Annotated in this window: 30 protein-coding genes, 1 pseudogene and 1 riboswitch (1 of these 32 running past the window's edge); of the genes and pseudogenes, 21 read left to right on the forward strand and 10 right to left on the reverse strand. The window is 74.4% G+C overall.

The window, feature by feature from the left end:
- A partial coding sequence (locus AMK13_RS40225) for a DUF7617 domain-containing protein (RefSeq protein ID WP_074006447.1) occupies positions 1–3,585 on the reverse strand: 3,585 nt, incomplete at its 3' end.
- A gap of 568 nt (positions 3,586–4,153) precedes the next feature.
- Between AMK13_RS40225 and AMK13_RS40230 the strand changes: the two genes are divergently transcribed.
- The 16 genes from AMK13_RS40230 (at position 4,154) to AMK13_RS40305 (ending at position 43,497) form a co-directional block, all read left to right on the forward strand.
- Entirely contained in the window at positions 4,154–5,446 is a 1,293-nt protein-coding gene (locus AMK13_RS40230; protein WP_074006448.1) for a helix-turn-helix domain-containing protein, read from the forward strand.
- A gap of 155 nt (positions 5,447–5,601) precedes the next feature.
- Positions 5,602–6,054 (forward strand): cobalamin B12-binding domain-containing protein, encoded by a 453-nt coding sequence (locus tag AMK13_RS40235; RefSeq protein ID WP_049658201.1) that lies wholly within the window; start codon positions 5,602–5,604, stop codon positions 6,052–6,054.
- A gap of 92 nt (positions 6,055–6,146) precedes the next feature.
- Complete coding sequence (locus AMK13_RS40240; protein WP_241853243.1) at positions 6,147–7,442, forward strand: methylaspartate mutase; 1,296 nt, start codon at positions 6,147–6,149, stop codon at positions 7,440–7,442.
- 121 nt (positions 7,443–7,563) lie between these two features.
- Complete coding sequence (locus AMK13_RS40245) at positions 7,564–8,556, forward strand: asparagine synthetase A (RefSeq protein ID WP_074006450.1); 993 nt, start codon at positions 7,564–7,566, stop codon at positions 8,554–8,556.
- Positions 8,553–9,815 (forward strand): glutamate synthase-related protein, encoded by a 1,263-nt coding sequence (locus AMK13_RS40250; RefSeq protein WP_074006451.1) that lies wholly within the window; start codon positions 8,553–8,555, stop codon positions 9,813–9,815. The genes AMK13_RS40245 and AMK13_RS40250 overlap by 4 nt, the downstream gene beginning before the upstream one ends.
- 123 nt (positions 9,816–9,938) lie before the next feature.
- Entirely contained in the window at positions 9,939–14,666 is a 4,728-nt protein-coding gene (locus AMK13_RS40255; RefSeq protein ID WP_241853239.1) for a non-ribosomal peptide synthetase, read from the forward strand.
- 32 nt (positions 14,667–14,698) lie between these two features.
- Positions 14,699–19,141 carry a non-ribosomal peptide synthetase gene (locus AMK13_RS40260; protein ID WP_074006472.1) on the forward strand — a complete coding sequence of 1,481 codons (4,443 nt, stop codon included), beginning with the start codon at positions 14,699–14,701 and terminating at the stop codon, positions 19,139–19,141.
- A 9-nt stretch (positions 19,142–19,150) separates the two neighbouring features.
- Entirely contained in the window at positions 19,151–20,944 is a 1,794-nt protein-coding gene (locus AMK13_RS40265; RefSeq protein WP_079272956.1) for a non-ribosomal peptide synthetase, read from the forward strand.
- On the forward strand, positions 20,941–21,720 hold the full coding sequence (locus AMK13_RS40270; RefSeq protein WP_241853240.1) for a thioesterase II family protein: 780 nt from the start codon (positions 20,941–20,943) through the stop codon (positions 21,718–21,720). Before AMK13_RS40265 ends, AMK13_RS40270 begins: the two co-directional genes overlap by 4 nt.
- Positions 21,720–22,904 carry a cytochrome P450 gene (locus tag AMK13_RS40275; RefSeq protein ID WP_074006452.1) on the forward strand — a complete coding sequence of 395 codons (1,185 nt, stop codon included), beginning with the start codon at positions 21,720–21,722 and terminating at the stop codon, positions 22,902–22,904. Before AMK13_RS40270 ends, AMK13_RS40275 begins: the two co-directional genes overlap by 1 nt.
- Before the next feature lie 195 nt (positions 22,905–23,099).
- Positions 23,100–23,321, forward strand: a complete 222-nt coding sequence (locus tag AMK13_RS40280) for an MbtH family protein (RefSeq protein WP_049650867.1) — start codon at positions 23,100–23,102, stop codon at positions 23,319–23,321.
- 8 nt (positions 23,322–23,329) lie between these two features.
- The gene (locus AMK13_RS40285; RefSeq protein ID WP_074006474.1) at positions 23,330–24,316 is read left to right on the forward strand and encodes a TauD/TfdA family dioxygenase; all 987 of its coding nucleotides are present in this window, start codon (positions 23,330–23,332) and stop codon (positions 24,314–24,316) included.
- 59 nt (positions 24,317–24,375) lie between these two features.
- Positions 24,376–40,905 (forward strand): non-ribosomal peptide synthetase, encoded by a 16,530-nt coding sequence (locus tag AMK13_RS40290; RefSeq protein WP_074006453.1) that lies wholly within the window; start codon positions 24,376–24,378, stop codon positions 40,903–40,905.
- A gap of 6 nt (positions 40,906–40,911) precedes the next feature.
- A complete protein-coding gene (locus AMK13_RS40295; protein WP_049650866.1) occupies positions 40,912–42,207 on the forward strand; it encodes an MFS transporter in 1,296 nt (431 codons plus the stop codon).
- Between the two features lie 92 nt (positions 42,208–42,299).
- Positions 42,300–43,112 carry a dimethylargininase gene (ddaH, locus tag AMK13_RS40300; protein ID WP_049650865.1) on the forward strand — a complete coding sequence of 271 codons (813 nt, stop codon included), beginning with the start codon at positions 42,300–42,302 and terminating at the stop codon, positions 43,110–43,112.
- A 157-nt stretch (positions 43,113–43,269) separates the two neighbouring features.
- A complete protein-coding gene (locus tag AMK13_RS40305; RefSeq protein ID WP_074006454.1) occupies positions 43,270–43,497 on the forward strand; it encodes a hypothetical protein in 228 nt (75 codons plus the stop codon).
- A 47-nt stretch (positions 43,498–43,544) separates the two neighbouring features.
- Here the strand turns inward: AMK13_RS40305 and AMK13_RS40310 are convergent, their stop codons facing one another.
- Positions 43,545–46,769, reverse strand: coding sequence for an AfsR/SARP family transcriptional regulator (locus AMK13_RS40310; RefSeq protein WP_241853241.1), 3,225 nt, complete (start codon positions 46,767–46,769; stop codon positions 43,545–43,547).
- A gap of 330 nt (positions 46,770–47,099) precedes the next feature.
- Here AMK13_RS40310 and AMK13_RS40315 point away from each other — a divergent pair, with 330 nt between their 5' ends.
- Positions 47,100–48,233, forward strand: coding sequence for a hypothetical protein (locus tag AMK13_RS40315; RefSeq protein ID WP_143204770.1), 1,134 nt, complete (start codon positions 47,100–47,102; stop codon positions 48,231–48,233).
- Between the two features lie 85 nt (positions 48,234–48,318).
- Positions 48,319–48,460, forward strand: a riboswitch (SAM riboswitch).
- 202 nt (positions 48,461–48,662) lie between these two features.
- Positions 48,663–49,376, forward strand: a complete 714-nt coding sequence (locus tag AMK13_RS40320; RefSeq protein WP_049657219.1) for an IclR family transcriptional regulator — start codon at positions 48,663–48,665, stop codon at positions 49,374–49,376.
- Between the two features lie 197 nt (positions 49,377–49,573).
- Here the strand turns inward: AMK13_RS40320 and AMK13_RS40325 are convergent, their stop codons facing one another.
- Together AMK13_RS40325 and AMK13_RS40330 are read right to left on the reverse strand one after the other, a co-directional pair.
- Positions 49,574–50,827 carry a threonine/serine exporter family protein gene (locus tag AMK13_RS40325; protein ID WP_074006456.1) on the reverse strand — a complete coding sequence of 418 codons (1,254 nt, stop codon included), beginning with the start codon at positions 50,825–50,827 and terminating at the stop codon, positions 49,574–49,576.
- Between the two features lie 102 nt (positions 50,828–50,929).
- Positions 50,930–51,910, reverse strand: a complete 981-nt coding sequence (locus tag AMK13_RS40330; protein ID WP_074006457.1) for an NADP-dependent oxidoreductase — start codon at positions 51,908–51,910, stop codon at positions 50,930–50,932.
- A 79-nt stretch (positions 51,911–51,989) separates the two neighbouring features.
- Here AMK13_RS40330 and AMK13_RS40335 point away from each other — a divergent pair, with 79 nt between their 5' ends.
- Complete coding sequence (locus AMK13_RS40335; RefSeq protein ID WP_074006458.1) at positions 51,990–52,997, forward strand: GlxA family transcriptional regulator; 1,008 nt, start codon at positions 51,990–51,992, stop codon at positions 52,995–52,997.
- A 50-nt stretch (positions 52,998–53,047) separates the two neighbouring features.
- On the opposite strand, the pseudogene AMK13_RS40340 reads toward AMK13_RS40335, so the two are convergent.
- Positions 53,048–53,338 (reverse strand): annotated as a pseudogene (locus AMK13_RS40340) (SMI1/KNR4 family protein); the annotation flags it as partial.
- 259 nt (positions 53,339–53,597) lie between these two features.
- On the opposite strand from AMK13_RS40340, the gene AMK13_RS40345 reads away from it, so the two are divergent.
- Positions 53,598–53,996, forward strand: coding sequence for a hypothetical protein (locus AMK13_RS40345; RefSeq protein WP_143204771.1), 399 nt, complete (start codon positions 53,598–53,600; stop codon positions 53,994–53,996).
- A 41-nt stretch (positions 53,997–54,037) separates the two neighbouring features.
- Entirely contained in the window at positions 54,038–54,253 is a 216-nt protein-coding gene (locus AMK13_RS40350) for a hypothetical protein (RefSeq protein WP_074006460.1), read from the forward strand.
- 60 nt (positions 54,254–54,313) lie between these two features.
- Here AMK13_RS40350 and AMK13_RS40355 read toward each other — a convergent pair whose 3' ends face one another.
- The 5 genes from AMK13_RS40355 to AMK13_RS40370 form a co-directional block, all read right to left on the reverse strand.
- Positions 54,314–54,859 (reverse strand): hypothetical protein, encoded by a 546-nt coding sequence (locus tag AMK13_RS40355; RefSeq protein WP_074006461.1) that lies wholly within the window; start codon positions 54,857–54,859, stop codon positions 54,314–54,316.
- Positions 54,860–54,891: 32 nt separating this feature from the next.
- A complete protein-coding gene (locus tag AMK13_RS43925; RefSeq protein WP_158077807.1) occupies positions 54,892–55,032 on the reverse strand; it encodes a hypothetical protein in 141 nt (46 codons plus the stop codon).
- Between the two features lie 36 nt (positions 55,033–55,068).
- Entirely contained in the window at positions 55,069–55,590 is a 522-nt protein-coding gene (locus tag AMK13_RS40360) for a DUF6434 domain-containing protein (protein ID WP_241853242.1), read from the reverse strand.
- Between the two features lie 617 nt (positions 55,591–56,207).
- Positions 56,208–56,951, reverse strand: a complete 744-nt coding sequence (locus tag AMK13_RS40365) for a GNAT family N-acetyltransferase (protein ID WP_079272959.1) — start codon at positions 56,949–56,951, stop codon at positions 56,208–56,210.
- Positions 56,952–57,056: 105 nt separating this feature from the next.
- On the reverse strand, positions 57,057–57,671 hold the 3' portion of the coding sequence (locus AMK13_RS40370) for an NAD(P)H-binding protein (protein WP_074006463.1). Its footprint extends 261 nt past the window's final position; only the last 615 of its 876 coding nucleotides appear in the window; its start codon lies beyond the right edge, outside the window; the stop codon is at positions 57,057–57,059.

Consider the following 57,671-nt stretch of genomic DNA (forward strand, 5'->3'; position numbering starts at 1 on the left):
GGTGGTGGATTGCGTGACGCCCGGGAGGTTGCAGAAGACCTGTGTGGAGGCGCCTGCCGCGAGGTCGAACGTCCCCGCGGCCGTCACGCACGAGGGCGTCACTGAGTCGGCGAGGGTGATGCCGGTGATGTTGACGGGCCCGTTGTTGGTCACCGTGATGCGCCAGTACGCGGTGCCGTTAGGCGCGACCGTGGTGGTCTTCGCCCACGGGCCTGCGCCTCCGGTGCCGCAGTCGGCGGCGTTGGTGGAGGTGCAGACCTCCTTGTTGATGGCCAGGGACGGGACGTCGACGCTCGCCTCGGAGGGCGGTGTGGTGATGGGTGTTCCGCCAGGGCCGGGGAAGGAAGCGGTGACGGTGTTGGTGGTGGATTGGGTGACGCCCGGGAGGTTGCAGAAGACCTGTGTGGAGGCGCCTGCGGCGAGGTCGAACGTCCCCGCGGCCGTCACGCACGAGGGCGTCACTGAGTCGGCGAGGGTGATGCCGGTGATGTTGACCGGGCCGTTGTTGGTCACCGTGATCCGCCAGTAGGCGGTGCCGTTCGGCGCGACGGTGGTGGTCTTCGCCCACGGTCCCGCGCCACCGGCGCCGCAGTCGGCGGCGTTGGTGCTGGTGCAGACCTCCTTGTTGATGGCCAGCGACGGGACGTCGACGCTCGCCTCGGACGGCGGCGTGGTGATCGGGGTGCCACCAGGCCCCGGGAACGAGGCCGTCACCGTGTTGGTGGTGGACTGGGTGACGCCCGGCAGGTTGCAGAACACCTGCTGGGACGCGCCCGCCGCCAGGTCGAACGTCCCCGCGGCCGTCACGCACGAGGGCGTCACGGTGTCGTTCAGCGTGATGCCGGTGACGTTGACCGTGCCGGTGTTGGTGACGGTGATCCGCCAGTACGCCGTCCCGTTAGGCGCGACGGTGGTGGTCTTGGCCCACGGGCCCGGACCCCCGGTGCCGCAGTCGGCGGCGTTGGCCGAGGTGCAGACCTCCTTGTTGATGGCCAGCGACGGGACGACGGCGCTCGCCTCCGACGGCCCTGTCCTGACCGGGGTGCCGCCGGGGCCGGGGAAGGAGGCGGTCACCGTGTTCGTCGTCGACTGGGTGACGCCCGGCAGGTTGCAGAAGATCTGATGGGAGGCGCCCGCTGCGAGGTCGAACGTCCCGGCGGCTGTCACGCAGGACGGTGTGACGGTGTCGTCCAGGGTGATGCCGGTGATGTTGACCAGGCCGGTGTTGGTCGCGGTGATCCGCCAGTAGGCCGTCCCGCCGGGGGCGAGGGTGGTGGTCTTGGCCCATGGTCCGGGGCCGCCGGGCCCGCAGTCGGCGGCGCTGGTGGAGGTGCAGACCTCCTTGAGGATCTCCAGCTTCGGCGCGCACTCGGCGCCGGGGGTGACCTGGAGGGTGACGGTGTTGGAGGTGACGGGCGGCTGGCCGTTGGTGACGGCGGAGGCCTGGTTGGAGACGGCGGTGACGGAGCAGTCGGTGGAGACGGTGGTCTCGAAGCAGATCTGCGGCGCGTCGCCGACGAAGGTCACCTGCATCTGCGGGTGGTTGCCGGGGGTGAAGGACGACCCGTTGACGAGGGTGAGGTTGGCGATCACCTGGATCGGTGAGTCGCTGGTCGGGACGGATGAGATGTCCGCCGTCTCGGTGGTGGGGTTGAACGGGAAGGTGCCGATGGTGGTGCCGTCGGAGGCCAGGACGGTCACCGAGGACTGGGTGAAGTCGACGGTGGTGGGGTCGAGGCCGAGGAGGCTGACCGTGCCGTACGACCTCACGTGCCCGGTGGCCCCGTCGCAGTAGTACGCGGAGGGGTTGAGGCTGCCCTGGGCCTTGGTCTTCAGGCAGGGGGAGGCGCCGGTGATCGGGTCGATGGAGAACAGGTAGCCGGTGTCGCCGAGGCTGTACTTGCACTGGCCGTCGTAGGCGAAGCCGTACGGCCTGGTGTCGCCGCCGTTGACGTTGGGCGGGCCGTTGACGACGCCGTTGGTGCCGTACTGGGCGCAGGGGGCCTGGGTGTTCCAGTCGTAGCAGAACTCGGAGCTGTTGGAGGTGGGGGAGATGCTGAGGTAGATCCAGAACGGGAACTCGGTTTCGAGGTGTCCGTTGGGGGCTGTGATGGTGAGCGGCACCTGGAAGTTGGATTCGCCGGGGGCGACGTTGGTGCTGAGGAGGGTCTGCAGGCCGGGGGGCGCGGCGACGGGGTTGCCGGCGAAGTCGAAGCAGACGACGGTGCCGACGGGCGGGGTGACGGCCAGTTCGACGCCGCCGACCGCCGTGCAGACGCCAGTGACGGTGCCGGCCGTGTCGTACATCTCGAAGACGTTGTCGGCGCGGGCGGCTTCGGTGCCGGTCGGGGTGACGACGGTCTTGGGGGTGGCCCAGCCGGTGCACGCGGCGTTCGTCGACGGGTCGAAGCAGGACATCACCGTGGGCAGCGGGGCCAGTTGGTTGTCGGTGACGTAGATCTTGCCGTTGATGACCCGCATGATGCCGGCGTAGTCGCCGCTGAAGGCGACCTGGCCCTCGTTGGGCGGCAGGCCGATGTCGAAGGTGCCGCAGGAGGAGTTGCCGACGGGGTCGTAGCAGAGGATCTCGCCGGTGCCGGAGACCGCGTAGATCAGCTGGTTGGGCGCCTGGACGACGCCTCCGATGACCAGGCCGGTGCCGGTCTGGAGCGGGGTGAGGCCGCAGCTGGTCTGGGCCTGGAGGTCGATGCAGCCGACGCCGATGAGTGCCTGGGTGACGCGGCTGATCGCGGCGTAGTACAGCCGGGAGCCGATCTGCACGTAGGTCGGGGTGCGGGTGCTGCCGATGTCGCCGGTGGTCGTGTCGGCGGCGGAGGAGTTCAGCGCCTGGGGCCAGGTGGCGGGGGCTCCGCTCGGGGTCGGGCAGGGGCCGTTGGTGAGCAGGTCGGTGCAGACCACGCTGGCCGTGTTGGAGAAGCCGTGGTGGTAGATGTTCCAGATCTCGGGGGTGGGGACGCCGTTGATCGTGGCGGTGTAGCGGATGGGGGTGAAGCCGTCGCCGCCGGTGGCGGTGTTGATCGGGGTGAACGGCGGCGGGATCTGGACCACTTGGCCGGTCGCCGGGGAGGAGAGCGTCGGGTTGGTGGCCTGGAGGACGTTGGTGGCGGCGCCCTGGTCGGTGCCGGAGAAGGTCGTGCCGCCGTCGGTGGACCACTGCTTGGTGAAGCCGGGGGGCACCTGCAGTGAGCCGGGGACGTAGGACTGGGTCTGCGGTGTGCTGCCGGGGCCGCCCTGGATGGCGTCGGTGACGGTGGTGCTGACGGGGGCGCCGTCGGGGTTGGTCGCGGAGACGACCCAGCGGACGGTGTCGCCCTGGGCGGTCTGGGTGGTGCTGCCGGTGGTGGTGTCGGTGCCGGTCTTCGCCAGGGTCACGGGCTGCTGGCGGACGCCGTGGCGGCCGTTCCGCTGGTCGGCGGGGGCGGCCGTCGTGCCGGTGGCGGGGGTGCGGGGGTCACGGCTGGGCGCGTGTGCCACGGCGGGGGCGGCGAAGGAGCCGGAGGCCGTGGCGAACGCGAGGAGGAGGGTGAGCACGGCCCCGACGAGGCGGTCGCGGAGCGTGTCCATCCCGGGTCGGCCTCCGTGTCGGCGGCCGCGTCGACTTCGCTCGTGTCCGCTGGTGGCTGGACAGCGCCTCATGACGATTCCCTTCGGTCGAGCGGTCCGGTGTCACGCGGTGGGCTGCACAGCGGTGGGTTGGACGGCGGTGGGTTGGACGGCGCGGGGTGGATGGCGGTGGTGACGGGCACGGGGGTCGTGGAGCGGATGCGGGGTGTTGTTGACCCAATACGGACAGTGACAGTACGGGCGTAGTATGCGTGCCGAAAATCCGATAAACCGCATTAACGTGCCCGAGTGGCACCACGGTTCACCCGGATGCGTCGGGGAGGCCGCCCAGGTGGCGGGCGGGCTGTGAGGCCCGGGTGAAGGTCGTGGGTAGGGCCGGTGATCGGCCGTTGATCGGGCGTAGACGGCGAGCCTGGAGCATCGGGACCCGGAGGGAACCGGTCCGGAGGCCACAGCCTGATCGCCGGGTCCCGTACGGCCGGACCACGGGCCGTACGGGCGCCCGTGGCTGACGCCGCCACCGGTCCCGACGTCAGGAGGAGTCCGGACCACGAAGGGCAGACGAGGCATGGACGGCGGGCTGTCGGTGCAAGCGGTGAGAACGGCGGCGGGTTTCGGCGAGCTGCTGCGGCTACGGCGCGAGCGGATCGGGCTGACCCAGCAGTGCCTGGCGGATCACGCGACCCTGAGCGTGCGGGCGATCCGGGACATGGAGAGCGGCCGGGTGCGACGGCCCCGCAACGAGACCGTCCGGCTGCTGGCGGACGCGCTGCGGCTGGAGGGCCGTAGCCGGACGGACTTCGAGGAGGCCGCCCGCCGGCAGCAGGCCGCGGACGAGCCGGGGGACGAGCCGGCCGCCCCGCCGGTGGCGCGCGGGGCGATCGTCGGCCGGGAGGCGGAGGCCGAGGTGCTGGCCGACGCCTTCGCCGTGCACGGGGACCGGCTGGTCTCGCTGGTCGGCCTCGGCGGGGTGGGCAAGACCCGGCTCGCCCTGGAGGTGGCCCGCCGGCTGCACCTGGCCGTCCGCTGGTCGGTGCGCTGGGTGGACTGCGGCGGCGGCCCGCACCCGTGGCGCGGGCGGCTGGACGACCTCGTCCGGGACATCGGCGAGCGGCCCGCCCTGCTGGTGCTGGACGGCGCCGACGGCGGGGTGGACGCCGGGCAGCTGGACGGGCTGTTCCGCCACTGCCCCGGGCTGCGGGTGCTGATCACCGCCCGGGAGGCCCGGCCGCTGCCCGGCGGCCAGGTCATCCCGCTCGCGCCGCTGCCCGTACCGGACCCCGAACTCGATGCCGAGCCCGAGGCGTTGGCGCAGGTCGGGGCCGTCCGGCTGCTGCTCTCGCACCTGTGCCGGCTGCGGCCCGGCTACACCCTGGAGCGCTCCGAGGCGCCCGCCGTCGCGGAGCTCTGCCGCCGACTGGACGGCCTGCCGGGAGCGTTGGAGCGGGCGGCGGGCTGGGCGCTGGTGCGGTCCACCGCCCAGCTGGTGGCCGGGCTGGCGGCCGTCCCGTTCACGCTGGCGGCGCCGCCGGTGGTGTTCGGTGCGCGCGGTGACCTGCGGGACGACCTGGAGCCGGCGATCCTCTGCCTGACGGACCGTCAGCGCGCCCTGCTGGAAGTGCTGGTGGACGAGCCGGGGGACTGGTCGGGGGAGGACGCGGTGGTCCGCAGCGGCTGGACGCTGCAGACCTGCCTGGCCACGGTGCACGAACTGCTGTCGCGGGGGCTGATCCGCAGCGTGCCCGCCCGGGACGGCGTGCGCTTCACCGTCCTCAACCTGTGCCGCCGGCTGGTCCGGGAGGAGCCCGGGCCGCGGCTCGCGCCGGCCGGGGACGTCCCGCTGCTGGCGGCCGCGGGCTGACCGGTTCTGCCGCCGGCCGACCCATTCTGCCGCTTAATGCCGCCGGAGCTGCCGCTTGCCGGGCCCGATCGTTCCTAGCGTTCTCCGTGGGGCCGGGCCGCCGCGCAGAACGCGACGGAACGCCATCGAGGATCACTACCGGTGAGGGCGGAGTCGTGGAGCACGGGAATGCCGAACAGAACGGTCCGGGCGGTCTGGACGTCGTCGTGACGACGACGGCCTCGGACTCGCACACCTGGAACCTGGTGTACCTCCAGTTCCTGCTGGAGGAGATGGGCCACCGGGTGACGAACCTGGGCGCGTGCGTCCCGGACGCGCTGCTGCTCTCCGAATGCCGCCGGGCCGAACCGGACCTGATCGTGATCAGCAGCGTCAACGGGCACGGCCACCAGGAGGGCCTGCGGGTGATCGAGGCCCTCCGCGCCTGCCCGGAGCTGCGGAGCACCCCGACCGTCATCGGCGGCAAGCTCGGCATCGCCGGGGCCGACGACCCGGACCGCGAACGCGCGCTGCTGGCGGCCGGGTTCGACGCGGTCTTCGAGGACGGCGCCGCGGTGGCCGGGTTCCGCGCCTTCGTCGGCGGACTGCGCTCCGGGGTGCTGCTGTGACGGCTCCCGCCGGGGCCGGTCCCGCCGGGTTCGGTCCCGCGGCGGCCGGTTCTGAACGGGCGGGCCCCGCCGGGACGGGCTTCGGCGCGTTCGTGGCGCAGGCCGCCGAGGCGGGCGCGCTGGTGGTCCAGCCCCGGATGGGCATGGCGGAGGCGGCCCCGATGCGGGCGGGCCTGCTCGCCACCCGGGGCGCGGCCGCCGTCACCGTCGGCACCATCACCCTGGACAGCTACACCCGCACCGGCGACCTCGCGGCCGCCCAACGCGCCCTGGCCGCCGGGGCGGGCCTCAACGGCTACCCGATCGCCACCCACCCCGTCGAGGTCACCCGGGCGGTGCTGCGCGGGGTGGCGGACGCGGGCTTCCCGGTGCAGGTCCGGCACGGCTCGGCCGCGCCGGAGCGGATCGTCGAGGCGCTGCTGGCGGCCGGCCTGGACGCCACCGAGGGCGGACCGGTCTCCTACTGCCTGCCGTACGGCCGCACCCCGCTCCACGAGGCGGTGGCCCGCTGGCGTCGCGGCTGCGAACTGCTGGCCTCCGTCCGGGAGTTCCGCGCCGAGCCGCACCTGGAGACGTTCGGCGGCTGCCTGATGGGCCAGCTCTGCCCGCCCTCGCTGCTGATCGCCGTCAGCGTGCTGGAGGCGCTGTTCTTCCGCCGGCACGGGCTGCGCAGCATCTCGCTCAGCTACGCCCAGCAGGCCGACGCCCGCCAGGACGAGGAGGCGCTGGCCGCGCTCGGCCGGATCGCGGGGGAACTGCTCACCGACGTCGACTGGCACCTGGTGGTGTACGCGTACATGGGCGTGTACCCGCGCTCGCCCGGCGGTGCGCGGCTGCTGCTGGAGGACGCGGCGCGGCTCGCGGTGCGCGGCGGCGCGGCCCGGCTGATCGTCAAGACCACGGCCGAGGCGCACCGCATCCCGACCGTCGCCGAGAACGTCCGGGCGCTGGAGGCCGCCGCCGCGGCCGCCACGGCGGAGCGGGCCCGGCCCCCGGCGTCCGGCCGCCGTCCCGCCGTGCCGCCGGACACCGGGATCGAGGCCGAGGCCAGGGCGCTGATCGGCGCGGTGCTCGACCTGGACGCCGACGTCGGGCGGGCCCTGGTACGGGCGTTCGCGGCCGGCTACCTGGACGTGCCGTACTGCCTGCACCCCGACAACGCCGGGCGGACGCGCAGCGCGCTGGGCCCGGACGGGCGGCTGTACTGGTCCTCGGTCGGCTCGATGCCGATCGCCGGGCTGGGCGAGCGCGGCCGCGCGCCGGTCCCCGGCTCGGCCGGGCTGCTCGCCGCCCTCTCCCACGTCCAGCGGAGCTACGACGGCCGGGCCCGGTACGCCGCCGCCTCCGCGTCCGCGTCCGCCGCCCGGGGCCTGCCCGTCGCGCGCTGAGCCGCCGCTCCGCCGAGCCGCCCGCGCTCCAGCCGTCCCGCCCGGCCGGCGCTCCACCACCGACGACCGCCCGCGCCCCCGACGGCGGACCACGGCCCCCCGAGAGAAGAGGACTCCGACCATGCCCGACGCCACCCCCCTGCCCCCGACCGATCCGGGCCGGCACCTGACCGACCCGACCACCCGCAGCGCGCTGCGGATCCAGCAGCACCTGCTGTCCGCCGCCCGCGAGTTCCTGCGCGGCCGGGGCTTCACCGAGCTGCTGCCGCCGATCATCGGCCCGGTCACCGACCCCGGCGCGCGCGGCTCCAAGCAGGTGGACATCGACTTCTACGGCCACCGCTACAAGCTGATGACCAGCGCGATCCTGTACAAGCAGGCCTCGCTGCTCGCCTTCGACAAGATCTTCTGCATCGCCCCGAACGTCCGTCTGGAGCCGCTGGAGACCGCCGGGACGAGCAGGCACCTGGCCGAGTTCCACCAGCTGGACGTGGAGGCGGCCGGCGCGAGCCGGGACGACGCCGTCCGGCTGGCCGAGGAGCTGGTGGTGCACATCGTCGGCAGCACGGTGCGCGAGCTGCCCAAGGAGTTCGCCGAACTCGGCCGGGACCCGCAGGCGTTCGCCGACCTGCTGAAGGGCTCCTTCGGCCGCGTCCGGCACGCCGAGGCGGTCGCCGAACTGCGCGGGATCGGGCACCCGCAGAGCCTGGACGCCGAACTCGACTGGGAGGGCGAGGCGTTGCTGTCGGCCCGGCGCGACCGGCCGTTCTTCGTCACCGACTACCCGAAGGGCTCGCGCGGCTTCTACGACCGCGAGCACCCGCAGGACCCGGGCCTGCTGCGGAACTTCGACCTGCTCGCGCCCGAGGGCTACGGCGAGCTGTGCAGCGGCAGCCAGCGCACCAACGACTACGCGGAGATCGTCACCCGGATGCGGGAGACCGGCGAGAACCCGCAGAAGTACCGCTGGTACCTGGACCTGGTGCGTGAGGGCGTGCCGGCCAGCGCGGGCTTCGGCATCGGCGTCGAGCGGCTCACCCGGTACGTCGCCGGGCTGGACGCCGTCTGGCAGGCCAGCGCGTTCCCCAAGGTCGCCGGGGTGGTGTCGCCATGAGCGACCTGACCGCACCGGGGTTCCCGGAGGAGGAGGTCCGGAGGCGGGCCCGGGCCGGGGCGGCCGCCGTGTTCCCGCCCGCCGAGGAGTACGGGCGGGTGCTGTTCGGCGCCGGCGCGGCCGAGGAGGCACAGCCGTCCGACGCCCTCGACGCCCTGCGGATCGTCCCGCCGCTGTTCCTGCCGCAGCGGCTCGCCAAGCTGATCGACCTGGGCCGCGAGCCCGACTACCGAGACGTCGAACTCGCCACCACCATCGGCGGGTTCGCCTCCGCGCTGCCGGTGTACGTCTCCGCGACCGGCTCCACCCGGGCGGCCGGCGGCGACCTCGGACTGGCCCTCAGCCGGCAGGCCGGGGCGCTCGGGATCCCGATGGTGATCGGCGAGAACGTGGTGCCGGTCAACGGCTACGGCCGGCTCGGCGAGGCCGCCGACCGCACCCTGCTCGGCCGGCTGCGCGCCTACGGCGAGGAACTCCCGGACGGGCTCGGCGGGGTGGCCGTCCAGCAGAGCACCGAGGACGCCGACGCCGAGGTGTGGAACCTCGTCCACAGCGACCCGGCCGCCCTGCCGCTGCTCGAATCCGGGCGGCTGGCCTTCGAGTTGAAGGTCGGCCAGGGCGCCAAACCGGGCCTGGGCGGGATGACCGTGCTGGACGCGGAGGCCGCCGCCGCGCTCGGCGACCGCTTCGGGCTCGACCCGCTGTTCGGCGACGGGCGGGTGCTGCGCGCCGCCACCCCGGGCACCTTCACCGCGGAGATCCTGCGCCAGCAGATCCGGCTGATGCGCAACAACTACCCGCGGGTGCGGATCTGGGTGAAGCTCTACCCCGGCCGGGACGTGGCCGAGGCCGCCCGGGTGGCGCACGAGGCCGGGGCGGACGCCGTCGTGGTGGACGGCGCGGAGGGCGGCACCGGCTGGGCGCCGGGGGTGTTCCTGCCGCACGTCGGCCTGCCGCTCGCGGAGTGCCTGCGCCGGCTGGCGGTCGTGCCGCCGCCCTGCCTGCTGGTCTCCGGGCGGATCTGGGAGGGCGCCCGGACGGTCAAGAGCCTGGCGCTGGGGGCCCGCGCGGTGGGCCTCGGGCGGGCGGCGCTGCTCGCCGTCGCGGAGGACCGGGAATCCGGGCTCCGCCGTTTCACGGAATGCCTGGCGCTGGAACTCCGGCTGCTGATCAGCGCGCTCGGGAAGTACTCCCCGGAGGCCCTGGAAGAGGCGGACGTCTGGTCCCCCGGGAATTCCGGAATCCCCCTCGGCCGGTAGCCCTGGCCTGCTCGGGAAGCGGCAGAAGGAAACTGCCGACTTCCTTCCGCCCGTTCTGCCGATAGGGCCTTCGTAATCCCCCTATCGCCTTCTTCGCCGATTCCTCTCACGATCTGGGGCTGGATGATGTCCTCTCGCGGTTTTCCCGTCGAATTCACGGCGCCCGCATTCGCGCCGTTCGCCTCCGCCGTCGCGCGCTTCCCGGAGCGGCCGGCCGTCCGGGCCGGGGCCCGGACCGTCAGCTACCGGGAGCTGGACGGACTGAGCGCCGCCCTCGCCGCCCGGCTCGCCCCCGGGCGGACGGTCGCCGTGACCGGCCGCGACCGGCTGGACCACGTGGTCGCGCTGCTGGCGGCGCTGCGGGCGGGGGCCACCTACCTGCCGCTGGACCGGGAGGCGCCCGAGGAGCGCAACCGCTGGATCGTCGAGGACGCCGGGGCCGGGCTCGCCCTCGACGGCGAGGAGCTCACCGAGCTCGGCGAAGGGAAGGGCGCGGGCGCGGGCGCCGGCTATGTCATCTACACCTCCGGCACCACCGGCCGCCCCAAGGGCGTGCACGTCCCGCTCGCGGCCCTGACCGGCCACCTGGCCGGCGTGGTCGAGGCCCTCGGCCTGACCGAGCGGGACGTGGTGCTGCAGTTCGCCCGTCCGACCGTGGACGTGGCCGTGGAGCAGGTGCTCGGCGCGCTGTCCGCCGGGGCCTGCCTGGTCCTGCCGGAGCAGCGGCTGCTCGCCCCGGCCGCGCTGCTGGAGCTGCTGGACGCCGAGGGCGTCACCGTCGCCAACCTGGCCGCGGGCTACTTCCAGGACGTGGTGGCGGCGCTGGGCGGCCGGGTGCCGCGCACCCTGCGGCTGATGGTCTCCGGCAGCGACAAGCTGGAGCCGGCCACCGCCGCCGCCTGGTGGGCGGCGACCGGGGTGCCGCTGCTGAACGCGTACGGTCCGACCGAGACGGTGGTCACCGCCACCGTCCACCGGCTCGACGGCGGGCAGGAGCAGCCGGGCGCCCGGGTGCCGATCGGCACCGCCGTCGGCGGGCGGCTGCTGCACGTGCTCGACGAGCGGCTGCGGCCGGTGCCGCCCGGCGAGGCCGGCGAACTGTACGTCGGCGGGCCGCTGTTGGCCTCCGGCTACCTCGGCCGCCCGGGCCTGACCGCCGGCCGCTTCGTCGCCGACCCGTTCGCGGACCCGGACGGCCCCGGGGGAGCCCGGATGTACCGCACCGGCGACCTGGTGCGCCGAGCCACCGGGGAGGGCCCGCTGGAGTTCCTCGGCCGCACCGACCACCAGGTGAAGATCCGCGGCTTCCGGGTCGAGCCCGGGGAGGTCGAGCAGGTGCTGGCCGGCCACCCCGGCGTCACCGGCTGCGTGGTGGTGGCGCACGAGGGCCGGCTGGCCGCGTACGTCACCGGCGCCGCGCCGGGGTACGCCGAGGCCCGGGCCTGGCTGGCCGAGCGGCTGCCCGAGCACATGGTCCCGGCGACGCTCACCGTGCTGGAGGCCTTCCCGCTGACGGCCGGCGGCAAGGTGGACCGCGCGGCGCTGCCCGAGCCGCGGACGGCGCCGGAGGGCAGGGCGGCCGGCCGCCCGCCGCGCACCCCCGCCGAGCAGCTGATCGCGGCGGTCTGGGCGGACGTGCTCGGGGTGCCGGAGGTCGGCGCCGACGACAACTTCTTCCACCTGGGCGGCGATTCGCTGACCGCCGTCCGGGTGGTGGGCCGGGTCTTCGACGTCTTCGGCATGGTGTCGCCGTACACCATCTTCGACGCGCCGACCCTGGCCGGGTTCGCCGCCGCGGTGACCTCCGCGACCGGCGGCGCGCGCCCGGCCCCGGTGCGCTCGGGCGCCGCCGAGGCCCCGCTGTCGAAGTTCCAGCGCGGCCTGTGGTTCCTCGACCAGTGGAACCCGGACGCGCCGACCTACGTGGTGCCCTGGGTGTTCCGCTTCTCCGGGCCGGTCGACCCCGAGCTGCTGCGCCGGGCGCTGGCGGGGGTGGTGGAGCGGCACGAGAGCCTGCGGACCACCTTCGAGCTCGCCGAGGACGGCCCGCGCCAGGTCGTCCACCCCTCCGTGGAGCTGCCGTTCACGCTCACCGAGACCACCGCCGACCGGGTGGACGAGCTGGTCGCCGAGGCCGCGCTGGAGCCCTTCGACCTGGCGCGGGGGCCGCTGGTGCGGGCCCGGGTCTTCCGGGCCGGCGGGGCGACCACGCTGCTGCTGCTCCTCCACCACATCGTCTGGGACGAGGGCTCGCTGCCCGTGCTGGAGGCCGAAATCCAGGAGCTGTACGCCGCGCTGGCCGAGGGCCGCCCGGCCGAGCTGCCGGAACTCGCCGTCCAGTACGGCGACTACGCCGCCTGGCAGTACCAGGACGACACCGCGGAGAAGCAACTCGACTACTGGCGCGAGCAGTTGCGCGACGCGCCGACCACCGACGCGCTGGCGCCGGACCGCCCCCGCCCCGAGGAGCAGGCCTTCCGGGGCGCCTTCCACCGCTTCGCCATGCCCGGCCCGGTGGCCGAGGCCGTCCGGGCGCTCGCCCGCAGCGAGGACGCCACCCCCTTCATGGTGCTGCTGGCCGGGCTGGCGCTCACCCTGCACCGCCGCTCCGGGCAGCACGACCTGGTCCTCGGCTCGCCGGTGAACGCCCGCGGCCGGGCCGAACTCGACGGCCTGATCGGCTACTTCGTCAACCTGCTGCCGCTGCGGCTGAAGCTGGAGGAGGGCGCCTCCTTCCGCGAGCTGGTCCGGCACGTGCGCGAGGTGTCGATCGGCGGCTACCGGCACCAGGAGGTGCCCTTCGACGACATCGCGAACGCCGTGCTCGACGAGCGCCCCGAGGACCGCAACCCGCTCTGCCAGGTGCTGCTGGAGCTGCACCCGCTGGACCCCCGGCCGTTCACGGTCGGCGGGCACGCCGTCACCCGCTCCCTGCACTCCAACCCGGTCTCCCGCTTCGACCTGTCCGTCTCGGTGGACGACCTCGGCACCGGCTTCACCGGCCGCTTCGAGTACGACAGCGACCTCTTCGACCCGGCCACCATGGCCGGCCTGTGCGAGGAGTGGCTGGGCACCCTGGCCGCCGCCGTCGAGGTGCCGGTGCACGCCCTGTTCGAGGCGCGGGCCGCCCGCGAGCCGGGCGCCGTCGCCCTGGTGTCCGGCGAACGGACGGTCGGGTACGGCGAGTTGAACGCCGCCGCGAACCGGCTCGCCCGCCACCTGGCGGGCCGGGGCATCGGCCGCGGCGACACCGTCGCCGTGCTGACCGAGCGCGGTCCGGAGCTGGTCACCGCCCTGCTGGCGGCCCTCAAGACCGGCGCCGCCTACACCCTGCTCGACCCGGACTTCCCGGCCGAGCGGCTGGCCGGCGCCGTCGCCGACACCGGCGCCGCCACGGTGGTCACCCACCGGCGCGCCACCGTGCCGTTCGCCGTCCCCGGCCAGGTGGACCTGGACGCCTCGGCCGCCGACCTGGCCCGGTACCCGGCCCACGACCTCGGCCTGCCGGTCGACGGCGCCGACCTCGCCACCGTGATGTTCACCTCCGGCTCCACCGGCCGCCCCAAGGGCGTCGCCGTCCCGCACCGCGCGCTCACCACCACCTACCTCGGCCAGGACTACGCCCGCTTCGGCCCCGACGAGGTCTGGCTGCAGTGCTCGCCGGTCTCCTGGGACGCCTTCGCGCTGGAGCTGTACGGCGCGCTCTGCTTCGGCGGCACCTGCGTCCTCCAGCCCGGTCAGCGCCCCGACCCGCAGACCGTCGCCGAGCTGACCCGCCGCCACGGCGTCACCCAACTCCAGCTCTCCGCCAGCCTGTTCAACTTCCTACTGGAGGAGTTCCCGGAGACCTACGACGGCCTGAAGCTCGCCTTCACGGCCGGCGAGCGGGCCTCCACCACCCATGTCGCCAAGGCCCTGGAGGCCTACCCGGGGCTGGTCGTCGCCAACGGCTACGGCCCGGTGGAGAGCCTCGGCCTGACCACCTGCCACCGGGTCGGCCCCGCCGACGCCGCCGGCGGCTCCATCCCGATCGGCGTCGCGCTGCACGGCAAGGGCGTCCTCGTCCTGGACGAGCGGCTGCGCCCCGTCGCGCCCGGGGTGACCGGCGAGCTGTACGCCACCGGCGGCGGCCTCGCCCACGGCTACCTCGGCCGGCCCGGCCTGACCGCCGAACGCTTCGTCGCCTCCCCGTACGGCGCCCCCGGCGAGCGCCTCTACCGCACCGGCGACCTCGGCCACCGCACCGCCGAGGGCCTGCTGGAGGTCACCGGCCGGATCGACGACCAGGTCAAGATCCGGGGCTTCCGGGTCGAACCCGGCGAGATCGAGGACGCGCTCACCCGCCACCCGGCCGTCCGGGAGGCCGCCGTCGCCGTCCACGAGCCCGCCCCCGGCGACCGCCGGCTCGCCGCCTACGTCACCGTCGCCGCCGGCGCCCCCGGCCCGGACGCCCTGCTCGACCACCTGGCCGGCCTGCTGCCCGAGCACATGCTGCCCGCGACCCTGGACGTCCTGGACGCGCTGCCGCTCAACCACAACGGCAAGGTGGACCGCAAGGCGCTGCCCGCCCCCGCCGGGCGCCCGGCCGCAGCCGACGAGGACGCGACGGCCGACGAGGCCGCCGACCCGCTGACCGAGGCCGAACGCCTGGTCGCCGAGGCGGTGCGCGAGGTGCTCGACCTCGCCGAGGTCGGCCGCGAGGACAACTTCTTCCGGATCGGCGGCAACTCGCTGGCCGCCGTCCGGGTCGCGATGCGGCTGTCCCGGGAGACCGGCAGCCGCGTCCCCCCGCAACTGGTGTTCCGGGCCCGGACCGTGAGCGCCATCGCCGAACGGCTGGCCGCCCGGTGACCGGCCGCACCGCACACGAAGGGAACGAGGCCGTGAGCCCGTCCGACCACCCGGCGCGCACCGCGCCCGTCTCCGGGCTGCAACGCGGCCTCTGGTTCCTCGACCGCCTCGACCCGAAGGCCGTCACCTACTGCACCCCCTGGACCCTCGACGTCACCGGCCCGCTCGACCTCGCGCTGCTCCGACGCGCGCTGGACGCCGTCACCGCCCGGCACGAGACCCTGCGCACCACCTTCGCGCTGCACCCCGACGGCCCCCGCCAGCACGTGCACCACCGGCTCGCCGTGCCGCTCGCGGAGACCGACCTGCGGGACCACCCCGACCGGGCCGCGCGCCTGGAGGAGCTGCTCGCCGCCCGCTGCGCCGAGCCCTTCGACCTGGCGGCCGGCCCGCTGCTGCGCGCCGAGGCCTTCCGGCTCGCGGACGAGCGCACCACCGTGCTGTTCACCGTCCACCACATCGTCTGGGACGGCTGGTCCGCCGAGGTCTTCGAGCGCGAACTCGCCGAGCTGTACGACGCGGCGCTGCGCGGCCGGGAGGCCGAACTGCCGGAGCTGACCGTGCAGTACGCCGACCGCGCCGAGGAGGAGCTCGGCACCTCCTACGAGGAGCACCTGACCTACTGGAAGGAGCAGCTGGACGGCGCCCCCGCGCTGCTGGAGCTGCCCACCGACCGGCCCCGGCCCGCCGAGCGCGGCGCGGCCGGCCGCACCGAGGGGTTCGACCTCGCCCCGGGGACGGCGGCGCGGGTCCGCGCCCTGGCCGAGACCGAGGGCGTCACCCCGTTCACCGTCCAACTGGCCGCCTTCGCCCTGCTGCTGAACCGCTGGACCGGCGCCGACGACCTGGTGGTCGGCACCCCGGTCACCACCCGCGACCGGCCCGAACTGGAGCACCTGCTCGGCTACTTCGTCAACCTGCTGCCGCTGCGCCTGCGGCTCGCGCCCGCGCTGAGCTTCCGGGACCTGCTGGAGCACGTCCAGGACGTCGCCTTCGAGGCGTACGGCTACCTCGATCTGCCCTTCGACCAGATCGTCGACCGGCTCGGCGCCGCCCGCAGCGCCCAGCACCCGCCGCTGGTCCAGGTGGTGTTCGGCGCCCATGGCGAGGACCGCACCCCGCTGGCGCTCGGCCCGGCGGCCACCGCCCGCAGCCGGGTGCGCTCCAACGGCACCAGCAAGTTCGACCTCACCTGGTCCGTCTTCGACGGGGGAGACGGCGGCGAGCTGCGCGGCGAGGCCGAGTACCGCAGCGAGCTGTTCGACGCGGAGACCGTCCACCGGCTGGCCGCCGAGTTCGACGCCCTGCTCACCGCGGCCCTGGACGACCCCGACGCCACCGTGCTGCGGCTGACCACCCGCCCCGCCGAGGGGGCCGCGGCCACCGACACCCCCGGCCACTGCCTGCACCACCTGTTCGAACGGGCCGCCGACGCCCACCCCGACCGGCCCGCCGTCAGCGACCCCGACCGCACCCTGGGCTACGCCGAACTCGACCGCCGGGCCAACCGCCTCGCGCACGCCCTGCGCGCCCGCGGCGCCGGCCCCGGGGACCGCGTCGGCATGCTGCTGGACCGCACCGCCGACGTCCTGGTCACCGTTCTCGGCGTGCTCAAGACCGGCGCCGCCTACGTGCCCGTCGACCTGGCCGCCCCCGCCGACCGCGCCGCGCTGGTCTTCGGCGACACCGGCGTCGCCCTGGTCGTCACCGACCGCCCGGACCTGGTGCCCGAAGGCCCCTGGCAGGCCTACGACCTGACCGCCGAGGCCGCCGACCTGGCCGTCCGCCCCGACACCCGCCCGCCGGCCGCCGGCCGCCCCGGCGACGTCGCCTACGTCATCTTCACCTCCGGCTCCACCGGCCGCCCCAAGGGCGTCGCCGTCGCCCACGAGCACGTCAGCCGGCTGATGGCGGACGGCGAGCGGCACTTCGGCTTCGGTCCGCGGGAGACCTGGACGCTCTTCCACAGCTACGCCTTCGACTGGACGGTCTGGGAGATGTGGGGCGCCCTGCTGCACGGCGCCCGCCTGGTCGTCGTCCCGTACGTGACCAGCCGCTCGCCGGAGGAGTTCGCCCAGCTGCTGGCGGAGGAGGAGGTCTCGTACCTCTGCCTGACCCCCTCGGCGCTGCGCCAGTTGGAGCCGGTGCTGCGGCGCAGCCCGCGCGCCCTGCCCGCACTGAAGTGGATCATGCTGGGCGGGGAGGCGCTGGACCCGGCCGTCGTCCAGCGCTGGTTCGAACTCGACCCGCCGCCCCCGGCCCGGCTGTGCAACCTGTACGGCATCACCGAGACCACCGTCCACGTCACCACCCACGACCTGGCCGGCAGCGCCGGCTTCGAGCGCAGCCTGATCGGCACGCCGATGCCGCACCTGAGCGCCCAGGTCCTGGACGACTGGCTGCGGCCGGTGCCGCCCGGCGCGGCCGGCGAGCTGTACATCGGCGGCGGCAGCCTCGCCCACGGCTACTGGGGCCGCCCCGGCCTCACCGCCGGGCGCTTCGTCGCCGACCCGTACGGCCCGCCCGGGGCCCGGCTCTACCGCACCGGCGACGTCGCCCGGCGGCTGCCCGGCGGCGGGCTGGAGTACATCGGGCGCGCCGACTTCCAGGTCAAGCTGCGCGGCTTCCGGATCGAGCTCGGCGAGATCGAGAACGCGCTCGCCGCCCACCCGGACGTGGACGCCTGCGTCGTCACCGTGCACGAGGACCGCCTCGCCGCGTACGTCACCGGACGCGAGCCCGCCGACGTCCGTGCCTTCCTCGGCCGCTCGCTGCCCCCGTACATGGTCCCGGCGAGCTTCACCGTGCTGGAGTCGCTGCCGCTGACCGTCAACGGCAAGGTGGACCGCGCCGCGCTGCCCGCCCCCGGCCAGCGCGCCACCGCCACCGGAGGCCGGCACGTCGAGCCGCGCACCCCGGAGGAGGAGGCCTTCGCCGCCGTCTGGACGGAGGTCCTCGGGGTGGACGGCATCGGCGTCCACGACGACTTCTTCCACCTCGGCGGCGACTCCATCCGGGCCGTCCAGCTGGCCGGCGCGCTGCACGAGCGCGGCTGGGGGCTGAGCCTGCGGGACGTCTTCAACGCCCCCACCGTCGCCGCCCTGCTGCCGCTCGCCGAGCCCGTCACCGAGGGCCCGGACGCCCACGAGCCCTTCGCCCTGGTCACCCCGGAGGACCGCGCCGACCTGCCGCCCGGCCTGGTCGACGCCTACCCGATGGTGTCCATGCAGCTCTCCATGGTCTTCCACATGGAGATCGCCGGCGGCACCGACAGCTACCACAACGTCAACTCCTACAAGATCTCCGGCGACCTCGACGAGCAGGCCTTCCGCCGCTCCGTCGCCGAGGCCATGGACCGCCACGCCGTGCTGCGCACCGGCCTGGACCTGTCCGGCTACGGCGAACCGCTGCAGCTCGTCCACGGCCGGCTGCCCGCCCCCGTCGAGTTCGCCGACCTGCGCGGCGCCGCCGAAGCGGACCAGGACGCCGCGATCCGCGAGGTGTTCGACACCCACCGGTGGACGCCCTTCGACCTCACCGCGCCGCCGCTGTTCCGGATCACCGTGCAGCGCCTCGCCGAGGACGCCTTCCAGCTCACCGTCTCCGAGCACCACGCGATCCTCGACGGCTGGAGCTTCACCTCGCTGCTCACCGAGATCCTGGAACGCCACACGGCCATCGCCGAGGACCCGCTCGGCGCGCCCGCCCCGCCGCCGCGCACCGCCTTCCGCGACTTCGTGGCCGTCGAACGGCAGGCCGCCGGGGACGAGCGCTCGCTCGCCTACTGGCGCGAGCGGCTGGACGGCGTCAGCGGCCAGTCCTTCCCCGGCAGCGAGTCCGTGCACGAGGCGCCGCGCACCGTCGAACGGGTCCTGCCGGAGGCGCCCGGACAGTTGCGCGACGTCGCCGACGCGCTCGGCGTGCCGGTCAAGTCGGTGGCGCTCGCCGCCCACCTGCACGCCCTCGCCGCCGTCACCGGGCGTCGGCGCGTCACCACCGGCCTGGCCGTCAACGGCCGGCTGGAACGGCTCGGCGGCACCGAGGTGTACGGGCTGTTCCTCAACACCGTCCCGCTGAGCTGCGAACCCACCGACGACCTGCTCGCCCTGGTCCGCGAGGTCCACCGCGAGGAGCTGGACATGATGCCGCACCGCCGGGTGCCCTTCGCCCGCCTCGCCCGGCTGATGACCGACACCGCGCTGGACAGCCAGTTCGGCTACCTGCGCTTCCACGCCCTCGGCCGGCTCAGCTCGGCCCGCATCGTGGACGGCCGGATCGGCACCGAGCCGACCCTGCGCCACGAACCCAACAGCTTCGCCTTCGGCGCCTCGGTCATCCAGGACCCGGTCACGCAGCGGGTGCTGCTCGCCGTGGACCACCAGCGCTCGCTGGTCGCCGACCACACCGCCGAGCAGTTCATCGACACCTACGCCGCCGCCCTGCACACCATGGCCGCCGCCGCCCGAGAGTCCTGAGGAGCCGTCATGACCGATCTGCTGGACCGCCTGCGCGACACCGTCGCCGCCCACCCCGGGCGCACCGCCGTCCTGGCCGGCGCCGACCGCCTGGACTTCGCCGAACTCGACCGCCGCACCGCCGCCCTGGCCCGCGCCCTGCGCGAGCGCGGCGTCGGCCGCGGCGACCGGGTCGGCGTCCACCTCGCCCGCACCGCCGACCTGCCGGTCGCCCTGCTCGCCGTCTGGCGGGCCGGCGCCGCCTACGTCCCGCTCGACCCGGCCTACCCCGCCGAGCGGCTCGCCCACATGGCCGCCGACGCCCGGCTCGCGGCCCTGATCAGCGCCGACGGCCTCCCGGCGGCCGACGGGGTGCCGGTGCTGCGCCCGGACGCCGCCGCCGACGGGCTGGGGGTACCTCCCGGCCGCCAGGCTGGGGGAGAACTGCCCCAGCACGCCCACCCGCTGGACCCGGCGTACGTCATCTACACCTCCGGCTCCACCGGCCGCCCCAAGGGCGTCGAGGTGCCGCGCGGCGCCGTCGCCGCCCTGGTCACGGCCCTGGAGGCGAGCGGCGCCTACCGCGCCGAGCCCGGCGTGGTCGGCTGGAACGCCAGCGTCTCCTTCGACGCCTCCGTCCAGCAGTGGGCCCGGATCTGCCGCGGCGACACCGTCCTGGTGATCGGCGAGGAGCACCGCGCCGACCCGGCCCGGGTGGCCGCCCTGCTGGCCGAGCACGCCGTCACCGACCTCGACCTGACCCCCTCGCACTGGGAGCTGCTGCGCGAGCCGCTGGCCGGCGCCCGGGTGCCGCGGCTGTTCATGGGCGGCGAGGCCGTCCCCGAGCGCACCTGGCGCGAGCTGGCCGACGGCGGCGTCGACGCGCTCAACCTGTACGGGCCCACCGAGTGCACCGTCGACGCCGTCACCGCGCCGATCAGCGGCCCCGGACCGCACCTGGGTGAGCCGCTGCCCGGGGTGAGCCTGCACCTGCTGGACGAGAAGCTCGCCCCCGTCCCCGACGGCGTCGTCGGCGAGCTGTACCTGGCCGGGCCCGGCCTCGCCCACGGCTACCTCGGCCGGCCCGGACTGACCGCCGAACGCTTCGTCGCCGACCCGGTCGCCACCGGGGAACGCATGTACCGCACCGGGGACCAGGCCCGGCGCGGCGAGGGCGGCCGGCTGGAGTACGTCGGCCGGGTGGACCGCCAGGTCAAGCTGCGCGGCTACCGGGTCGAGCTCGGCGAGGTCGAGCACGCCCTGGCCCGGCTGGCGGGCGTCCGGGCCGCCGCCGTCACCGTCCACGAGCCCGCCCCCGGCGACCGCCGGCTGGCCGGCTACGTCACCGGCGCCGTCACCGCCGCCGAGCTGACCGAGCGGCTGCGGGCCACCGTGCCCGCTCACCTGGTGCCCTCGGTGATCACCGTGCTGGACGCCCTGCCGCTCACCCCGAACGGCAAGGTCGACCTGGCGGCGCTGCCCGCTTCCGCCGCCGCCCCCGCCTCCGCCGCCGCCTCCGGCTCCGCCGCGGATTCGGGCGCCGGCGGACTGGCCGGGCAGGTCGCCGAGGTCTGGGGCACCGTGCTCGGCGTCACCGGCCTCCGGCCCACCGACGACTTCTTCTCGCTCGGCGGCCACTCCATCGCCGCACTGCGGGTCGTCCACCTGCTGCGCCGCCGCCTCGGCATCGAACTCCAGCTGCGCCACCTGCTCGACTCGGCCGACCTGGCCGCCTTCACCGCCACCGTCGAACGGGCCGTCGCGGCCGGCACCGCCGCCCCCCGGCCCGCCCTGACCGCCCGCGCCCGGGCGGCCGGCGCATGACCACCGCCCTGCGGGTGCGGCCCCGCGTCGAAGGGGACTGGCTGTTCGTCCCCGTGCCCCAACCGCGGAGCCCGTACCGGCTGTTCTGCTTCCCGCACGCCGGGGGCGACGCCACCGCCTACACCCCGCTGGCCCGCGCCCTCGCCCCGGTGGCCGAGGTCTGGGCGGTGCGCCCGCCGGCCCGCGGCGGCCGGCTCGGCCACCCGATGCCCGCGAGCTTCGACCTGCTGGTCGACGCCGTCCTGGAGGCCCTCGGCCCGCACCTGACCGGGCGGTTCGGCTTCTACGGGCAGAGCTTCGGCGCCCTGCTCGGCTACGAGGCCGCCCGGGCGCTGCCGGCCGGGCGGCGGCCCGAACTGGTCGTCGCCGCCTCCGCCTCGCCGCCCGCCGCCTGGGCCGGGGCGGACCGCCCCCAGTACACCGCCGACGAGCTGCTGCGCCTCGCCGGAATGGGACAACTCGTCGAGGGCGAAGCCGAGTTGAAGGAGCACGCGCTGCGCGGCATCCGCACCGACCTGGACGTGGTCGACACCTACCGGCCCCGTCCGCACCCGCCGATCGGCTCCGCCCTGCACACCGTCGTCGGCGCCGAGGACCCGCTCCTGGCCGTCGGCGGCCTCGAAGGCTGGGCCGCCCACACCAGCGGCGGCTCCGGCCACCACGTCGTCCCCGGCGGCCACCTGCTCGCCACCGTCGACGGGCCCGGCCCGGTCGACCTGCTGACCTCCCTCATCGCGCGGCCCGGCGCCGCGCACCTGTCCCGGACGGAGCACTGATGCCCACCACCACCGCGGTCGACCTCACCGACCCCGACCTCTGGGCCCGGCCCGACACCCCCGCGCTGGTCGCGGAGCTGCGCCGGGAGTCCGCCGTCCACCGCACCGACACCGTCGACGACGGGCCGGTCTGGTCGGTGCTCTCCTACCGGCACTCCGCCGAGGTGCTGCGCAACGCCGCCGTCTACAGCTCCGAGCAGGGCTCGCTGCTCGGAGCCGGCGAGGGCAACGTCCCGGTCGGCTCCGGCCGGATGATGGCCCTCACCGACCCGCCCCGGCACCGCGAACTGCGCGCCCCCGCCAACCCGTTCTTCTCGCCCGGCGCCGTGCGCGGGGCCGCCCGGGGCATCGCCGGACTCGCCGCCTCGATCGTCGACCGGGCCGTCGAACTGGGCGAGGTGGACCTCGTCGACGCGGTCTCCGCGCTGCCGCTGTCCGTCATGTGCGACCTGCTGGACGTCCCCGAGGGCGACCGCGAGATGGTCGAGCGGGTCTGCGACGTCGCGTTCCTCGGCCGCACCCCCGAGGAGCGCCGGGCCGGCCACCAGCAGCTCATCCCGTACCTGCTGCACCAGGTGATGCTGCGGCGCAGCGACCCGCGCGACGACCTGATCAGCATGATGGCCACCTACCGGGTCGGCGGGAGGCTGCTGCCGATCGAGGACGTCGTCCTCAACCTGGACAACATCGTGGTCGGCGGCGTCCAGACCGTCCGCCACACCGCCGCGATGGGCCTGTACACCCTGGTCCGGCACCCCGAGCTGTGGCGGAGGCTCCAGCGCGGCGAGGTCGGCATGGACTCGGCGCTGGACGAACTCCTGCGCTGGACCTCGGTCGGGCTGCACACCCTGCGCACCGCGAGCCGGGACACCGAGCTCGACGGGCGCACCATCCGGCGCGGCGACCGGGTCGCGGTCTGGGTCTGGTCCGCCAACCGGGACCCGGAGGCCTTCGACCGGCCCGAGGAGATCCTGCTCGACCGCGCCCCCAACAAGCACCTCGCGCTCGGCCTCGGCGCCCACTACTGCGTCGGCGCGCCGCTGGCCAAGGCCGAACTCGGCGGCCTGTTCACGGCGCTGCTGGAGCGCGTCGCCGTGATCGAGCAGACCGGGCCGGTCGTCCACAACCGCTCGATCATCAACTTCGGCCTGGACCGCTTCCCGGTCCGCCTCACCCCGCGCTGAACCGCCGGGTGCCGAGCCGGCCGACGGGGTGGCCGACAGGGTGGCCGACGGGACGGCGGGCGGGGCGGCAGGCGGCAGGGCCCAACTGCCGCGTTCCTGCCGCGACTCCTGCCCTTCCGCCCCGCGGCCCGCCCCTACCTTCGAAGCAACCCGAGCGAAGCAAGCCGAGCTTCGAAGAAACCCGAAGAGGACACCATGAGCAACCCGTTCGAGGACGACAGCGCCGGCTACCTGGTCCTGGCCAACGACGAGAACCAGCACTCGCTGTGGCCGGTCTGGATCGACGTGCCGGCCGGCTGGACCACCGTCCACGGCGAGGACACCCGCCAGGGCTGCCTCGACTACATCGAGGCCAACTGGACCGACATCAGGCCCGCCAGCCTGGTCGCCGCCCTCTCCGCCCCCGCCGACCGGTGACCGCCGCCATGCCGACCTGGGAACTGAACCCCGGCCGCCCGGCCCTCGCCCACGCGCCGCGCACCGCGGACATGGGCGAGGCCTGCGAGTGGCTGCGCGAGAACGAGAGCGCGCTCACCGACGCCCTGCACCGGTACGGCACCATCTTCCTGCGCGGCCTGCCGGTCACCGGCACCGAGGACGTCGCCGCCGTGCGCGACGTCCTCATCCCCGAGCGCACCCCCTACCGGGAGAAGGCCACCCCGCGCAGCGACTACGGCAACGGCGTCTACTCGTCCACCGACCTGCCGCCGGTCCAGCCGATCCGGATGCACAACGAGAACAGCTACACCCTGACCTTCCCCGGCCGGCTGCTCTTCGCCTGCCTGACCGCCCCCGACGAGGGCGGGGCCACCCCCACCGCGGACTGCCGCCAGGTGCTCGCGCAGCTGCCCGCCCACCTGGTGGAGCGGATGCGGACCAACGGCTGGACGCTCACCCGCAACTACTCGGACTACATCTCGCTCGGCTGGCGCACGGCCTTCGCCACCGAGGACCGCGCCGAGGTCGAGGCCTACTGCAAGGAGAACGGCATCAGCTGCGAGTGGCTGGCGGACGGCAACCTGCGCACCACCCAGGTGCGCCCCGGCACCATCCGCCACCCGCGGACCGGCGAGCAGGTCTGGTTCAACCACCTCGCCTTCTGGAACGCGTGGTCGCTCGACCCGGACATCCGGGAGGCGATGACCGAGGAGTTCGGGCCGGACGGACTGCCGTTCAACACCGGCTTCGGCGACGGCGAGCCGCTGGAGCGCGCCGACGTCGACGCCCTCAACGAGGCCTACCACGCCGCCACCGTGCGGGAGCGCTGGCAGGTCGGCGACGTGATGCTGGTCGACAACGTGCTCTGCGCCCACGGCCGGGACCCGTACCGGGGCGGGCGCAAGATCGCCGTCTCGATGGGGCAGCCCCTGGAGATCCAGGACTGCCGGCCCACCGCGGGGCTCACCGTCTGACCGCCGTCCGTCCCCTCGACCAGCCCGTGCCGTCAGTAGACCCGAGTAGAGGAAGCACCGTGATCCCGGTTTCGTACGCCCAACAGCGGCTCTGGCTGATCGACCAGATCGAGGGGCCGACCGCGCTGTACAACCTGCCGTTCGCCCTGCGCCTGCGCGGCGCGCTCGACACCGCCGCGCTGCGTGCCGCGACGGCGGACGTGGTCGCCCGGCACGAGGCCCTGCGCACGGTGTTCCCGGTGGCCGGGGGAGTCCCGGTGCAGCGGATCCTGCCGGCCGAGGAGGCGCGACCGCGCTTCCTGGCCGAGGACTGCGCACCGGCCGACTACCCGGCCCGCCGGGACGCCGCGGCCGCCGAGACCTTCGACCTGAGCCGCGAACTGCCCATCCGGGTCACGGTGTTCACCCTCTCCCCGACCGAGCACGTGCTGCTCGTGGTGCTCCACCACATCGCCGGCGACGGCTGGTCGCTCGGCCCGCTGCTGCGCGACCTCGCCGAGGCCTACCGGGCCCGGCTGGCCGGCGGCGCCCCCGACTGGGAGCCGCTGCCGATCCAGTACGCCGACTACGCGCTCTGGCAGCGCGACCTGCTCGGCGACGAGCACGACCCCGAGAGCCTGCTCGCCCGCCAACTCGCCCACTGGCGCGAAGCGTTGGCCGGGCTGCCGGAGGAACTGGAACTGCCGACGGACCGCCCCCGGCCGCCCGCCCCCACCGGCGCCGCCGACTCCGTCGACCTCGCCTGGGACGCCGGCCTGCACACCGCCCTGCTCGACCTCGCCCACACCCACCGCACCACCCTGTTCACCGTCCTCCAGGCCGGCCTGGCCGCCCTGTTCACCCGGCTCGGCGCCGGCACCGACATCCCGCTCGGCACCGGCCTCGCCGGACGCGCCGACGAGGCCCTGGACGACCTGGTCGGCTTCTTCGTCAACTCCCTGGTCCTGAGGGCGGACACCTCCGGCGACCCGGGCTTCGCCGAACTGCTCGGCCGGGTCCGGGAGGCCCAGCTCGACGCCTTCGCCAACCAGGACCTCCCCTTCGAGCGCCTCGTCGAGGAGCTCAACCCGCCCCGCGCGCTCGGCCGCCACCCGCTGTTCCAGACCCTGCTGGTGCTCCAGAACCACGGCCAGGACGCCGAACTCGCCCTGCCCGGGCTGGAGTCCGCCCCCGAACCGATCGGCCTGCGGGTCGCCAAGTTCGACCTCAACATCGGCATCGCCGAACAGCACGGCCCCGACGGCGCCCCCGCCGGGCTCACCGGCTCGATCGAGTACGCCGCCGACCTCTACGACCGCGCCACCGTCACCGCCCTCGCCGAGCGGCTCGGCCGGCTGCTGGCCGGCGCCGCCGCCGACCCCCACGCCCCCATCGGCACCCTGGAGCTGCTCGCCCCCGAGGAGCGCACCCGCGTCCTCACCGAGTGGAACGCCACCGACGCCCCCCGGTGGAGCGGCACCCTCGCCGAGTCCTTCGAGCGCCAGGCCGACCGCACCCCGCACGCCACCGCCCTCGTCCACGACGGCGGCACCCTCGACTACGCCGCACTCGACGCCCGCGCCAACCGGCTCGCCCACCACCTGACCGCCCTCGGCGTCGGCCCCGAGACCCCCGTCGCGATGCTGATGGAGCGCTCCGCCGACGTCGTCGTCGCCACCCTCGCCGTCCTCAAGGCCGGCGGCTGCTACGTCCCCATGCACCCCGGCCTGCCGCCCGAGCGGATGGCCGACGTGCTCGCCGACACCGGCGCCCCCGTGCTGCTCACCGACCGCGCCGACCCCGGCTTCCCGCACGGCGCCGCCGTGGTCCGCCCCGGCGACGAGGCCGGCGCCCCCGACCACCGCCCCGGCCTGCCCGTCCACCCGGACCGGCTCGCCTACGTGATGTACACCTCCGGCTCCACCGGCCGCCCTAAGGGCGTGGCCGTGCGCCACCGCGACGTCGTCGACCTCGCCGCCGACCGGCGCTGGCAGGACGGCCGCCACCAGCGCGTCCTGCTGCACTCCCCGCACGCCTTCGACGCCGCCACCTACGAGATCTGGACGCCCCTGCTGGCCGGCGGCACCGTCGTGGTCGCCCCGCCCGGCGCCCTCGACGCCACCGCCCTGCACGCCGTCACCGTCCGCCACGGCGTCACCGCCGTCTTCCTCACCAAGGCCCTGTTCGACCTCGTCGCCGAGCAGGCCCCGGAGACCTTCGCCGCCCTGCGCGTCGTCTGCACCGGCGGCGAGGCCGCCTCCGGCACCCTGCTGCGGCGCGTCCTGGACGCCTGCCCCGACCTGCTGCTCGCCCACGTCTACGGGCCCACCGAGACCACCACCTTCGCCACCCACCACCCGCTCGCCCCCGCCGACCTCGACGGCCCCCGGGTGCCGATCGGCGGCCCGCTGGACAACATGCGCGGCTACGTCCTGGACGCCCGGCTGCGCCCCGTGCCGCCCGGCGTCCCCGGCGAGCTGTACCTCGCCGGCGCCGGCCTGGCCCGCGGCTACCTCAACCGGCCCGGCCTGACCGCCGAACGCTTCGTCGCCTGCCCGTACCTGCCGGGCGAGCGGATGTACCGCACCGGGGACCTGGTCCGCCGGCGCGCCGACGGCGCCGTGGAGTTCCTCGGCCGGATCGACGGCCAGGTCAAGCTGCGCGGCTTCCGGATCGAGCTCGGCGAGATCGAGGCGGCGCTGTCCCGCCACCCCGCCGTCCGCCAGGTCATCGTGATCGCCCGCGAGGACCGCCCCGGCGACCTGCGGCTGGTCGCCTACTGCACCGCCGAGCCCGGGCTCACCCCGGACGGGCTGCGCTCCTTCGCCGGCACCGTGCTGCCCGGCTACATGGTCCCCGCCGCGGCCGTCCTGCTGGACGCCCTGCCGCTCAACGCCAACGGCAAGGTCGACCGCCGCGCCCTGCCCGCCCCCGACCTCGCCGCCGACGACACCGGGCGCGCCCCCCGCGACGAGCGCGAACGGGTGCTCTGCGAGCTCTACGGCGAACTCCTCGGCATCGACGACATCACCATCGACGACGACTTCTTCGCCCTCGGCGGCCACTCCCTGCTCGCCACCCGCCTGGTCGGCCGGGCGCGCACCGAACTCGGCGTCGAACTCGCCATCGGCGACCTCTTCCAGGCGCCCACCGTCGCCGGGCTCGCCGAGCGGATCGCCGAGCGCGCCGCCGGGGCCCCCGCCCAGGCCCGCCCGGCGCTGCGGCCCGCCGTCCGGCCCGAGCGGGTGCCGCTCTCCTTCGCCCAGCGCCGCCTCTGGTTCCTCGCCCAGGCCGAGGGCCCCACCGCCACCTACAACATCACCCTCGCGCTGCGGCTGCGCGGCCCGCTCGACCCCGCCGCCCTGGCGGACGCCCTCGGCGACACCGTCCGGCGGCACGAGGCGCTGCGCACCGTCTTCGCCGAGCACGACGGCACCCCGTACCAGCGCATCCTGGACGGGCCCGTGGCCCCGCTGCTCACCACCACCGACCGCCCGGTGGACGAACTCGCCCGGCACGGCTTCGACCTGGCCGCCGACCTGCCCGTGCACGCCTACCTGCGGCCCGAGGGCCCGGACGAGCACGTCCTGGTCCTGGTCCTGCACCACATCGCCGGGGACGGCGCCTCGCTCGGCCCGCTCTACCGCGACCTCACCGACGCCTACCGGGCCCGCCAGGGCGGCCACGCCCCCGACTGGGAGCCGCTGCCCGTCCAGTACGCCGACCACGCGCTGTGGCAGCACGGACTGCTCGGCGACGAGGACGACCCGCAGAGCCTGGCCGCCCGCCAACTCGCCCACTGGCGCGAGGCGTTGGCCGGGCTGCCGGAGGAGCTGGCACTGCCCGCGGACCGCCCCCGGCCGCCGGTCGCCAGCCACCGCGGCGCCGTCGTCCCGCTGGAGCTCGACGCGGACCTGCACGCCCGGCTCGCCGACCTCGCCGCCGAGCACGGCGCGACGCTCTTCATGGTCCTCCAAGCCGCCTACGCCACCCTGCTGCACCGCTTCGGCGCCGGCACCGACCTGCCGATCGGCACCCCGGTGGCCGGGCGCCTCGACGAGGCCGCCACCGACCTGGTCGGCTACTTCGCCAACACCCTGGTGCTGCGCACCGACCTCTCCGGCCGGCCGAGCTTCGCCGAACTGCTGCGCCGCGTCCGGGAGACCGACCTCGCCGCGTACGAGCACCAGGACACGCCGTTCGAGCGCCTGGTCGAGGAGTTCAACCCGGTCCGCTCGCTGGCCCGGCACCCGCTGTTCCAGGTGATGCTGACCTTCGCCGCCGCCGCCGAGGGCGGCCCCGCCTTCCCCGGCGTGACGGCCGCCGAGGAACCGGTGGAGTACGGCACCGCCAAGTTCGACCTCAAGCTGGCACTGACCGAGCGCCACCGCGCCGACGGCACCCCGGACGGGCTCGCGGGCGGGCTGGAGTACGCCACCGACCTGTTCGACCCGGAGACCGCGCAGCGGCTGGCCGACGTGCTGGCCCTGATCCTGCGGCAGGCCGCCGCCGACCCGGAGCTCAGCGTCGCGGCGGCCGGGCTGACGCCCGCGGGCGGGGCGGCCGAACTCCGCCACTCCGCAGGGCCGTTGGCTTCGGAGGTGCCGCTGCTTCCGGCGGTGTTCGAGGAGCAGGCGGCGGTCACGCCGGAAGCGGTGGCGCTGGTGTGCGGTGACGAGGTGCTGACGTACCGGGAGTTGGACGCGCGGGCCGGACGGCTCGCGGGCCGGCTGGTCGGTGCCGGGGTGACGCCGGGCGCGATGGTGGCGCTGGCGCTGCCGCGCTCGGTGGAGTCGGTGGTCGGGCTGCTCGCGGTGCTGAAGGCGGGCGGGGTGTACCTGCCGCTGGACGCCGAGTACCCGGCGGACCGCACCGCCTACACCCTGACGAACGCCGGGCCCGCGCTGGTGCTGACCGATGGCCGCTGGCCGCTGCCCGAACTGCTCGCCGAATTCCAGGTGTTGGACGTCACCGATGCGCCGGGTCCGGCGGAGTTCGCCAGGCCTGTCCTGGGCGGGGCGGATGCGGCGTACGTGATCCACACGTCCGGCTCGACGGGCCGCCCGAAGGGTGTGGTGGTCTCGCACGGGAGCATCGCCGCCCTGCTGGCCGGCCACCGCGCGACGCTGGTCGCGGACGCGGAGGCGGCGCACGGCAGGCTGCGGGTCGCGTTGACGGCTTCGCTCTGCTTCGACGCCTCGATGGAGGTGGTGCTGTGGATGGTCGCCGGGCACGAGCTGCACCTGATCGGTGACGAGGTGCGTCGGGACGCCCGGCAGCTGGTCCGCCACGTCCACGCGGTCGGGCTGGACGCGCTGCACGTGACTCCGTCGTACGCCGAGCAGCTGGTCGAGGAGGGGCTGCTGGAGGAGCCCGCGCCGAAGCTGCTGCTGCTCGGTGGCGAGGCCATCGGGCAGGGCCTGTGGACCAGGCTGTGCGCGGCTCCGCTGACCTCCGGCCACACCATGTACGGGCCGACCGAGTCCACCGTGCACGCCCTCACCCGGCCGTTCGACGGTGCGCACCGGCCGGTGCTCGGCCAGACCGTCGCCGGGACCACCGGGTACGTGCTGGACGAGAACCTGAACCAGGCGCCGGTCGGCGTCCCCGGGGAGCTCTACCTGGCCGGCGCCGGACTGGCCCGGGGGTACCTGGGCCAGTCCGCTCTCACGGCGGAGCGCTTCGTCGCCAGCCCGTTCGTCGCGGGTGAGCGGATGTACCGCACCGGGGACCTGGTGCGCCGCGCCCGCGACGGCGAGCTGGAGTACCTCGGCCGCACCGACAACCAGGTGAAGATCCGCGGCTTCCGGATCGAACCCGGCGAGATCGAGGCCGTGCTGGCCGGCCACCCGGCCGTGCGCCAGGCCGCCGTGCTGCCCGACGACAGCGGCCGGCGCCTGGTCGCCTACGTGGTCGCCGACGGCCCCCTCGACGCGGCCGCCCTGCGATCCTTCGCCGCCGAGTCGCTGCCCGGCTACATGGTCCCGGCCGCCTTCGTGGAGCTCGACGCCCTGCCGCTGACCGCCAACGGCAAGCTGGACCGCGCCGCGCTCCCGGCCCCCGACTTCGCCGCGCTGGCCGGCGGCCGGGCCGCCCGCACCCCGCAGGAGGAGATCCTCTGCGGCCTGTTCCGCGAGGTGCTCGGCCTCGACGTGGTCGGCGCCGACGACGACTTCTTCGAGCTCGGCGGCCACTCGCTGCTCGCCATCCGGCTGCTCAGCCGGGTCCGCGCGACGCTGGGCGCGGAACTCGGCATCCGGGACGTCTTCGAGGCGCCGACACCGGCCGGGCTCGCCGCCTGCCTGGGATCGGGGGCGGAGCGTCTCGCGCTGACCGCCTACGTCGAGCGGCCGGAGCGGGTGCCGCTCTCCTTCGCCCAGCGGCGGCTCTGGCTGATCGACCGGATCGAGGGGCCGAGCGCCCTCTACAACTCGCCGCTGGCGCTGCGCCTGACCGGCGAGCTGGACCAGGCGGCGCTGGAACGCGCCCTCGGCGACCTGGTCGCCCGGCACGAGGTCCTGCGCACCCTGATGGTGGAGACCGACGGCGAACCGCACCAGCTGATCCTGCCGGCCGGGGCGGCCTCGGTGCCCTTCGAGGTCCGGGACTGCCCGGCCGAGGAGGTCGGCGAGTCCGTCGACGCGGCCTCCCGCCGGCCCTTCGACCTGGCGGCCGAACTCCCGGTGCGCGCCCTGCTGTTGCGGGTCGACGCCGAGGAACACGTGCTGGTCCTGGTGCTGCACCACATCGCGAGCGACGGCTGGTCGACCCGCAAGCTGGTGCGCGACCTCGCCGCCGCCTACGCGGCGCGGACGGCCGGAACCGCGCCGCGACAGGCTCCGCTGCCCGTCCAGTACGCCGACTACGCGCTCTGGCAGCGCGACCTGCTCGGCGACGAGGCCGACGAGGAGAGCCTCTTCTCCCGCCAACTCGCCTACTGGAACGAGACCCTGGCCGGAATGCCGGAGGAGCTCGCGCTCCCGGCGGACCGCCCCAGGAGCGCCGCCGCCAGCCACCAGGGCGACCGGGTGGCACAGCTGCTCGACGTCGAACTCCACCGTGCGCTGCGGACCCTGGCGCGCGAGCAGCGGGTGACGATGTTCATGGCCATCCAGGCCGCCTTCGCCGCCCTGCTCACCCGGCTCGGCGCGGGCACCGACGTGCCGATCGGCTCCGTGGTCGCCGGGCGCTCCGACGAGGCGCTGGACGAACTGGTCGGCTTCTTCGTCAACACCCTGGTGCTGCGCACCGACACCTCGGGCAACCCGAGCTTCACCGAGCTGCTGGCCCGGGTCCGGGAGGCCGACCTCGGCGCCTACGCCCACCAGGACGTGCCGTTCGAGCGCCTGGTCGAGGAGCTCAACCCGACCCGCTCGCTGGCCCGGCACCCGCTCTTCCAGGTCGCGATGGTGCTCCAGAACAACGAGCAGGCCGACGCCTCCTCGTCCGGCCTGTGGAACGGGGTGCTGCCGGCCGCCACCGGGGTCGCCAAGTTCGACCTCAACGTGACCGCCCAGGAGCTCTTCGGCCCTGACGGTGAGCCCGCCGGGATCGACTTCGCGCTCGACTACGCGACGGACCTGTTCGACCAGGAGACGGCCGAGGCGATCGTCCGCCACTTCGCCGGCCTGCTGGCGGCGGCCGTCGAGCGGCCGGACACCCGGATCGGGGCACTGCCGCTGGTGAGCCCGGCGGAACTGGCCGAACTGCTGGGCGGTGCAACGCCGTTGGCTTCGGAGGTGCCGCTGCTTCCGGCGGTGTTCGAGGAGCAGGCGGCGGCCACGCCGGACGCGGTGGCGCTGGTGTGCGGTGAGGAGGTGCTGACGTACCGGGAGTTGGACGCGCGGGCCTCGCGGCTTGCGGGTCGGTTGGTCGGTGCGGGGGTGACGCCTGGCGCGGTGGTGGCGATCGCCTTGCCGCGCTCGGTGGAGTCGGTGGTCGGGCTGCTCGCGGTGCTGAAGGCGGGCGGGGTGTACCTGCCGCTGGACGCCGAGTACCCGGCGGAGCGTACCGGGCACATCCTGGCGGACGCACTGCCCGCGCTGGTGCTGACGGACAGCCGCTGGCCGCTGCCCGACGTGCTGGCCGAGCTGCCGGTGTTGGACGTCACGGACGTTCCCGGTCCGGTGGAGTTCACCAGGCCTGTCCTGGGCGGGGCGGACGCGGCGTACGTGATCCACACGTCCGGCTCGACCGGTCGCCCGAAGGGTGTGGTGGTTTCGCACGGGAGCATCGCCGCCCTGCTGGCGGGCCATCGGGCGACGCTGGTCGCGGATGCGGAGGCGGCGCACGGCAGGCTGCGGGTGGCGTTGACGGCTTCGCTCTGCTTCGACGCCTCGATGGAGGTGGTGCTGTGGATGGTCGCCGGGCACGAGCTGCACCTGATCGGTGACGAGGTACGTCGGGACGCGCGGCAGTTGGTCCGCCATGTCCGCGAGGTCGGGCTGGACGCGTTGCACGTCACTCCGTCGTACGCCGAGCAGTTGGTCGAGGAGGGGCTGCTGGAGGAGCCGGCGCCGAAGCTGTTGCTGCTCGGCGGTGAGGCGATCGGGCAGGGCCTGTGGACGCGGCTGTGCGCGGCTCCGCTGACCGCCGGCCACACGATGTACGGGCCGACCGAGTCGACCGTGCACGCCCTCACCCGGCCGCTTGACAGCGTGGACCGGCCGGTGCTCGGCCGGGCTGTCGAGGGGACGGCCGGGTACGTGCTGGACGAGCACCTGAACCTGGTCCCGCGTGGGGTGGCGGGCGAGTTGTACCTGGCGGGTGCCGGACTGGCCCGCGGGTACCTGGGACGCGCCGCGCTGACGGCGGAGCGGTTCGTCGCCAGCCCGTTCGTCGCGGGTGAGCGGATGTACCGGACCGGGGACCTGGTGCGTCGTGCCCGTGACGGTGAGCTGGAGTACCTGGGCCGGACCGATGACCAGGTGAAGATCCGTGGTTTCCGGATCGAACTCGGTGAGATCGAGGCGGTGTTGGCGGCCCATCCGGCCGTCCGTCAGGCCGTGGTGACCGTTCGGGAGAGCGAGGACGGGGACCGTCGGCTGATCGCCTACTGCGCGGTGGCCGGGGAAGCCGGCCCCGAGCTCGGTAGCGCGCTGCGCCGGTTCACCGCCGAGTCGCTGCCCGGCTACATGGTCCCGGCCGCCGTGGTGACGCTCGACGCCCTGCCGCTGACCGCCAACGGCAAGCTGGACCGCGCCGCGCTCCCGGCCCCCGACTTCGCCGCGCTGGCCGGCGGCCGGGCCGCCCGTACGCCGCAGGAGGAGATCCTGTGCGGCCTGTTCGCCGAGGTGCTCGGCCTGGACGCGGTCGGGGTGGAAGATGACTTCTTCGCGCTGGGCGGGCATTCGCTGCTCGCGACCCGGTTGCTCAGTCGGGTCCGTTCGACGCTGGACGCGGAGTTGGCCGTCCGGGACGTCTTCGAGGCGCCGACGCCCGCCGGGTTGGCGGCCCGCCTGGGTTCGGGGGCGGAGCGTCTCGCGCTGACCGCTCACACCGAGCGGCCGGAGCGGGTGCCGTTGTCCTTCGCGCAGCAGCGCCTCTGGCTGATCGACCGGATGGAGGGGCCCAGCGCGGTGTACAACCTGCCGCTGGTGCTCCGCGTGGCGGGCGAGCTGGACGCCGACGCCCTCGGCTCGGCCCTGGGCGACCTGGTCGCCCGGCACGAGGTCCTGCGCACGCTGGTGGTGGAGACCGACGGCGAACCGCACCAGCTGATCCTGCCGGTCGGGGCGGCCTCGGTGCCCTTCGAGGTCCGGGACTGCCCGGCCGACGAGGTCGGCGAGTCCGTCGACGCGGCCTCCCGCCGGCCCTTCGACCTGGCGGCCGAACTCCCGGTGCGCGCCCTGCTGTTGCGGGTCTCCTCGGAAGATCACGTGCTGGTCCTGGTGCTGCACCACATCGCCGGTGACGGGTGGTCGATGGGTCCGCTGCTGCGTGACCTCGCCGCCGCCTACGCGGCGCGGACGACGGGCGCCGTGCCCGGGTGGGCGCCGCTGCCCGTCCAGTACGCCGACTACGCGCTCTGGCAGCGTGAGCTGCTCGGCGACGAGGCCGACGAGGAGAGCCTCATCTCCCGCCAACTCGCCTACTGGAACGAGGCCCTGGCCGGAATGCCGGAGGAGCTGGCGTTGCCGGCGGACCGTCCGCGGGGTGCCGTCGCCAGCCACCAGGGCGGCCGGGTGGTGCTTCCGCTGGGTGCCGAACTGCACCGTGCGCTGGTGACGTTGGCGCGTGAGCAGCGGGTGACGATGTTCATGGCCGCGCAGGCGGCGCTCGCCGCCCTGCTCACCCGGCTCGGTGCCGGAACGGACATCCCGATCGGATCGGTGACGGCGGGGCGCTCGGACGAGGCGGTGGACCAGCTGGTCGGCTTCTTCGTCAACACGCTGGTGCTGAGGACCGACACCTCGGGCAACCCGAGCTTCAGCGAGCTGCTGGCCCGGGTCCGGGAGACCCAGCTCGACGCCCATGCCCACCAGGACGTGCCGTTCGAGCGCCTGGTCGAGGAGCTCAACCCGACCCGCTCGCTGGCCCGGCACCCGCTGTTCCAGGTGATGCTGGTCCTTCAGGGCGGCGGTGACACGGCGCCGCTGGACGCGACCGGGCTGGACGTCTCGGTCGAGCCGTCCGGTCGTGCGGTCGCCAAGTTCGACCTGAGTGTCGGCATCGGTGAGTCCTTCGGTCCGGACGGCGCACCGGCCGGTCTGGAGTGCGTGGTCGACTTCGCGACGGACCTGTTCGACCGGGAGACGGTCGAGGCGATCGCCGTCCGGTTCAGCCGGCTGCTGGCCGCGGTCGCGGCCGGTCCGGACCTGCCGATCGGCAGGGCGGAGCTGCTGTCCTCGGCGGAACTGGCCGAACTGCTGGGCGGTGCCACGCCGTTGGCTTCGGAGGTGCCGTTGCTTCCGGCGGTGTTCGAGGAGCAGGTGGCGGCCACGCCGGAGGCGGTGGCGCTGGTGTGCGGTGACGAGGTGCTGACGTACCGGGAGTTGGACGCGCGGGCCGGACGGCTTGCGGGTCGGCTGATCGGTGCCGGGGTGATGCCGGGGGCGGTGGTGGCGATCGCCTTGCCGCGCTCGGTGGAGTCGGTGGTCGGGCTGCTCGCGGTGCTGAAGGCGGGCGGTGTGTACCTGCCGCTGGACGCCGGGTACCCGGCGGAGCGCACGGCCTACACCCTGGCGGATGCCGAGCCCGTTCTCGTGCTGACCGACGACCGGTGGCCGCTGCCCGAACTGCTGGCAGAACTCCCGGTGTTGGACGTCACGGACGCGCCGGGATCGGCACAGGGTCCCCTGATCGCTCTGGGCGCAGCGGACGCGGCGTACGTGATCTACACCTCCGGTTCCACCGGCCGCCCCAAGGGTGTGGTGGTCTCGCACGGCAGTCTCGCCGCCCTGCTGGCCGGCCATCGGGCGGGCATGATGGCGGGGGAGGAGAACCGGAAGTTCGCGCTGACGGCCTCGCTCTGCTTCGACGCCTCCTGGGAGGGCCTGCTGTGGATGGTGGTCGGGCATGAGCTGCACCTGATCGACGACGAGGTCCGCCGGGACGCCGGGCAACTGGTCCGCCATGTGCGCGAGTCGGCGATCGACGTGGTGAACGCCACGCCGTCCTTCCTGGTCCAACTGGTCGAGGAGGGCCTGTTGGAGGCGCCGGCGCCGAGCGTCGTGCTGGTGGGCGGCGAGGCCGTCGGCCAGGCGCTGTGGACACGGTTGCGGGAGACCCCGGGGCTGCGGGCGTACAACCTGTACGGCCCGACCGAGTCCACCGTGGAGGCGCTGGAGCAGCCGTTCGACGGTTCGGACCGGCCGGTGCTCGGCCGGGCCGTCGCCGGGACTGTCGGGTACGTGCTGGACGAGCACCTGAACCCGGCGCCAGCCGGCATCCCCGGGGAGCTGTACCTGGCGGGTGCCGGACTGGCCCGGGGGTACCTGGGCCGCGCCGCGCTCACGGCGGAGCGGTTCGTCGCCAGCCCGTTTGTGTCGGGTGAGCGGATGTACCGCACCGGGGACCTGGTGCGCCGGGCCCGTGACGGTGAGCTGGAGTACCTCGGCCGTACCGACGACCAGGTGAAGATCCGCGGCTTCCGGATCGAACTCGGTGAGATCGAGGCGGTGTTGGCCGGCTACCCGGCTGTCCGTCAGGCCGTGGTGACCGTTCGGGAGAGCGAGGACGGGGACCGTCGGCTGATCGCCTACTGCGCGGTGGCCGAGGATGCCACCTCCGAACTCGGCGGCGCACTGCGCCGGTTCACGGCCGAGTCGCTGCCCGGCTACATGGTCCCGGCCGCCGTGGTGACGCTCGATGCCCTGCCGCTGACCGGCAGCGGCAAGGTCGACCACCGTGCCCTGCCCGAACCCGACCTGGCAGCATTCGCGCCGGCCGGTGGCCGGGCGGCCCGTACGCCGCAGGAGGAGATCCTGTGCGGTCTGTTCGCGGAGGTGCTCGGCCTGGACGTGGTCGGGGTGGAGGACGACTTCTTCGCGCTGGGCGGGCATTCGTTGCTCGCGACCCGGTTGCTCAGTCGGGTGCGCTCGACGCTGGCCGCCGAGTTGGCCGTCCGGGACGTGTTCGAGGCGCCGACGCCGGCTGGGCTGGCGGCCCGCCTGGGTTCGGGGGCGGAGCGTCTCGCGCTGACCGCCTACGCCGAGCGGCCGGAGCGGGTGCCGTTGTCCTTCGCGCAGCAGCGGCTCTGGCTGATCGACCGGATGGAAGGGCCCAGCGCGGTGTACAACCTGCCGCTGGTGCTCCGCGTGACGGGCGAGCTGGACGCCGACGCCCTCGGCTCGGCCCTGGGCGACCTGGTCGCCCGGCACGAGGTCCTGCGCACGCTGATCGAGGAGGAGGACGGCACCCCGTACCAGCGCGTCCTGCCGGCCTGGGCGGCCCGGGTGCCCGTCGAGCTGCTGCCCGAGGGCACCGCGCCGGAGGCCTGCACCGGGCGCCCGTTCGACCTGGCCGCCGACCTGCCGATCCGGGCCCACCTGATCCCGGCCGGGCAGGCCGAGTACCTGCTGGTCCTGGTGCTGCACCACATCGCCGGTGACGGGTGGTCGATGGGTCCGCTGCTGCGGGACCTCGCCGCCGCCTATGCGGCGCGGACGGCGGGCACCGTGCCCGGGTGGGCGCCGCTGCCCGTCCAGTACGCCGACTACGCGCTCTGGCAGCGCGAGCTGCTCGACGAAGCGGACCAGGACGGACCGATGGCACGCCAACTCGGCTACTGGCGCGAGGCGTTGGCCGATCTTCCGGAGGAGCTGGCGCTGCCGGCGGACCGTCCGCGGGGTGCTGTGGCCAGCCACCGAGGTGACCGGGTGGTGCTTCCGCTGGGTGCCGAACTGCACCGTGCGTTGGTGACGTTGGCGCGTGAGCAGCGGGTGACGATGTTCATGGCCGCGCAGGCGGCGCTCGCCGCTCTGCTGACCCGGCTCGGTGCGGGCACCGATGTGCCGATCGGTTCGGTGACGGCGGGGCGTTCGGACGAGGCGGTGGACCAGCTGGTCGGCTTCTTCGTCAACACCCTGGTGTTGCGGACGGACACCTCGGGCAACCCGAGTTTCACGGAGCTGCTGGCCCGGGTCCGGGAGACCCAGCTCGATGCGCATGCCCATCAGGACGTGCCGTTCGAGCGCCTGGTCGAGGAGCTCAACCCGGCCCGCTCGCTGGCCCGGCACCCGCTCTTCCAGGTGATGCTGGTCCTTCAGGGCGGTGGCGACACGGCGCCGCTGGACGCGACCGGGCTGGACGTCTCCGTGGAGCCGTCCGGTCGTGCGGTCGCCAAGTTCGACCTGAGTGTCGGCATCGGTGAGTCCTTCGGTCCGGACGGCGCGCCGGCCGGCCTGGAGTGCGTGCTCGACTTCGCGACGGACCTCTTCGACCGCGAGACGGCCGAGGCGATGGTCCACCACTTCGCCGGCCTGCTGACGGCGGCCGTCGAGCGGCCGGACACCCGGATCGGGGCACTGCCGTTGGTGAGTCCGGAGGAGCGGGCCGAAATGCTCGGTGCTGCACGGCCGTTGGCTTCGGAGGTGCCGCTGCTTCCGGCGGTGTTCGAGGAGCAGGTGGCGGCCACGCCGGAGGCGGTGGCGCTGGTGTGCGGCGAAGAGGTGCTGACGTACCGGGAGTTGGACGCACGGGCCGGACGGCTCGCGGGTCGGCTGGTCGGTGCCGGGGTGACGCCCGGTGCGGTGGTGGCGTTGGCGCTGCCGCGCTCGGTGGAGTCGGTGGTCGGGCTGCTCGCGGTGCTGAAGGCGGGCGGGGTGTACCTGCCGCTGGACGCCGGGTACCCGGCGGAGCGCACGGCCTACACCCTGGCGGACGCCGAGCCCGCGCTGGTGCTGACCGACGACCGGTGGCCGCTGCCCGAACTGCTCACCGAACTCCCGGTGTTGGACGTCACGGACGTGCCGGGATCGGCGGAGTTCACCAGGCCCGTCCTGGACGGGGCGGACGCTGCCTACGTGATCTACACCTCCGGCTCGACGGGCCGCCCGAAGGGTGTGGTGGTCTCGCACGGGAGCCTCGCCGCTCTGCTGGCCGGCCACCGGGCGGGCATGATGGCGGGGGAGGAGAGCCGGAAGTTCGCGCTGACGGCCTCGCTCTGCTTCGACGCCTCCTGGGAGGGCCTGCTGTGGATGGTCTCCGGGCATGAACTGCACCTGATCGGCGAGGACCTGCGCCTCGACGCGGCCGCGCTGGTCCGCCACCTCGGTTCGCACGGCATCGACGTGGTGAACGCCACCCCGTCCTTCGTGGCCCAACTCGTCGAGGAGGGCCTGCTGGAGGCGCCTGCGCCGGGCGTCGTGCTGGTGGGCGGCGAGGCCGTCGGCCAGGCGCTGTGGACGCGGCTGCGGGAGACCCCGGGGCTTCGGGCGTACAACCTGTACGGCCCGACCGAGTCCACCGTGGAGGCGCTGGAGCAGCCGCTCGACGGCTCGGACCGGCCGGTGCTCGGCCGGGCTGTCGCCGGGACCGCCGGGTACGTGCTGGACGAGCACCTGAACCCGGTGCCCGTCGGCATCCCCGGGGAGCTGTACCTGGCGGGCGCCGGACTGGCCCGCGGGTACCTGGGACGCGCCGCGCTCACGGCGGAGCGGTTCGTCGCCAGCCCGTTCACCCCCGGCGAGCGGATGTACCGCACCGGTGACCTGGTGCGTCGTGCCCGGGACGGTGAGCTGGAGTACCTCGGCCGCACCGACGACCAGGTGAAGATCCGCGGCTTCCGGATCGAACTCGGCGAGATCGAGCAGGTGTTGACGACTCACCCCGAGGTCGCCGCGGCCGTCGTCCGGCCGGACGACAGCGGCACCCGACTGGTCGCCTACCTGGTCACCGACCGCCCGCTCGACCCGGCCGGCCTGCGGGCCTTCACCGCCGAGCGGCTGCCCGCCCACATGGTGCCCGCCGCCTTCGTCGCGCTGCCCGCCCTGCCACTGACCGGCAGCGGGAAGGTCGACCACCGCGCCCTGCCCGCACCGGAGTTCGCCGCCCACCCGGCCGGCCGCCCGGCCCGCACCCCGCGCGAGCAGCTGCTCTGCACCCTGTTCGCCGAAACCCTCGGCCTGGAGCGCGTCGGCATCGACGACGACTTCTTCGATCTGGGCGGGCACTCCCTGCTCGCCATGAAGCTGCTCTCGCGCGTCCGCACCGCCCTCGGTGTCGATCTCGGCATGCGGGCGCTGTTCGAGGCGCCCACGGTGGCCGGGCTGGACGGCCGGCTCGACCAGGGCCCGGCGGCCGACGCCCTGGACGTGCTGCTGCCCCTGCGCACCGGCGGCGACCGGCCCCCGCTGTTCTGCGTCCACCCGGCGGCCGGCATCAGCTGGGTCTACTCCGGGCTGCTGCGCCACCTCGACCCGGGGCAGCCGGTGTACGGCCTCCAGGCCCGCGGCCTGCGCGGCGGGGCGCCGGCCAGCGTCACCGAGATCGCCGAGGACTACGTACGGCAGATCCGAGCCGTCCACCCGTCCGGCCCGTACCACCTGCTGGGCTGGTCCTTCGGTGCGGTGGTCGCCCAGGAGATGGCCGTCCGGCTCCAGGCCGAGGGCGCGCCGGTCGGGCTGCTGGCCCTGCTGGACGGTGGCCCGGCGGTCCGCACCGATGCCGCCCCGCCGTCCGAACCCGCCGACACGGTGGACGAGTTGCTGCGCTCGCTGGGCTACGACCCGGCGGACGGCAGCGGCCAGGCCGACCTGGCGGCGGTGCTCGGCGAGGCCGCGCACGTCCTGCCCGAGGTGTTCGACCGGCACCGCAAACTGATGGCCGAGCACCGGCCCCAGCACTACCGGGGCGATGCCGTCTTCTTCGGCGCCACCCTCGGCAAGCCGGCCGACTGGCCGTACGAGGAGGCCTGGCGGCCTCACCTGGACGGGCTGATCGAGGGCCACCGGCTGCCGTTCGGCCACGGCGACCTGGCCCGGCCGGAGCCGCTCGCCCGGATCGCCGCCGTCCTCGCCGACAAGCTGCGGGCCGAGAGCGCCGGCACCACCGGCAACGCCGGCACCACCGACAGTGCACGCACCACCGACAGCGCACGCACCACCGACAGCGCCGGCACCACCGGCAACGCCGAGAAGTCCCAGAACACCGAGAAGTCCGGAGCGTGAGCCGCGATGACCACCACCGTCCCGATCGAGTCACCGGCACCGCCGGACCGGCCGCGCAGCAGGTGGGGCCTGTGGGCCCACGGGGACTTCCGCCGGCTCTGGATCGGTGAGACCACCAGCAACTTCGGTACGGCCGTCGGGAGCGTGGCGCTGTCCCTGGTGGCCGTGGTCACCCTGGGCGCCAGCCCCCTCGCGGTGGGCGTGATCAACGCGGCCGCCTGGCTGCCCTGGCTGTTCCTCGGCCTGCTGGCCGGCGCCTGGGTGGACCGCTGGCCCCGGCTGCGGGTGATGCTGGTCTGCGACCTGCTGCTGCTCCTCCTCTTCGGCAGTGTGCCGGTGGCCAGTTGGCTGGGGGTGCTCTCGCTGGCCCACCTGGTGGTGGTGGCCCTGCTGACGGGGGCGGTGAAGGTGTTCTTCTCCACCGCCTACGGCGCGGTGCTGCCCACCCTGGTCGGCAAGGCCGACCTGCTGGAGGCCAACGTCAAGCTGCGCTCCGGCGCCTCGGCGGCCGAGATCGCCGGCCCGGGCGCGGCCGGTCTGCTCTCCCAGGCGTTCGGCGCCGCCAGCGGGATGTTCGCGGACTCGCTCACCTACCTGGTGTCGGCGGTGTTCCTGCGGCGGATCAGGACGGAGGAGCGCCCCCCGCCGGTGTCCGAGCGGCGCGGCATCCCGCGCGAGATCGGCGAGGGCGTCCGGTTCCTGCTGCGCGACCCGTACCTGCGCACGTTCGCCTGCTTCGCGGCGGTCGGCAACCTGGGGCTGAACGGCATCCAGGCGGTGCAGACGGTCTTCCTGGTGCGCAGTGTGGGGCTCGAACCGGGCGCGGTGGGCGGGGTGTTCGCGCTGGTGAGCGTCGGCGGACTGGCCGGCGCGATGCTGGCCGGACGGGTCGCCCGCAAGCTGGGCAGCGCCCGTGGGCTGCTGGTCTGCGAACTGGTGGTCGCGCCCTTCATCCTGCTGCTGCCGCTGGCGGGCGACCGGCTGCCGCTGGTGGTCAGCGCGCTCGCCTGGGCGGTCGCGGTCTGCGGGGTGGTGGCGGGCAACGTCCTCGCCGGCAGCTTCTCCCAGGGCTACTGCCCGCCCGCGATGATCGGCCGGATCCGGGCCAGCTCCGCGACCCTCAACTACAGCGCGATCCCGGTGGGCGCCCTGCTCGGCGGCTACCTCGGCGAGGCGATCGGCGCCCGCAGCACGATCTGGCTGATGGCGGGCGTGCTGCTGTCGGCGGGCGCGGTGCTGCTGGCCAGCCCGCTGCGAGGCCTGCGCGACTTCCCGACCCGGCCGCCGGCCCCCACGGCCTGACCGGCCCCCGCCTGCACCGCTCGCACCGCCCGTACTGCCCGTACCGCCCGTGACGCCCCTGCCACCCGTACCCGACTTCCGAGGAGCTTCCGATGGCCCGCACCGCCCGCCCGCGCCACTACCTGATGTGCCGTCCGACCCACTTCGACGTCACCTACGCGATCAACCCCTGGATGGACCCGGCGAAGCCGGTGGACACCGACCTGGCCGTCGCCCAGTGGGAGCGGCTGCACGCCCTGTACGGCGAGCTCGGCCACCGCGTCGACCTGATCGACCCGCTGCCCGGCCTGCCCGACATGGTCTACGCGGCCAACGGCGCCACCGTGGTGGACGGCAGGGTGCTCGGGGCGCGCTTCCGCAACACCGAGCGGGCCGCCGAGGGCCCGGCCTACCTGGAGTGGTTCCGCGCCCGGGGCTTCGAGACCCGCGACCCGGAGTACGTCAACGAGGGCGAGGGGGACCTGCTGACGACCGCGAGCTACGTGCTGGCCGGGCGGGGCTTCCGCAGCGTGGCCGACGGGCACGCGGAGGCGCAGGAGTTCTTCGGCCGCCCGGTGGTCGGCCTGGAGCTGGTCGACCCGCGCTTCTACCACCTGGACACCGCGCTCGCCGTGCTGGACGGCGACGAGATCATGTACAACCCGGAGGCCTTCTCGGCCGGCAGCCGTGCCGTGCTGCGGCGGCTGTTCCCGGACGCGCTGCTGGCGGACCGGGCCGACGCGGAGGTGTTCGGCCTCAACGCGATCAGCGACGGCCTGCACGTGGTGCTGCCGGAGGCGGCCGTGGGACTGGCCTCGCGACTGCGCGAGCGCGGCTTCCGGCCGATCGGGATGGACCTCAGCGAGCTGCTCAAGGGCGGCGGCAGCGTGAAGTGCTGCACCCTGGAGATCCGCGCGACGGCCTGAGCGGGCGGCCTGAGCGGGCGGCCCACCGAGCACCGGTGATCATTGGTGATCACCGGTGCTCGACTGTAGATCGACCGTTGAACGCTCCCGGCCAGACTGGTGCCACACCACGACGGAACCCCTTCCCAGCAGGGAAGCGAGCCGAGGAGTACCAGAGATGACGCAGCGTCCGGCCACCACCATCCGCACCCGCCTCCGGCTGTTCACGGTCGGCCTCGGGGTGACCGTCGCCCTGGGCGCCGGCCTCTCGGTGACGGTCGCCGGGGCGGCGGCCGACGCCGGGGTGGCGACGGTGGTGAGCGGCGGCGGCGGCGCGACGCCGACGCCCACCCCGACCCCCACCCCGACCGGCGGCAACGGCGACTGGAACAGCACCGGTTCCTGAGCACACCGGTTCCTGAACGCACCGGAACCGCCAGCAGGATCGATTCCTCAGCAGCCCGAGGAGAGCCGGTCGGCGGCCCGCCGGACCGCCCGGCCCGACGGGGTCGACGGATCCGGACCCTCGGCCCGGGGCAGCAGCCCCGCCACCTCCGCCGCCTCCGGCAGCCCCAGCCGGACGAAGATCCGGTGCGCCTCCCGCAGCCGCCCGTACGCCTCGGCCTCCCGCCCGAGGTCGGCCAGCGTCCGGCCCAGCACCAGCAGCGCGTGGCCCTGGTCCCGCTCGGCACCCAGCTCCTCGCACAGCTCCAGCGCCTGCCCGGCGTGCTCCAGCGCCTCCTCCGTCCGGCCGAGCGAGCGCAGACTGTCCGCCATCCGGTAGCGGGCATGCCCGGCCCGGGCCCGCAGACCGGACGCCGAGGCCACCGCCAGGCACTCGCCGAACCAGGTGACCGCCTCCTCGTGCCGCCCCAGCCCGTGCAGCGCCAGCCCCAGCACGTACAGCGTGTACGCCCGGCCCGGATCGTCGTTCCGGGTCCGCAGCTCGGCCAGCGCCTCGTGGCAGATCGGCACCGCCTCGGCGGCCCGCCCGCTGCGCACCCGGGCCAGCGCCGCGTTCACCGTCGTCACCAGCGCCCCGGAGCGGTGGCCGAGTTCGCGGGCCAGCAGCAGCGCCTCGTCGTAGTGCCCGACGGCCTCGTCGTAGCGGCTGAGGAACTGGCAGACCAGGCCGAGGTCGTTCAGCGCCTGGCGCAGGATCACCGTGTCGCCCGCCGCGCGGGAGGCGGCCACCGCCAGCCGGGAGGCCGCCTCCGCCTCCTCCAGCCGGGTGGCGGCCAGGGCGACGTTGCCGCGCAGGAAGTGCGCCCGACCAGCTGCCCGGTGGTCGGCGCGGTGGACCGCGGCGGCGGCCAGGGCCTCCGCGGTGGTGGCCAGCTGGCGGCTGGGCGGGGCGAGGACGAACGGCGTGAGCGCGATCAGCAGGTCGATCGCGGCGCGCAGCGGGTCCGTGGTCGGTCCGTCGGCGGGGTCCGGTGCCGGGCTGTCGGAAGGCCCGCCGGTCGGGCCGTCGGTGTCGTCCGCGACGCTCCAGCCCGCTACCTGCGCGGCCAGCGCGATCGCCCCGGAACCCTCCGCCTCGGCCCAGGCCCGCGCCCCGTCCGGGCCGTCCAGCGGGACACCCGCGCTACGGGCCGGCCCGAGCGCGCCGGCCGCCGGATCCCCGGGGACGGCGTGCTGGAAGGCCGAGCAGGCGGTGGCCAGCAGGTGGTCCAGCATCCGGTCGCGGGCCGCCACGGCCGCGCCGGGATCGTCCGGACGGCGCCGGGCGAACGCGCGCAGCAGGTCGTGGAAGCGGTAGCGGCCGGGGAAGGGCGACTCCATCATCGCCACGTCCACCAGGGCCTCCAGTAGGTCCTCGGCGTCGTACTCGTCCAGGTCCAGCAGGGCGGCCGCGGCCTGCAGCCCGAGGTCCGGCCCGTCCACCGAGGCGGCCAGCCGGAACGCCCGGGCCTGGGCGGGCGTCAACTGGCGGTAGCTCAGTTCGAAGGCCGCCGCCACCTCCAGGTCGCCGATCCGCAGCTCGTCGATCCGCCGCCGCTCGACCGCCAGCCGGCGGCCCAGCGTCTGCACCGTCCAGCTCGGCCGGGCCGCCAGCCGGGCCGCCACGATCCGGACCGCGAGCGGGAGGTGGCCGCAGACGAGCAGCAGCTCCCGGGCGGCCTGCGCCTCGGCGGCCAGCCGCTCGGCGCCGATGGTGCGGCCCAGCAGTTCGAGCGCCTCCTCGGGTTCGAAGACGCCGAGGTCGGCCTGGACGGTCGCGGGCAGGCCGGACAGTCGGGTCCGGCTGGTGGTGAGCACGGCGCAGCCGACCGCACCCGGTAGCAGCGGTCTGATCTGCGCGGTGTCGTGGACGTTGTCGAGCACCAGCAGCAGCCGCCGGCCGTCCACCGCCGAGCGGAACAGCGCCGAGCGGGCGTCCAGCCCCTCCGGCACCGCGTCGGCCGGCACGCCGAGCGCCACCAGGAAGCCGCTGAGCACCGCCTCCGGATCGGCCGGGGTGGCGTCGGCGCCGCGCAGGTCGACGTAGAGCTGCCCGTCCGGGTAGGCCTCGCGCACCCGGTGGGCGACGTGCAGGGCCAGCGCGGTCTTGCCGACCCCGCCCATGCCGACCACGGTCGCGATCACCAGCGCCTGCTGGCCCGGTGCGCCGGGGTTTCTGTCGGGCGCCCCTCCGTGCGCCCCGCCGAGAGCCTTGCCCAGCCGTTCGACCAGGACCGATCGGCCGGTGAAGTCGGCCGCGTCGGGCGGCAGTTGGGCCGGTCTGGGGGTCGGTGTGCTGCTCCCGGCCGGGGCGGTGTTCCCGGCCGGTGCGGCGGCGGGAGCGTTCGGCGCCGCCGGTCCGGCGGGCGGGTCCGGCGCCTCGGCCCCGGGCGCGGCCGGCTCCGCCGGACCGGCGGCGACCGGGCCCGGGACGAGCGCGACGGGGACGAGCGCGACGGAGGGCGCCGGGGCGGCGAGCGACGGGTCCCCCTCCAGGATCCGCTGGTGCAGCAGGTCCAGCTCCGCCCCGGGCGCCACCCCCAGTTCGGCCAGGAACAGCTGACGCGCGCCCCGGAACACGGCCAGCGCGTCCGCCTGCCGCCCGGCCTGGTACAGCGCCCGCATCAGCAGCCCGTACGCCCGCTCGTGCAGCGGGTGCTCGGTGGTCAGCGAGGTCAGCTCCGGGATGCACCGGGAGTAGCGCCCCAGCGCCAGGTCCAGGGCGATCCGCTCCTCCAGCAGGGTCAGCCGCAGCTCCTGGAGCCGCTGGCGCTGCCGCTGCGCGAACGGGCCGGGGATGCCGGCCAGCGGCTCGCCCTGCCACAGCTCCAGGGCCTGGTTCAGCAGGTCGCGCGCCTGCTGCGGCTCCCCGGCGGCCGCCGTGCGCTCGGCCTGCGCCGCCAGCTCCTCCGCCTGCGCCGCGTCCACCGCGTGCTTGGGCAGCACCAGCCGGTAGCCGTCCCCGACCGAGGTCAGCACGGTCGGCGCGTCCGGCGCCTCGCCGTGCAGGACCTTGCGCCACCGCCAGGCGTAGGTGCGCACCGTCGTCATCGCGGTGCCCGGCGGCTCCTCGCCCCACAGGGCGTCGATCAGGTCGGTGGCGCTCGCGCCGTGGCCGGGTCGGAGCAGCAGCACCGCCAGCATCGCCTGCTGCTGGGGGCTGCCCACCTTCAGTACGGTCGCGCCGCGCTGCGCCCGCATCAAGCCCAGCACCGAGAACCGGAAATCATCCATGCCTGCACCTGCCCGCTTCATGTGCTCGCCCCCGCCCGCACGTGCCACCCCCGAATTGGTGAGTCCCTATCAACCCACGGGACCTGGCGGGATGTCGAGAGATCGTCGACCCGGTGGTGATCCCGTGTTGATCGGCCGTCGCCACAATCGGTGATGTGGCGCCCGCAGTCGGCCCGGCCCCTCACCGCCGGACCCGCCACGTCCCCGGTCGCCCGGCCGCCGACCGGCGACCCCCACGGCTCTCGGAGGCGGACGCCCATGAACACGGACCGGAACAGCGACCTGAGCACCGGCCGGAAAGCGGATCCGAACGCGGAACCGAGTACGGCGTTGAGCACGGACCTGAGCACCGACCGGGCCACGGACCGGCAGGGCGGACTGGACACCGACCTGCTCCACCGCCTGCTCGACGTCGACCCGGCCTGCGGGCCCGTCGAACTGCTCCACCGCGCCCGGGGCGAGCGCCACCTCCCGTACCTGGTGCTCGCCGCGCTCGCCCGGGAGGACGTCCGGATGGGCGCGCACGCCCGGGACGAGCTGCGGCGCGCCCGCGACCGGGTCGAGTGTTACGCCCGGATCGCCCGCGACCTCGCCGACGCCACCGGGGTCCGCCCGATCCGCGACCTGCCGCTGGCCGGCTACTACCCGCCCGACCTGCCCCGGCCGCTGGCCGAGCTCAGCCTCGTCAGCCCCACCGAGGCCTCGCTCTGGCAGGCCGTCAACCGGCTGGTCACCGACCACCCGGTGGAGTCCGTGGAGGTCACCCTGCTCGGCGAGCGCCCCCGGCACACCGCCGTCACCCTGCGCTGGCCGGCCGGGGACCCGCTGCTCGACCCGTGGTACCAGGTGCGGGTCGCGACCGCCGCGCTCCCCGGCGACCTCGCCACCGTCCCGGTCCGCCCCTACCTGGCCGCCGACGACCACGTCGAATGCCTGATCGCCCTCGCCGAGGAGGGGCTCGGGCGCACCTTCCTCGCGGGCGACGTGATCGACGTGGCCCGGCTCGCCGGGCAGCCCTTCGAGCCCGTCGAGACCGCCGCGGTGGTCGCCGCCTACCGGCTCGCCCCGGAGGCCGCCGCCCTCCTCGACCTCGCCGCCGAGCACGTGCCGCTCGGCGCCCTACGGGACGTGCGCACCGTCCTGGAGGCCGAGGTCGCCCCCGAACTCCGCCGCCGGACCTCTGCCGGCACCCCGCCGTGCCACGGCACCTCACCGCGCCACGGCACGCTGCTGCGCCGCACCGTCATCCGGCACCAGTGGGACGAGGCGCTGCTGCTCCCGGCCGGCGACGCCACCCTGCTGCTCACCCCGGTCGCCGACTACCTGCTCGGCCCCGAGGGCACCCGGCCCACGGACCGCGAGCGCACCGCCGCCCTCGCCGCCCTCCACGCCTGGGACGCGACCCTCCCCGGCAGCCCGGACGGGGCCCCGTGCACCGGCCTGTCGGGGCCGCGCCACCGCTGAACCGGCCCCGCGGGGCGTGGTCGAGGGCGGGTCGAGGGCGGGGGGACTTGCCGACCCGCCCCGGATGTCTTGTATCGTTCCTGGCGAATCATCCAGAGGGGTGGAGGGACCGGCCCTACGAAGCCCCGGCAACTCCCCGTTCGACCCGGCGTCCGAAGTACGCGCCGTGTTGGCGGGGGCAGTGCCAACTCCGGCCTGTCGCCACTGTGGCGCGGGAAAGATGAGGAGACACGGTGCTCTCTGTGCTGTCCTTCGCCCGGGCGCTTCCCGCCCCGGTCCTTTCGCGTACCCGTCTCGTGCCCGGCGCAGGCAATCGGCCGACTTCTCCGGCCTGTCCTCGCTGACCACACCCCCCGGCTCCCCGCCAGGAGCCGCCGTGAGCAGCGCGGACCCGCTGCTCCCGGGCCTTGAGACTGGAGTACCCATCCCATGGAGAACACGAGCGGCGTCGGCGTGCTCGACAAGGTCACCTCGATCCTCGGCACCCTCGAGGCCGGGCCCGCCACCCTGGGCGGCCTCGTCGCCGCCACCGGCATGGCGCGGCCCACCGCCCACCGGCTGGCCGTCGCACTCGAACACCACCGCCTGGTCAGCCGGGACGTCCAGGGCCGGTTCATGCTCGGCCCCCGCCTCGGCGAGCTCTCGGCGGCCGCCGGCGAGGACCGGCTGCTGGCCGCGGCCGGCTCGGTCCTCGCCCAGCTGCGGGACGCCACCGGCGAGAGCGCCCAGCTCTACCGGCGGCAGGGCGAGGTCCGGATCTGCGTGGCCGCCGCCGAGCGGCTCACCGGGCTGCGCGACACCGTTCCGGTGGGGGTCACCCTCCCCATGAAGGTCGGCTCCGCCGCCCAGATCCTGCTCGCCTGGGAGGAGCCCGAGCGCCTCCACCGCGGCCTGCAGGGGGCCCGCTTCACCGCCACCGCGCTGAGCGGCGTGCGGCGCCGCGGCTGGGCCCAGTCGGTCGGCGAGCGCGAGGTCGGGGTCGCCTCCGTGGCCGCGCCCGTCCGCGGCCAGTCCAACCGGGTGGTGGCCGCCGTCACGGTCTCCGGGCCGATCGAACGGCTCAGCCGGCACCCCGGAGCCCAGCTCTCCCAGGCCGTCGTCGAGGCGGCCCACCGGCTCACCGAGGCCCTGCGCCAGCCCTGACGGGGGCTCCGAGGCTCTCGGATTTGGGGGTTCCGGGGTTCCCTGGTTACGGGTTCCGAACCTCGGGTTCCGAACCTCGGAATCTGAGACTCCGGGCTCCGGGGCGCACCTCCGCGCGCCCCGGGGCCCGGTTCCGGCCCGTACCGGTCCCGGGTCCGGCTTGGCTCGGGCCCGGCTCGGGCCTGGTTCCGACCGGCTCAGGCCCGGTGCGGCAGGCCGGTGAGGCTGGGACGGGGGATCCGGCTGATCACCGCGCCGATCAGTGTGCCGATCGACACCCCGAAGACCGCCGAGACGGCCGCCAGCAGCGACTGCGCCCCGTTGCCGACCTCGATCTGCGCGGTGTTCAGCAGACCGAAGGAGCCCGGCACGACGATCCAGAACGCCGGGAGGTAGAGCACCTGCCAGAGCGGACCGCCCGGCAGCCAGTGCACCAGGGTGGCCGCGACCGCGGCGGCCACGGCACCGGCCAGGCCGCCGATCGCCGCGCCGTGCACCGACCCCACCGCCACCTGGGCGGTGACGCTCACCGCGATCACCGCGACGATCCACGGGATGGCCGAGGGCGGGGTGTGGACGTTGACCACCACCCCGGCCACCGCGATCGCCAGCCCAAGCGCGATCACCCACCAGCTCGGCTTGGCCACCTGCACGTTGGCCAGCGCGGTGGACGGCATGCCGATCGCGGTCGCGGCCGCGGCCACCCCGGCGAGGAACAGCGTCAGCTGCACGGCGCCGGAGACCAGCCGGGCGGTGCCCGCGTTGGCCGCTCCGGCGGCGATCTCGGACAGCCCGGTGACCAGCAGTCCGCCCGGCAGCAGGATCGCCAGGGTGGCCACGATCGTCCGCAGCGGCCCGTCCAGCAGCGAGGCCCGCGCGAGCGCCAGGACCAGCAGCGCGACCAGGAAGCCGGCCGTGACGGGCAGCAGCGGCCGTAGGTGCGGCCGCCGCCGGGCGAGCACGGTCAGGCCCACCACGATCAGCGAGCCGAGCCCGGCGGCCAGCACGTTCGCCGCCACCGGCTGCAGGAAGATGCAGACCCCGACCCCGACCGGCAGCGCCCCGAAGTCCGCCACCCACGCGGGCCAGCGGGCGGGCGCCCGCCGGATCCGGTCCAGCTCGGCGCGCGCCCGCGGCCCGTCGAGTTCGCCCGCCCGCAGCCGGTGCACCAGGTCGAGGACGTCGGCCGTCTGCTCGAACCGCAGGGTGCCGCCGAGCGGCTGGAACCTGGTGGCGCCGTCCGGGTCCAGGGCCACGAACAGGCCGTTGGTCAGCGCGGCGACCTGGACCTCAGGGGCGCCCAACGCCCGCCCCAGTCCGCGGAGTTCGTCCTCGACCTCATGGACGGGCAGGCCGCCGCCCAGCAGGGCTTCGCCCAGGTCGAGCAGGAGACGGCAGAGCGGGTCGGGCGGGGCGTCGGCGTCCCGGACCGATGGAGACTTGCTAGGCATGGCAGGTATCGTCCCACCCTGCCCGATTCGGTCTGAATCTGCCCCGGTCTGTTCGCTTCCCGAGCACCTGCTGCTCCCGGGGTCCAGGTAGCCGCTACGCCGCTACGGGCGGACGGTGAGGACCAGCTTGCCCGTGACCCGGCCGGTCTCGCCCTCGGCGTGGGCCTTCGCGGCCTCCGCGAGCGGGTAGGTGGCGGAGACGTGCGGGCGCAGCTGCCCGGCTTCGACGAGGGCGGCGATCGCGGCCATGCCCGCCCGGTCGTGCTCGACCAGCAGGGCCTTCGCCGTCACGCCCAGCTCGGCGGCGCGCTCGGCCACCTCGTCGATCCCCTGGGGCAGGATCGACACCAGGACGCCGCCGGGCCGGAGGGTCTCCAGGGAGCGCAGCCGGTCGTCGCCGCCGAGCGGGTCGAGGACCACGTCGATGTCGCGGGCCTCCGCCACGAAGTCGGCCGTCCGGTAGTCGATGACCTCGTCCGCGCCCAGGCCCCGGACGAAGTCGTGCTTGGCGGCGGACGCCGTACCGATGACGTACGCGCCGCGCGCCTTGGCGATCTGCACGGCGACGTGCCCGACGCCTCCGGCCGCCGCGTGCACCAGGACCCGCTGCCCCGGCCGCAGCCCCGCCGTGTCGACGAGCGCCTGCCAGGCGGTGAGCGCCACCAGCGGGAGCGCCCCGGCCTCGACATGGCTCAGTACGGCGGGCTTGGGCACGAAGGCCCGGGCGGGGCCGGCGACGTACTCGGCGTGCGCGCCGGCGCCGTACGGGTAGGGCAGCATGCCGAACACCTCGTCGCCCGGGGCGAAGAGCGAGACGCCGACGCCGACCGCCTCGACGGTGCCGGAGACGTCCCAGCCGAGCGTGAACGGCGGCTGCCCGAGGAAGTAGCCGCGGTCGCGGTGCTTCCAGTCGGTGGGGTTGACCCCGGCGGCGTGGACGGCGACGAGGACCTGGCCGACGCCGGGCACGGGCCGCTCGACCTCGGCCTCGTGGAGGACGTCCGGGGTGCCGAGGGCGGTCTGGGTGATGGCCCGCATCGTGTTCGTGCTCGTGGAGTTCGTGCTCGTGGAGTTCGTGGTCATGGATCCAGCCTGCGGCCGCGCCCCTGACCAGCGAAATGGCAAGATTGCCAAAGACCGATAGAATCGTGCCATGCCTGCGATGGAACCCCGTGGTCCCCTCGGTTCTGGCGGCCCCGGCGCCCGGCCGCCGCACCGCGTCGTCGTCCTCGCCCTCGACGGCGTCTACCCCTTCGAGCTGGGCATCCCCAACCGGGTCTTCCCCGGGGTGCCGGGCGCGTACGAGGTGGTGACGTGCGCGGCGACGGAGGACCGGACGGTCGCGACCAGCGCCGACTTCACCATCACCGTCGGGCACGGGCCCGAGGCCCTGGAGAGCGCCGACACCGTCGTCATCCCGCCGTACGCCCTGCACCGCGCCACCGCCGACCTGCCGGAGCCCGAGCGCGCGGCCCTCGCCCGGATCCGCCCCGGCACCCGCATCGTCTCCATCTGCACCGGCGCCTTCGCGCTGGCCGCCGCCGGCCTCCTCGACGGCCGCCCCGCCACCACCCACTGGGCCCTGGCACCGGCCTTCCGCCGGATGTACCCCCGGGTCGCCCTGGACGCCGACGTGCTCTTCGTCGACGACGGCGACATCCTCACCTCGGCGGGCGCCGCCTCCGGCCTCGACGTCTGCCTGCACCTGGTGCGCTCCGACCACGGCAGCGCCGTCGCCAACCAGGTCGCCCGCCAGTGCGTGGTCCCGCCCTGGCGCGAGGGCGGCCAGGCCCAGTACATCGAGCAGCCGGTGCCCCCGGAAGGCGCCAACGGCACCGCCGCCACCCAGGCCTGGGCCCTCCAACACCTCGACCGCCCGCTCGCCCTCCGCGAGCTGGCCGCCCACGCCCGGATGAGCCCGCGCACCTTCGCCCGCCGCTTCCAGGACGAGACCGGCACCAGCCCGGGCCGCTGGCTGATCCAGCAACGCCTCCACCGCGCCCGCCACCTGCTGGAGACCAGCGATCTCCCCGTCGACCGCATCGCCACCGAGATCGGCTTCGCCACCGGCGCCTCCCTCCGCCAGCACCTCCACGCCGCGATCGGCGTCTCCCCCCAGACCTACCGCACCACCTTCCGCGGCCACCCCGGCCCCCCAACCCCACCCTGACCACCGCCCGACGTAGGAAGTCGGCAGGCCCGACTTCCTACGTCGAATCGTCAGCCGCCGCCGAATCGACGAGCGAGGTGCCGGGGCGAGGTGAGCCCCGGAGCCCGGTTGTCCTGTCCGGCAGCCATGTGATCGAGCCACCGCTCATACCAGGCGAGAAAGTCCGGGGCCGAGGAGACGTTCGGACCCCAGAAGCCGTCTGCGTTGCCGACGACCACGCGCCCGGCGAGAGGGCCGGTCATGCCGACGAGGGCGAGATCGCTGCAGCCGCGTTCGATGACGTGTAGGAACAGGTCACCACGGCGGGTGGGACGGTAGGCCCGGCTGAATCCCCTGCCGCCCATGGTGGTGGGGATGCCGGGACGGCGCACCCCAGGTCGTCGACAAAGAGAACGGATGGGTCGGTTTCCACTACTACGTGGCGCTGAATCGGCTCTTGTACTGGCTCTGCCGGTCAACAGGGTCCCTCATCGGTCTCGCCCGACGAAGTCGTTGAGCGACAACGTGAGTACCTGTTTCTGATGGCACGCGAACGAGCCGAGGTGCGTGGTGGGCGACGGGGGCTGTCACTGCTGGTGTGGCAACGAGTACGTTGATGGGGTGGATGAACCGACGGTCCCGACAGCGGGTATGACGATCAGCGTTCGGACGCGCCAGGACGTGGTGATCGTTGATCCCGAGCGCTTCCTCGCCTCGGCCCGCCAGGCGTATCGCGAACTGTCTCCCGATGTCACCGAGGAGACCGCGTCCGAGATCGTCAACGATGTCCATGAAGCTGTGTTCGTCCTGCTGGAGCGGTTCGGCCACCTTGCAGCCGATGCGCCGAACACGTTCGCCGGCCTTCCCGGCCAACGGACTTTTGATCGTTCGGATGGTCTTTCGCCTGCGGGCGAACGCAGGCAGGTCGTGCTCGACGATCCGATGCCGTTGCAGGACTACGGCTGTTTCGGACCGGAGGACCCGTTCGTCCTTCCAGGGGATGCTATTGAGCGTCCGTAGGCACATGGAGATGTCGCCGTGCCCTCTGCGATGCTCGGCTCATGCGCGTGAGTTTCGACGGTGTCACCCCGGTGCCGCGGATGCTGCTGGTCAGCGAGTTCCTGCTCCGCCCCGACTTCCGGGTCGAACTGGACGGGTCGGTATTCGTCGCGGTCGGCGACCGAGTCTCGTACGAGGACGGCACCATTGCTGTGACGTGCCCGACCGGTCAGCGACGCAGGCATCCGGCCCGAAACAGCTACTGGATCTGCCGCTGATCGCAGCGATCGTCAACTGGCCCTCGCACCGTTGGCCGGTCTCCCCAAGGCCGTCATTGCCTATCGGAGCTCAGGCAGTGGTCCGGAGTTCTTTGGGTAGCAGCCCTCTTGAAGCCGGAAGAGGTACTTCCGGAGGTCCGCGCGGAGCCCTTCAGTGATGTAGGCGGCAAAGTCCCTCAGCCCCTCCGCGGCTTCCCTCTCGTCAGACCTGTCGCTGGATGACCATGTGGGCAGGAGGGACTCCAGGTACTCGGTGACCCGCCCACGGTCGAGCCACCAGTCCCGAACAGCCTCGGGTGTCCATCGGCTGTTGCCGTCGCAGGCATAGCCGCGGTACGGATCTTCCTGGGCTGCTGTCACCAGGTTCAGGACCTCGGCCGTGGTCGCCGGCTGGCGATACACATATTCACCGAAGTACTCGCCGCCGTAGAGTACATGACGTGGTGCGTGTAGCCGGCCCGTCCAACAGTTATCGGCGATCCCGGTATAGAAGGGGCCAGGAACGTTCAACCAGAGCCGGTCCTCCCAACGCCCACCGAAGGACGTCTCGGGCTCGCCTTCTGGAAGCGCCGCTATCGGTTCCCAGCACAACTCTTCATAGGTCATCCGCGAAGCTTAGGATCCGATGGGAAGGATCTCTAGACGTTTGCGCTGCTTCGTCCGGTGTCGCGTCGGATGTCGGGCATGCCGAGGTGGACCGCGGACGGTTGTGCTGCCCGGTCGCGCATGGCCTCCAGCTTCTGCGCGGCGGCAGCCATGATGCTCTCGATGGCGGTCACCTCGTCGAGCCCTGCTCCCCGGCCTCTTGGGGCCGGTCACCCCGTGGCCGGGCTGCGGGGGTGGGCGCGGTGGGTGCGCCAGGCGGTGAGGGCTTCGGTGTGGGTGCCGGCCGGGTGGGAGGTGTGCCAGGCGCGGAGGAAGCGGTTGAGTTCGAACTGTGGGCCGATCTCCTGGGGTTGGGCGGCGGACTGGCGGGTGGTGTGCCAGTGGGCGGTGGCGTCGGCCAGGGTGCGTCCGGCGGATTCGGCGATGAAGGTGCGCATGGGGGCGTCGAAGTGGAAGGCCGGGCCGAGCTCGCGGCGGAAGTACTCGCGCAGGACCTGGCTGCACCGCTGGCCCTCGGGGATGACGGTGGATCCGTTCACCGGTGCGGCGAGCTGGCGGTCGGCCTTGCGTGCGCGGGGTGGGGCGGCGGGTGGGGCGGCGCCGTCGAGTGCGGCTCGTAGCCGCTCCGTCAGTGCTGCCTTTCCGCCGCCGCGCGGCACGCCGAGTTCCCGGGCGAGCGTGGTCAGTTCGGCTAGCGTCCAGTACCAGCGGGCCAGTTCGTTCCCGCTCAATGCTGTAGTCAGTTCCGGTCGAGTCTCAGTTCCCGTATACGAACTCATGCCTCCATGATAGGAGGGTGGCGTACGTCCGGTGGTTCATGGAGGAACCTGTGGCGCGGTGTGGAAAACCCCGAATCCGCCCTCGCCGCTTCGGATCTGCAAATGGTGATGTGCTGTGCGTGAGTTCGCACGAGTATAGGAGTGCGTGCCGGGGTATCCGCACCTGGTTTTTGACCGTTTGAAAGCCGTCGGGAAATCTTTCAATCCTGATGTCCGGCGGGTCCGGGTTCTACCGGGTCGATCTCGGGGCATGGGATGATGTCATCCATGACGTGCATTCGAAGGGGCCATGCCGCGTAGAACACCGGCTTCACTTCGGCCGCGCGTACGCGGCTGGGGGAGGGCCTGGGTGCGGTATCGCGATGTCCCGGGTCTTTCGGGGGCGGCCAACGCCGCAGTCCGTGTGCTTGAGCGGGAGCGGTTGGCTCCGGGCATGGTGTCTGTGGCGCTGAGCTTGTGGTCCGTGCGTGTCCACGGCACCGAGCGCCGGTGGAGGCGGTGGGAGGCCGAGTTCACCTGTCTGTGCTGTGGGTCGGGCTGGGCCCGGGACACGTTGCAGGAGGCTCTGTTCATGCTTCCGCCAAGGGCTGCGGGCGAACTCCGGGTTCAGCTGGATCGCCTGGACGCGGTGCTTCTCGGGCGGACGCATCATGAGCCGACGGCGGACGCCGAGTTGGCGTGGTGGCATCGCAGGTGCTGATGGGCCCGGGGCCTGGGCCGTGGCGTTCGGGCAGGCTCTCACGGGACGTTCCTGCGAGGTCGGGCGAGGGCGTCCGCGGTCGGTCCGCCCGTAGGAGCCGGCCTTCGCCGCCCGCGAATCCGACGCCTTGGAAGGAGGTGCCGAACTCCACCTGCACGAAGCCGAGTTCCCGGTGCAGGTCGAGCGAGGCGCGGTTCCTGGCGGAGACGAAGCACCAGACCGCCGAGTCCCTTTCCCAGGCCCATTCCATCCGGCGTCGGGTCAGCAGCCTCGCCAGGCCCCGGCGCCGCCAGGCGGCATCCACCGTGACGCCGGTCAGGTAGTGGCCGGCCGGGGCGCCGTCCGCCGGGTGCGCGGGCAGGTAGGCCGCACTCGCGTACCCGACGGCTTCACCGGAGACCTTCGCGGTGACGGCCAGGCTGCGCTCGCCACGGAGTGCCCGGTGGATGAGGTCCGCCCACTCGTCCGCCGAGCCGCCGCGCGCCCGGGCCTGCAGCTCGGCCAGCACGGGTACGTCGTCCTCGGTGGCCTCCGCCACCACCGCGATCACGGGTGCGTGCCGTTCGGCCGGGTCGGGGGCGTAGGCGGCGAACCGCGGATCCGTCCCTGCCATGTCGTCCCTCCCGCCGGACCGGTGCTGTCCTGACCCGCCACGCTAGGGCGGCCGACGCGGCCCCCGCTACCCGGCCGCCGGCTCGGGCGATGACTCGGGCGAAGGTCAGGTCGACGGGGTCGGGCCCGGCCTGAACGATTCGGCGTGGTCGGCGACCCACCGGGAGAACGGCCTCGGCGGTACTCCGAGGATGTCGGACACCGCGGAGGTGAGGTACGCGGGCCTTCCCATCGTCGCGCCCCAGGCGTTGAGCAGCATGTCGACGGCCGGGCGCGGTGCCTTTCCGTCCATCGCGCCGCGGAACTCGTCCGGCGACAGCTCCTCGAACCTGGTCGGGCGTCCGAGGACGTTCCCGATGATCTCCACCTGCGCCGCCTGGCTCAGGGACTCGGGGCCGGTGAGGACGTAGTCGCCGCCGGCGTGACCGTCCTGGTAGAGGGTCCGGGCCGCGACGGCCGCGATGTCACGGTCGTCGACGGGGGCGGTCTCGGCGGCGCCGTACGGCCAGCGGACCACCTCGCCGGCGCGGATGGCGGGTGCCCACCAGGCCAGGGAGTTCGACGCGAACATCCCCGGCCGGATGATCGTCGATTCGAGGCCGGTGGCCGTGACGAGTCGCTCGATCTCGGCGTGGAGCACCGCCATGGGATTCGGCTGCCGGAAGAAGGGGTGGGGTGTCTGGTGCGGCGAGGAGAGGAGGACGACGCGCTGCGCGTGGGC

The sequence above is a fragment of the Streptomyces sp. CB02056 genome (assembly GCF_001905545.1).
Taxonomy (GTDB): domain Bacteria; phylum Actinomycetota; class Actinomycetes; order Streptomycetales; family Streptomycetaceae; genus Kitasatospora.

What these genes read in the sequence shown, in the direction of transcription:
- AMK13_RS40230 (WP_074006448.1), top strand. Translation starts at nt 4,154, where the DNA reads ATGGACGGCGGGCTGTCGGTGCAAGCGGTGAGAACGGCGGCGGGTTTC.
- AMK13_RS40245 (WP_074006450.1), top strand. Translation starts at nt 7,564, where the DNA reads ATGCCCGACGCCACCCCCCTGCCCCCGACCGATCCGGGCCGGCACCTG.
- AMK13_RS40250 (WP_074006451.1), top strand. Translation starts at nt 8,553, where the DNA reads ATGAGCGACCTGACCGCACCGGGGTTCCCGGAGGAGGAGGTCCGGAGG.
- AMK13_RS40255 (WP_241853239.1), top strand. Translation starts at nt 9,939, where the DNA reads ATGATGTCCTCTCGCGGTTTTCCCGTCGAATTCACGGCGCCCGCATTC.
- AMK13_RS40265 (WP_079272956.1), top strand. Translation starts at nt 19,151, where the DNA reads ATGACCGATCTGCTGGACCGCCTGCGCGACACCGTCGCCGCCCACCCC.
- AMK13_RS40270 (WP_241853240.1), top strand. Translation starts at nt 20,941, where the DNA reads ATGACCACCGCCCTGCGGGTGCGGCCCCGCGTCGAAGGGGACTGGCTG.
- AMK13_RS40275 (WP_074006452.1), top strand. Translation starts at nt 21,720, where the DNA reads ATGCCCACCACCACCGCGGTCGACCTCACCGACCCCGACCTCTGGGCC.
- AMK13_RS40280 (WP_049650867.1), top strand. Translation starts at nt 23,100, where the DNA reads ATGAGCAACCCGTTCGAGGACGACAGCGCCGGCTACCTGGTCCTGGCC.
- AMK13_RS40285 (WP_074006474.1), top strand. Translation starts at nt 23,330, where the DNA reads ATGCCGACCTGGGAACTGAACCCCGGCCGCCCGGCCCTCGCCCACGCG.
- AMK13_RS40295 (WP_049650866.1), top strand. Translation starts at nt 40,912, where the DNA reads ATGACCACCACCGTCCCGATCGAGTCACCGGCACCGCCGGACCGGCCG.
- ddaH (WP_049650865.1), top strand. Translation starts at nt 42,300, where the DNA reads ATGGCCCGCACCGCCCGCCCGCGCCACTACCTGATGTGCCGTCCGACC.
- AMK13_RS40305 (WP_074006454.1), top strand. Translation starts at nt 43,270, where the DNA reads ATGACGCAGCGTCCGGCCACCACCATCCGCACCCGCCTCCGGCTGTTC.
- AMK13_RS40310 (WP_241853241.1), bottom strand. Translation starts at nt 46,769, where the DNA reads ATGGATGATTTCCGGTTCTCGGTGCTGGGCTTGATGCGGGCGCAGCGC.
- AMK13_RS40320 (WP_049657219.1), top strand. Translation starts at nt 48,663, where the DNA reads ATGGAGAACACGAGCGGCGTCGGCGTGCTCGACAAGGTCACCTCGATC.
- AMK13_RS40325 (WP_074006456.1), bottom strand. Translation starts at nt 50,827, where the DNA reads ATGCCTAGCAAGTCTCCATCGGTCCGGGACGCCGACGCCCCGCCCGAC.
- AMK13_RS40330 (WP_074006457.1), bottom strand. Translation starts at nt 51,910, where the DNA reads ATGACCACGAACTCCACGAGCACGAACTCCACGAGCACGAACACGATG.
- AMK13_RS40335 (WP_074006458.1), top strand. Translation starts at nt 51,990, where the DNA reads ATGGAACCCCGTGGTCCCCTCGGTTCTGGCGGCCCCGGCGCCCGGCCG.
- AMK13_RS40350 (WP_074006460.1), top strand. Translation starts at nt 54,038, where the DNA reads ATGCGCGTGAGTTTCGACGGTGTCACCCCGGTGCCGCGGATGCTGCTG.
- AMK13_RS40355 (WP_074006461.1), bottom strand. Translation starts at nt 54,859, where the DNA reads ATGACCTATGAAGAGTTGTGCTGGGAACCGATAGCGGCGCTTCCAGAA.
- AMK13_RS40365 (WP_079272959.1), bottom strand. Translation starts at nt 56,951, where the DNA reads ATGGCAGGGACGGATCCGCGGTTCGCCGCCTACGCCCCCGACCCGGCC.